Below are 55,433 nucleotides of genomic sequence, written 5' to 3' on the forward strand. Positions count from 1 at the left end.
CGGTGCGCGGAGGGACTGGCGCGAGCTGGCCGAGATCACGCTCGCTTCGTGAACGACGCGCGCGCCCACAGGTGGCCGATCAACATGATCCCCGCACCAGGCGATCGCCGTGCTGGCCGAGCCCGTCGACGGCGTGCCGGTCAGCAGCCCGCGCAGGGTTTCGATGATCGAGGTGAACGGCTGGTACTCGGCGAATTGCCGCGCATCCGGCCCCATCTTGTCGGCCGGCACGAATGCGCTGCTCAAGAAGGGAAGGATCATCAGCGGGACACCGGCGAGGCCCGCGCTTTCCGCCGACGGCCGGAATCCCATCAGCAACGCGACCCCGGTGACCAGCGCGACGGCCAACAGGCTCCGTAGCATGGTCCCGATCACGTGCGCGTTCAGCACCGCGGCCCGGGACACGCTCATCACACGAAGCCGGTTGATGAATCCGGTCGTCATGTCGGAACTCACCGCGATCGCGGTGGGGCATCGTGCGCGTCGGGGGTCAGCAGCGTGGTCAGCACGTTCACCGTCGTGGTCTTCCCGGCACCGTTAGCGGCGAGGTCCCGTCAGTAGTCCGGCATGATGCCGATCAAGGTGGGATCGGCGTCATCGCCGGGCAGTTCCAGGCCGGTGACGATCTGGGCGAGCTCGGCGGCCTTGACCAGGTCACTCTCCGTCTCCATGCCCAGTTCGCGCATGCGCGGGAGCAGGCGGTCAGGGTCGCTGCCGGCGCGGCTGTCCGGCCGGTCGGGCTCGAACGTGGTGACGACCACGCCGCCCTCGGCATACACGAACTGCTGATCCAGATTGACGTTGTAGAACACAGTGGCCGCCACGGTGTCTTTGGACAGCCGTGTGATCACCTCGTCCAGGGTCGCGGCGAAGCCGTTCGGCTCGGCCAGAACGACTCCGCCATCGACTTCGAAGGCGGCGATCTCACCCTCCTCCCCTTCGGCCTCGGCTTCGGGGCTGATCGTGGCGCCCATGCGGAGGAGGGCCTGCTCCGCGGACAGATCACGAACGTAGGTGACGGACACGGCTTCGCTCTCGAACCAGTAGTTCATCTGCTGCCTTTCTCGGAGAACAGTGCCGTGATCATCGCATTCAGGTACGACGCATTCGCCGAAAAGCCGTTGCGGGAGAAGGCTGGGACACGGAACGCTTCCGGCGTGGATATGCACGCCAACCAGCTGACGGTGTCACCGGAGACAGTACGCGCCTTGGTGGATGAACAGTTCCCCGAGTGGCGGAGCCTGCCGATCACCGGCATCGCGGCCCACGGGACGGTCAACGCCATCTTTCGCATCGGCGACCGCTTCGCGGCTCGGTTCCCTCTGCAGGACGGGCACGTCGACTCGATTCGCGGCTGGCTGGAGTCCGAAGCGGAAGCCGCCCGGGAGCTGGCAGGTCGCACGCGGTTTCCCACGCCCGAGCCCGTCGCGCTCGGTGAGCCCGGCGCGGGCTACCCCCTCCCGTGGTCGGTGCAGACCTGGCTGCCCGGCGCCGTGGCCACCGATGAGGACCCGGGCGAATCGGTCGCGTTCGCCCACGACCTGGCCGATCTCATCAATGACCTGCGCGCGATCGACACGCGTGGCCGCACGTTCGCCGGCCAAGGCCGGGGAGGCGACCTGCAAGCCCATGACGGGTGGATGGAGACCTGTTTCGAGCAGAGCGAACAACTCCTCGACGTCCCCCGGCTTCGCGGACTGTGGAAGGACTTTCGGAGCCTGCCGCGCAAGGACGCCGACGTGATGAGCCACAGCGATCTCATTCCGGGCAACGTGCTCGTGTCCGCCGGTCGGCTGGCCGGGGTCCTCGACGTCGGCGGCTTCGGACCGGCCGACCCCGCTCTGGATCTTGTGAGTGCCTGGCATCTGCTTGAGGCCGGGCCGCGGCAGGTGCTCCGCCTGGATCTCGGGTGCGACGACCTGGAATGGGAGCGGGGCAAAGCGTGGGCCTTCCAGCAGGCGATGGGCGTCGTCTGGTACTACCTCGAGACCAACCCGCCCATGAGCCGGATGGGCCGACGCACTCTGGACCGCATCCTGAGCTCCGGATCCCGCTGGACCGCGGGATAGTCCGTCGTCATGAAACTTTCACCGGCCCTCGGCGGCCCGAAATCCAGGAACGCTCCTTTCATACCTGACCACACCCCCGTTTCTGCCGGGTGACCGAAAACGCCGGAAAAGCCCACTGATACGAAACCACCCCGCCGACGAATATCGCACTGCGCGTTCCAGAAGAGACATGAACGACGGCGACGTCACGGGGAGAATTCGACATGGGGGACCTCTTCGGCATGCTCAAAAGCAGGGCCGACGACAACGCGAGGAGAGTGGTGGACGCCTGCGCCGGCGAGATCGCCGGTTTCCAGGCGATCGAGTCCGGATCACGGGCGTCGATGATGGAGTTCGCGGTCGTCGTACGGCGTCGGACGGCCGAGCTGGCCGCCTCCGGCGAGCCGCTGCTGGAAAGCGACCTGGCCTTCATCGAGTCGGTCGGCGAGCAGCGCGGCGCACAGGGCGTGGCACCGGGCTGTCAGCGCGGCGCGCTCGCGCTGCATGCCGCCTTCACGCTGCGCGAGATCTCCGAGGCGGCCGGGCCCGGCGATCTGACCGACACGATGCGCATGATCGACTGGTTGGCAGAGCAGGGCACGGCGGCGCAGGCGGTCTACACCCGCGGCTACTTCCGGGGGTACGAGCGGTTCCTGCCGACGGCCTCACGCGTCCACCTGCTGGCCACCATGGTGCTGCACGACGACCCGATGGCCGGCGAGCTGGCCGGGAGCCTCGGAGTGCCGATGACCGAGCACTATCTGGTCACGGTGGTACGGGTGGCCCCGGAGCCGCCGGAGCAGTGCCGGGAGGAGGTCATGGGCACCTTGTTGCAGCGGCATCGGATGCCGTTCGGATGGCAGGAACCGGACGAGTTCGTGGCGCTGGTGCCGTACCACGGGACGCGGCCGGAGCACCGGGCGGCGGCCGAGGGGGCCGGGCTGGCGCTGGCGCGGGCGGTCGCCGAGGTCGTGGGGCGGCCGTGCTCGGTCGGCACCGCCCACGGGCGCCGCCGCGCGCTGGTCCAGGCGGCCGCGCTGGCGCGGAAGGTCAGCCGGGTGGCGCCGATCGAACGGGTGCCGCGCCGGCCGTACGGGGTGGCCGACGTGTTCGCGGAGCTGGGAGCGGTGGAGACGCCGCAGGTGGACCAGTGGCTGCGGGAGACGGCGCGGCGGCTCGGCGACGGGCCCGACCTGGTGCCCACGCTGGACGCCTACTACCGCAACGACATGAACCGGCTGCGTACGGCCGAGTCGCTGCACATCCACCCGCGCACGCTCGACTATCGGCTGCGGCGGGTGCGGGAGCTGGTGGGGATCGAGCCGGGCTCCACGCACGGCGTCCGGGTGCTGAGCACCACCGTCACCCGGCTGCTGGCCGGCGCGTGGAACGAGCACGGCTTTGTCTGACCGCCATTTTGACATTAGTGATGAACACCTGCCCGGCGCCATGGCGGAGATTCTCCCGAAGTGACGATGACCGGCGCTCCTGGCTTGGCGAAAGTATCACTGGTAAGGCTCGGCCGGGCCGAAAGGGAAATCCAGCGAAAGGTTCGATCACATGGCAGTACATGCGAGAAGAATGCTCGTGGGCGTGCTGGCCGCGATCACGGCGCTGCTGTTCTCTGTCGCGCTTCACACGGGTTCGGCCGCCGCGGCGCCCGAACGCGGGTTCACCGACCAGTCGACCACGACGCTCAAGGACGCCCAGGGCAAGGACGGCGGGGCCGCGCTGACCGCCACCTACTCATGTTCCCGGAGCGTCCCGATCCCGGCGTACTACATCGACATCGACTGCTCGGTGTTCACCGGGGCGATCAGGATCCTGGTGACCTGCTCCGACGGTTACCAGTTCGCCAGCCCGATCATCTTCGCCGAGAACCGGTTCACGGGACGCGGCACGTGCGGGCCGCCGTGGACCGTACGCTCCGCCAACGCCGAAACGGTGTTCTGACCGGTCCATCCGCTCCCCGAGCCACCCGGGACCACCGGGTGGCTCTCTCATACGTAAAACGGCAGGCGGCACGGCATGCCGGGCGATCGATGGTCGGAGTCGCTCAGGCCACCAGGTGCTGCTCGGCCAGTTCGGTGAGCGTCACGGTGCACAGGCCGCCGCGCTCCGCCTTGACGTCGGTCACCTTGAGCTGCGTTCCCGGCGCCAGGATGAACTCCTCCTCGCCGGTGAACGCGGAGAAGCTGCGAATGCCGACGGCCCGGGCGGGGTGCACCTCGAAGAGGGTGCGCTTGCCGCGGCGGCCGAGGAACGCCTGGGCCACGCCGAGTTCCGACGTGCACGAGGACACGCCCCACCACGTCACGGTCCGGCCGAGCGGGTACTGCGCCCGCAGGTCCAGCGACACCCCGCGCCACAGCGGTTTCTTGCGGACCGGGAGGCGCGACACGGCCGAGAACAGGAGCCGCAGGTAAGGGAGGTACGGAACGATGCGGGTCCGGTCCGGATTGCGCAGGGTGGCGTTGATCTGCCGGTAGAACGCCGACTCGCAGGTGTAGAGGTAGAGGGCCGCGATCTCGTCGGCGGACAGGCCATCCACAGCACCGGCCGACTGCTTCTCGCCGAACCGGTACGACTGCTCCGTGTGCCAGTCGAGCCCCGACAGCAGCTTGGCCACCGGGGAGACGGCCTCGCGGAAGTCCATGAGCGGGGTGTCGAACACACCGGTGATCGCCGGCAGGTCCAGGCCCTCGTCCTTGACGCTGGCGAGCCGTTCCAGGTAGAGCTTGTGCAGCTCCATCGTGGACGCGATGAACGCCCCCATCCGGTCGGCGGTGTCCGCGTCCGCCCCGCCCCCTTGCGCGGCGAGCTTGTTCCACCCCTTGCTGGGCAGCCAGTCGATCTCGTCGGCGCCGAGCGCCGCGAGTGCCGCGTTCACGTCGGCGAAGTGGTTCCCGTCGCAGAAGATGTCGCCCTGTGCCGCGGGGTTGGGGTGGTCGATGTGCCGGACCTCGACCTCCGGGTACTTCTTCTGGAGCCGGAGTACGACCTCCTTCAGGCTGCGCGCGTGCGCCCCCCACCACGCGAACACCACGCCCCGGTCCGCCTCGTCGGCGTTCTGCTTGGCCCTGAGGATCTCCTCGACGAGCCTCTCGACGACCGGCCGCCAGAACGCGGTGTGCTGGTCGGTCCCCATGGCCCCGTCGCCGCTGGCGGTGAGCGCCGCGTTCAGCAGCAGCACACCCTGCGTGAGCATCGCCTGGAACCACTCGGGCGGCTGCACGGTGTCATGCTGCTTCAGCAGCGCGCGGATGTTGGCGATCGGCGTCTTCTTGGGGATCCCGTGCTTCCACATCGCCGCCGCCTTGATGATGCAGCGGATGGTGATGACCTTGCCGAACTGGCTGTCGGCCCAGTCGTGGAAGGTGTTGTCGAACATCGCGATGCCGGTGGCGCTCTCGGCCCGCGGGTACGGGTTCTGGCCGAAGACGACGACCTTCCACTTGTGCGGCGGGTTGGGCTTGAGCGCCTGGAAGGTCAGTTCGCGTACGGGCACGACCTGGGGGCTGCGGTTCGGGCCGATGAAGGTGGCGGCGGCCGGTTGTGCCTCGATGACCGGCTTCAGGAGCGGCAGCCACGGCTCGCCGCCGCCCTTGAAGAGGTCGGCCAAGGCCAGCGGGTCATCCGGACTGTTCGCGTCATCCGGTCCGGGCGACGTGGGGTTGGCGTCAGGTGACGTGGGGGTGTTGGCGTCGCGCATCGATGGGCTCCCGGGTCGGCGAGGCGTGCCGGTGGCGGCACAGGGGACTGAGGTGGAGGCATTGTGCCGCGTGAAGATCCCGAATGTGATGCGTTCGCATACGCGGAGATCATTCACACATCCCAGGCAAGATCCAGTTTTGTCGTTGTGGAGCTGTATGTTCGTGTCCGCTGGAAACGTCCCTCCCCCTCGCCTGGAGTGAGCCATGACCGTCGATCCCGTGCAGCCGCCGCTCAAGGTGGTCCTGGTGGATGTCAACGCGAAGGTGGTGCAAGAGTGGCTGGCCGCGTTCGCCGACACCCCTGAGGTCGAGATCCACAAGGGCTCGATCGTCTCGGAGCAGGCCGACGCCTGGGTCAGCCCGACCAACTCCCGCGGGCGGATGGACGGCGGGGTCGACGCGGTCATCAAGCGGCACCTCGGGGCCGGGATCCAGCTACGCGTCCAGCGGGCGATCCGCGACCGGTTCGACGGGTCGCTGCCGGTGGGCAGTGCCGTGTGCGTGCCGTCCGGGGCGACCAACCCGAAATTCCTGATCTCGACGCCGACGATGGTGCAGTCGGCGCAGGACGTGAGCGAGACGCTGAACGTGGCCATGGCGTGCGCCGCCGCGTTCCAGGCCATCCACATGCAGAACGAGAAGGAGCCGGGCAGCATCACGTCGGTCGCGCTGGTCGGCATGGGCGCGGCGACGGGCCAGGTGCCGCCGAAGGTGTGCGCCAACCTGATGTGGACCGGCTACACGCTGTTCAACGACTACCGCTTCGAGGACTACGACGACCTGCGCAGGACGATCCGCGAGCAGCTCGACGACATCGACAGCCACCCTGAGGAGCGGGTCCGGATCAAGCCGCCCACCGACAGCCCCCGCGGCTGACGCCGCGGCGAGGTCACTCCCAGACCGCGGACTCCGGGTCGACGCCGTGCGCCTTCGCGTTCGCGAAGATCACGTCGCGCAGCCAGGCGGCCAGACCCGGTGCGACCGCCTCGAAGTGCTCCGCGAACCCGGGATCGGCGGCGTACATCCGCCCTATGCACGCCTGCATCGAGTGCGTGCAGTCGAAGTACGTCGAGATCAGCGCGCGGTGGCGCTCGGCCAGGGCGTCGGCGTCGCCGGAGCCGGGCACGACGTCGGCGCGCATCGCGGCGGCGAGGTCGGCGTTCAGAGCTTCGGTCGTGGCCGCGATGCCCTTCCAGTCCTCCGGTGTCATCGCGGCGGCCCGCTCGGCGTACTGTGCCCACTGCACGGTGTCACCCCAGCGGTCCTCGGCCTCCTCGACCCAGGCGGGCTGCCAGTCGTCGCCGAAGATCTCCACCTGCTGCTCCGGGGTCAACCGGATCCCCTTCTTCGACGCCTCCAGCATGCGGTCGACCGCGCTGACCATCTTCTGCAGCCGGGTGATGCGCTCCACGAGCTCTGACCGCTGCCGGCGCAGGTGGTCGCGCGCGTCGACGTCCGGGTCGTCGAGGACCCGGCCGATCTCGGCGAGCGGGAATCCCAGCTCCCGGTAGACGAGGACTCGGTGGATCCGGGCGACGTCGTCGTCGGAGTAAACCCGGTATCCGGCCCAGGTGCGCCCGCTCGGGCGTACGAGGCCGATCGTGTCCCAGTGGTGCAGCGTCTTCACGCTGACCCCGACGAGCGCGGCCGCCCGGCCAACGGTGAGGATGGCCATCAGCTCAGTATCGCTCACCCCGCCTGGGCCTCGATGCGCGCCGGCACCGGATCAGGGCCGGCGCCGTGCCGCGGGCAGGAGCGCCGGGCTGACCCATCCGTTGTCGGCGGGGTTGATGGTCACCCCGGGCGCCACGATCTCGTCGATGCGGTCCAGCACGTCGTCGGGCAGCTCGATGTCGGCGGCCGGCAACTGGGACTCGAGGTGCTCCATCGTCCGGGGGCCGATGATCGCCGAGGTGATGGCGGGGTGGCGCAGGACGAACGCGATCGCCAGCTCCACCAGCGTCATCCCCGCCTTGTCGGCCAGCTCGGCGAGCTGTTCGGCGGCCTGCAGCTTGCGCTGGTTCTCCGGCAGCGACAGGTCGAACCGGTTGGCCAGGCGCCGGCGAGCCGCGGAGAACGGCGCCTCCGCGTCCGCGCCCGCGCGGTAGCGGCCGGTCAGCCAGCCGCCGGCCAGCGGGCTGTACGAAAGCACGCCCATGCCGTAGCGCGCGAGCGTCGGCAGCGTGTCGGCCTCGATCCCGCGGGTGAGGATCGAGTACGGCGGCTGCTCGCACACGAACCGCTCACGACCGCGCTCGCGTGCGGTCCACTGGGCCTCCACGATCGCCGAGACCGGCCAGGTCGAGTGGCCGACGTAGCGAACCTTGCCGGCCCGGACCAGGTCGGTGAGCGCGCCGAGGGTCTCGTCGATGTCCGTCTCGGTGTCGTACCGGTGGATCTGGTACAGGTCGATCCAGTCGGTGCCCAGCCGCCGCAGCGAGTTCTCGACCTCGCGGACGATCCAGCGGCGGGAGTTGCCGCGCTGGTTGGGGTCCTCCCCCATGGGCATGTGGGCCTTGCTCGCGAGCACGACGTCGTCGCGCCGGCCGCCGGCGAGGGCCTTGCCCACGATGATCTCGGACTCGCCGTCGGAGTAGATGTCGGCGGTGTCGATGAAGTTGATCCCGGCATCCAGGGCACGGTGGATGATCCGGATGCTCTCGTCGTGATCCTTGGTGCCCCAGTCGCCGAACATCATGGCCCCGAGGCACAGCTTGCTGACCGAGACGCCGGTGCGTCCCAGACGTCGGTACTCCATGAATGGCTCCTTTCCGGTCGTCGACACTCACTGTGCCGTCGCCGGACGCCGCATGGGAGGGCGAGCTGTTCCGGGGTGTGGCAGGGCCCCCATTACGTCACATGCTGCAGGTAGGTGAGGACCGCCATCACCCGGCGATTGTGGTCGTCGGACGGTGGGAGGCCCAGCTTGGCGAAGATGTTGTTCGTGTGCTTGCCGACCGCCTTGTCCGTGACCTGGAAACGGGCGGCGATCGCGAGGTTGGACAGGCCCTCCGCCATCAGCGCCAGCACCTCCCGCTCCCGCGGCGTGAGCCCGCCCAGCGGCTCGTCCCGGCTGCGGCGGGTCAGCAGCTGCGAGACGACCTCGGGGTCCATGACGGTGCCGCCCGCGGCGACCTGGCGTACCGCGTCCACGAACCGGTCGACGTCGCCGACCCGGTCCTTGAGCAGGTAGCCCACGCCGCCGGACCGGTCGGAGAGCAGCTCGCGGGCGTACAGCTGCTCCACGTACTGGGAGAGGATCAGCACCGGCAGCCCCGGCACCAGGCGGCGGGCCTCCAGCGCGGTGCGCAGCCCCTCGTCGGAGTAGCCGGGCGGCAGCCGTACGTCCACCACGGCCACGTCCGGGCGGCCACGGGTGAGCGCGTCCAGCAGCATCGGGCCGTTGTCGACCGCCGCGGCCACCTCGAAACCGTTCGCCGTCAGCAGGCGGATCAGGCCGTCGCGGAGGAGGGCGAGGTCTTCGGCTATGACAACGCGCACGGGAGCTCCATGGTGAGTTCGGTCGGGCCGCCGGACGGGCTGCGCAGGACGAGCCGGCCGTCGAAGGCGGACAGGCGTCTGTCGATGCCGCGCAGGCCGCTGCCGGCGGCCCGGTCGGCCCCGCCGCGCCCGTCGTCGCGTACCGCCACCCGGAGCAGGCCGCCCGTGTGGGACACCCGCAGCCACGCACGGGACGCGCCGCTGTGCTTGGCCACGTTGGTCAGCGCCTCGGCGGTGGCGAAGTAGACCGCGGACTCGACCGGCGCGTCCAGGCGGCCCGGCAGGTCGATCTCGACCTCGACCGGCACCGGGCACAGCAGCGCGGCGGCCTCGACCGCGCCGGCCAGGCCGCGGTCGGCCAGCACCGGGGGATGGACGCCGCGCACCAGGTCCCGCAGGTCGGTCAGGGCCTGGCCGGCGACCTCCCGGGCCTCGTCGATCATCATCCGGACCTGGGCCGGATCGCGGAGGTCGCGGGCCAGCCCCAGGTTCATCCGGATCGCGATCAGCTTGGCCTGCGCGCCGTCGTGCAGGTCGCGTTCGATCCGGCGCAGCTCGGCCGCCTGCGCGTCGACCACCACGGCCCGCGACTCGGTCAGCTGCCTGATCCGCGCGGCCGGAGTCGCCTCCGGGAGGAGCAGCAGCGCCGACAGCCGCGCCTGTCCGGTTATGAGCAGGGGCAGGGCCATCAGGATGACGGCCGCGATGGCCGCGATGGAGACGCTGAGGGAGAACGTGTTCAGCGTGCTCGTCTCGATCGGGCGTACCCGGAAGAACATGTAGTCGAAGGCGGCCAGCAGCCCCCAGACGACGAGCGCGGGGACCGGCCACGTGACGGCGTGCACGCCCAGCCAGACCAGCTCCCGCCGGGTGCCGGCCTCGTGCGGAGCGGGCCGCGGACCCGGGTCGAGCACGCGTCCCGCCCAGGCCCGCTGCACCCCGGCCAGGGACCGGACGAGCGCGAGCGCGCGGCGCGCCGAGCCCGGCCACCGGGACCAGCACGACGCTCACCAGCAGCATGCCGATCAGCGCCGGCGCGGCCACGCCCGTGGCGGCGTTCAGCAACAGCCCGCCACCGGCGGCGAACGCTCGGCGGATCCCGGTCACGCCTGCAGTCTGCCCGACGCGCGGCGCGCGGGCGGTAGGCCTGGACCTACCTCCGTGGTGGGCGCACCCCCATCGAGATCCGCCCGCCGGACCGGCAGGCTGGCGGCCGTCAGCCGGACGACCGGGGGGAGACCATGATCGAAGTGAGCGGACTGACCATGAGATACGGGGACAAGGTCGCCGTCGACGACCTGACGTTCACCGTGAAACCGGGGCTGGTGACCGGCTTCCTCGGCCCGAACGGCGCGGGCAAGTCCACCACCATGCGCGCCGTCCTCGGCCTGGAGGTCCCCACCGCCGGCAAGGCGCTGGTGAACGGCCACCCGTACGTGTCGCTGCGCCGGCCCATGCGCTCGATGGGGGCGCTGCTCGACGCCGGGGCGGTGCACGGGGGCCGCAGCGCCTACGCGCACCTCGCCTGCCTGGCCCGCAGCAACGGCATCGGCCGCCGCCGGGTGACCGCCGTCCTCGACCAGGTCGGCCTGAACGCCGTCGCCGGCAAGCGGATCAGCGGCTTCTCGCTCGGCATGCGGCAGCGCCTGGGGATAGGCGCGGCGCTTCTCGGGGACCCGGGAGTGCTGATGCTCGACGAGCCACTGAACGGGCTGGACCCGGAGGGCATCCGCTGGCTCCGCGACCTGCTGCGCTCCCTGGCGGCCGAGGGCCGCACCGTGCTGCTGTCCAGCCACCTGATGAACGAGATGGCGCTCACCGCCGACCACGTCGTCGTCATCGGGCGGGGACGGCTGATCGCCGACACCGACATGGAGGCCCTGGCCGGGCACTTCCAGCGCGACGTGCTGGTGCGTACGCCGCACCCGGAGCGGCTCGCCGGCGTCCTGCGCGCGCACGGGGCGGCGGTGACCTTCGAGGACGACGGCGCCCTGTCGGTGCACGACCTGGACGCGGCCCGGATCGGCGTGCTCGCGCTCTCCGAGGGGATCGCGCTCGCGGAGCTGTCGCCGCGCGGCGCGTCCCTGGAGGAGGCGTTCGTACGGCTCACCGAGGACAGCGCCGAGTACAAGGCAGGCGGCCGATGATCGACGTGATCGCTTCGGAGTGGCAGAAACTCCGGTCGCTCCGCTCGAACCTCTACCTGCTGGCCTGTTCGGTGGCGGCCGTCCTGGCCTGCGCCGGGGTGTCGTTCATGATCGGACGCGGGTTCGACAACCTGTCGCTCCATGAGCAGATGGCCTTCACCGGCAATGGGGACGGCCTCGGCAACGGGATCGCGGTCGCCTACTTCGTGTTCGCGGCGCTGGGCGCGCTCGCGATCACCTCGGAGTACAGCACCGGGATGATCCAGACGAGCCTGGTGGCCGTGCCGCGCCGGCAGGCGCTGCTGCTGGCCAAGGTCCCGGGGCTGGCCGCGGTCGCGCTGGTGGCGGGGCAGGTCCTGGCGTTCGGCATGCACGCGGGGGCCATGATGGTGCTCGGCGACCGGGCCGGGCAGCTGCTCCGCGACGGGCAGACCCTGGGCACGCCGCTGTCGGAGCCGGGCGTGCTCGCCTCGGTGGTGCTCGCCGGGCTGTCGATGGCGGCGGTCGCCCTGATCGGGCTCGGCGTCGGGGCGGCCGTCCGCTCCACCCCCGGCACCCTGGTCGCGCTGATCGTGATCATCGTGGTGCTGCCGGTGGTGGCGAGGACACTGCCCATGCCGCTGCGCGCCCAGGCCGCCTCGTTCATGATCGAGAACCTGCCGCTCCAGATCGCGGGGGTCGGCGGCGGGATCCTGCCGCCTGCCGTGGCGGCGGGGCTGCTGGTCGCGTACGTGGTCGCCGCGCTGACGGCGGGCGCGGTGACGATCGCGTTGAAGGGGCGCAGGATCAAGGTGCTGGCGGTGGGAACGGCCGCCGCCGTCCTGGTGTCGGCGGTTCCCGCCGCCGCGGCCGGTTCGCCGGGCTCCGGCCCGTCGTCGCCGGCCTGGGCGGCCTGTAAGGACGTCTCCAAGGACATGCGGTGTGCCTCGATCGAGGTGCCGCTGGACTGGGCCAGGCCGTCCGGGCGGAAGATCCGGCTGACCGTCGGCATGCTGCCCGCGACCGGCGCCGAACGCCGGATCGGCACGGTGTTCGCGGTCCCCGGCGGGCCGGGCGGCTCGGGCGTCAAGGACCTGAGCAAGGCCGCGGGCAGCTTCGCCGAGCTGCGGGATCGTTTCGACGTGGTCAGCGTCGAGCCCCGCAACGCCATCGACAAGGGCGTGCTGCCGTACGACTGCCTCGTCTCCGGCCCGTGGATCGCCCTGCCCGACACCCCTGCCGAGTACGCCGAGCTGGGCAGGCGCAACCGGGCGGCGGCAGAGCGATGCCGCGCCGCCGATCCCGAGTTCTTCGACCACATGGATTCGGCCTCCTTGGCGCGGGACATGGAGGCGATCCGCGTCGCGCTGGGTGAGGAGAAGCTGAGCTTCATCGCCAACTCCTACGGCGGCGTCCCCGCGATCGCCTACTCCCGGCTGTTCCCCGGCCGGGTGCGCGCGATGGTGTTCGACGGCCCGGCGAACCCCTATGAGGACCGCGCGCAGGGCAGGCTCCCGCATGAGGAGTCCTTCGCCCGCTTCGCGGCCTGGTGCGCGGCGACCACCGCCTGCGCGCTGCATGGCCAGGACGTCGGCGAGGTCTGGCGGGCGCTGGTGGCGCGGGCCGACCGCTCCCCTGTGCCGGTCAGGGGAGAGCGGTCCGCCTACAGCGGGTTCGACATCAAGGAGGCCGCCGCCCCCAGCGTCATCTCACCGGGTCCGAAGCCCGAGTACTCCCGGTGGAAGGAGCTCGCCGAAGCGATCAAGCGGGCCGCCGCCGGTGACGCCTCAGGGTTCGCCGACTATGTCCGACAGAGCACGAAAAGCCTGAAGGTCCCCTCGTACACCGGGGTGAACATGACCCACTGCCTCGACGGCATGGGATTCCGCGACTACGAGGAGTACCGGAAGAAGCGCCGCTTGGGTGAGCGCCTGCTGCCGAACCTCGCCGGGACCGAGCTCTGGCACCCGCTCGCCTGCGTCGGCTGGCCGGCCCCCGTCACCAACCCGCCCGCGCCGCTGCCTGCCGAGGGGTTGCCGCCCTACCTGGGCGTCGGCTCCTGGACGGACTTCGACGGGGCCGCGGACATCGTACGGCGGGTGCCCGGCTCGGCCGCGGTCCGCTACGAGGGGAACGGCCACGGCCTGTACAACAGCGGCGATTCCTGCATCATCGCCCACGTCAACCGCTATCTGACCAGCCTGCGCCTGCCCGCGCAGGGCACCGTCTGCCGGCCCCCGGCGTAAGCCTCAGAGCAGGCCCAGCTCGCCGAGGGGTTTGCGCCAGTAGTCCTCGTCGAGGGACCTGCTCTGGAGGAGGGCCTCGGTGTCGTCGTGGGTGCGGCCGAGGTCGGCGGTGACGTGCAGGATCCGGTTGAAGGTCCTGAACGCCTCGTCGTCACCCGGCTTCATCTGGCAGTGGTGAATGCGCTCGTACCAGTACTTCTGCTCCTCCTCGATCCGCGGCAGGAGCTCGGCGCGGGTGAGGGTGCGTGCTTCCTCGACGGTGAGCCTCTCGAAGCCTGGCATGGCCTCATTGTGCCTGCGCTTCGGCTCAGGGCTGACAATCCCGCGAAACATTAACCCTCTGCACTAGTCTTGCCACCGTGAGTAACAGAGTCCTCCGGCGGATCGGGCGGCGCGGCGCGTCCCTGGCGTTCGTCGGCCTGTTATCTCTGGCCATCGCCGCCTCGCTGGCCTTCGCGCCGGCGAGCCAGCGTGCCACCCCCTCCTATGCCGTGCTGGCCTCCATCGCGCCGCTTGACGTCTGGGCGGTGCTCTGGCTCGCCACCGGCGTGCTGTGCCTGGTGCAGATGTTCCTGCGCTCCGACCGGATGGCCTTCGCCGCCGCCACCGCGCTGGTCCTCCTGTACGGCCTGGTGTTCCTGGCCTCGACGTTCACCGGAGACAATCCGCGAGGCTGGGTCGGGGGTGCGGTGTGGCTGGCGTTCGGCGGCTGGATCACGCTGATCGCGACCTGGCCGGAGGCCGTCACGCTCGACCGGCTCCCGGGCTCCGGCTCGGCGGTGATCGTCGCCAACGCCGCCGGGATCATCCAGTCCTGGAATCCGCAGGCCGCCACCATGTTCGGCTGGAGCACCGACGAGGCGGTCGGGCGGCCGTTGACGATGCTCATGCCAGCGCGTTTCCGCGACAGGCACGACATGGGGCTGACCAAGGTCCGCGTCAACGGCCACTCCGAGCTGGCCGGTCGGATCATTCCGCTGGTCGGCCTGCGTCGCGACGGCACGGAGTTCGCCATCGCGCTGACCGTCAACGCCTGGCACAGCGACGACGGGATCACGTACACCGGCGTGATACGCCCAGTGGAAGGAGGCCACGCTGACTGACATCCTCATCCAGGTCGCGGTCGGGATCGTCCCGCTCGGCGTGGCGTACCTGGCCTTCCGCTCCGCCACCGACGCCAACAAGAAGACCCAGCAGACCGCCATCCTCCAGGCCGAGCGCCAAGCCGAGTTAGAACGCTCCAAGGTGGACGCCGAGGCCTTCCTCAGAGCGAAGACGATCTACGAGGACGCGCTCAGCCAGATGGAGAAACAGCTGAACAGGGTGCAGAATCAAGCCTCCCAGCTCAGCACCGACCTGATCGGCGAGCAGAGCACGACCACGGCGATGCGCGACCAGATCGGCCAGCTCCAGGCCCAGATCCGCGCGCTCGAACGCACCGTCGTCGCCCTGCGCGCCCAGCTCATCGCCGCGGGGATGGCTCCCGTGCCCACGTCCGAGGCCACCGGCCCCTACTTGCGCAGACGCCTGCTCGGCGAAGGATAGAAGACCGGCCCTCGGCGCTGACCGCCGACCATCTCAGGGCCGAACGATCGGGCTCCCCCCGCCCGCTTCCACCGCCACGCCCGCCCGCTTCCTCCGCCGCCCCTGTTGATCAGAGCCCGTGTGCCTCGGCCAGCAGTTCCGCCGAGCGCAGCCAGACCTTCCTGTCGGCGGCCGAGAAGGCGACGATCAGCTCATCGGCGTCGGCGAGCTTGGCGAACCGGTCGACATACTCCTTGACCTCCGCCGCGTCCCCGACCGCCGAATACTTGGCCATCTGCACGATCTGCTGCCCGGCCGGCGACCCGAGGATCATGTCCGCCTCCTCGGTCGTGAACGTGCGCCCCCGCCCCAGGAACCTGCTCACCCTCAGCCGCTTCGAGGCCAGGAACTCCTCCTGCGCCTCCTCCGACGTGTCCGCCGCGATCACGTTGAGCGCGGCGATGACATGGGGCCGGTCGAGCTGCGCCGACGGCTGGAAGTCACGCCGGTAGAGCGCCACGGCCTCCTCCAGGGCGGCCGGGGCGAAATGCGAGGCGAACGCGTACGGGAGCCCCAGCGCGGCGGCGAGCTGGGCCCCGAACAGCGACGAGCCGAGGACGTAGAGCGGGACGTTCGTGCCCTTGCCCGGCGTGGCGTCCACGCCCGGGATCCGGGACTCACCCGACAGGTAACCCTGCAGCTCCAGAACGTCCTGCGGGAACGTGTCGGCGGCCGACGGAGTGCGGCGCAGGGCGCGCATGGTCTGCTGGTCGCTGCCCGGCGCCCGGCCGAGGCCCAGGTCGATGCGTCCCGGATGCAGGGTTTCGAGGGTGCCGAACTGTTCGGCGATGGTGAGCGGGGCGTGGTTCGGGAGCATGACGCCGCCCGCCCCGAGGCGGATCGTCCGGGTGTGGGCGGCGACGTGGGCGATGAGCACGCTGGTCGCCGAGGAGGCGATGCTGGCCATGTTGTGGTGCTCGGCGTACCAGATCCGCCGGTAGCCCAGGTCCTCGGCCCGCTGGGCCAGGGCCACGCTGGCGGCGAAGCTGTCCGCCGCCGTCTCGCCCTCGCCGATGATCGCCAGATCAAGGATGGACAGCGGCAGAGTCATGAGTACGCGCCTTTCGCAGAGCGGTTCGACCTGGCTGTGGACAACAGCCGCGAAGGCGCCGTTATTTCACCGATGGGCCCCTGGCAGGCGCAGGGGCCCATCGAGTCTCATGAGGCCGTACAGGTCACCGGTGACGGGACGCCGTTCTGCCCGTTCCAGTTGGCGACGAAGCCGAACGTGGTGCTCGCTCCGGCCCCGAGGGTCCCGTTCCAGTTGAGGTTCGTCACGGTGACGGTGCCGCTGCCCGAGAGGTTGCCGTTCCAGAGCTGCGTGATCGACTGCCCGTTCGGGAACGTCCAGCCGACCTTCCAGCCGGCGATGGCGGCCGAGCCCGTGTTCTTCACGGTGACCTCACCCTGGAAGCTGCCCTGCCACTGGCTCGTCACCTTGTACGTCGCCGCGCAGCCCGCGGGGCCGGTGGTCGGCGTCACGGTCGGAGTGACCGTGGGTGTGACGGTCGGGCCGACGGTGGGCGGCGGGGCGGCGACGGCCAGGTCGTAGGCCCGCTGCGGCACGAACTGTCCCGCGCTCGCGATGCACCCGTCCGCCTCGCCGGGCGGCTTGACCCAGAGGTAGGCGTCGACGGCCGAGTCACCCGTGTTCGTGGTGCTCCAGATGCCCGTGGCGCGGCCCGCCGGGTCGCACCACTCGCTGCCCTGCGGCCCGTTGCCGTTGCGGCTGGTGTCGACGACCGCCTTCAGCCTGGACACGCCGGTCGCCGCGATGATGCTCTTCGCGTACGACACCAGGCCCGAGGTGGCGCGGTAGTTGGAGGTGTTGACGGCGATGCCGTCGGCGCTGTTGGCCACGTCCGCGCCGGTCAGCCTGGACGCGGCCTCCGAGGCGGACAGCCAGGCATCGTGTCCGATGTCGAAATAGACCTTGACCTGCGACGACGTCCCCTTGAACTTCTTCCCGGCGTACGCCATGGACGCCTTGACCTCGGCCTGCTGCGAGGCGTTCATGCAGTTCGTCATGATCGCCAGCGCGTCCGGCTCCAGCACGATCGTGGCGGGCCGGCCGCCGAGACCGGCCGCGATCTGGTCGATCCAGGCCCGGTACGACGCGTGGTCCGGCGCGCCGCCCGCGCTCGCGCCGCCGCAGTCGCGGTTCGGCATGTCGTACACGACCATGATCGGGATCTTGCCCGCCGAGGCGGCGGCGCCGACGTACGCGTCGACCTGGCTGCGCACGGTGGCGGGGTTGTACGTGGCGAACCACCGGCCCTGGGGCACGGCGGCGATCCGGTCCCTGATCACCTGGGTGCGGCTGTCGTTGGGATTCGCGGCGACCCATTTGGCCGCGTTCGTCTGCGGATCCACGTAGAAAGCGGAGTCGGCGGCCTCGGCGGTGGACGAGGACAGGACGATCGCCCCCGCCGCGGCCATGGCGGCCGCCGAGAGGAGCACCGCCAGGACGGGCCTTCTGCGAGACATGAAATTCACTCCGTCCGTCATGTGGGAGCGCTCCCACCAGCTCCTCGGATCGTAGGTAACCGTCAGTGCCCGCTCAAAGACATCCGATCGCTGCCATCCACGTCTTCCCAGGCCAGAACCTTGACAGGGGGTGAAACTTTCAGCGCAGACAGGCCTCGAAGACCGCGGTCAGGCGGTCGACGTCGGCCGGGCTGGGCGCCTCGGGGCCGAGGCGGCGGCGCATGGCGCCGATGCCGAGGAAGACCGCCGTGGCCATGCGGGCCCTGGCGTGGGCGTCCGGGCCGCCCAGTTGCTCCTCGAGCGGGTCGAGCAGCGCCGTGATCAGGCGCTCGCGGGCCACGGCCTGGATATCCGGATCGCCGGCGGAGCGTTCGAGGGTGCGCAGGATCGGGCTCTCCGGCGGGTGCTCCATGCGCTCGGCCGCATATTCCGCCAGGCGGCGCGGCAGGCTCCCGCGGTCGCCGCCGAACAGGTCCCTTATGGTCGGCTCCCCGTCCAGGACCGCGCCGAAGAGGCCGGCCTTGGAGCCGAAGTAGCGGCCGACCAGGGCGATGTTGGCGTCCGCGGCAGCGGCGATCATGCGAACGGTCACGCGTTCGTACCCCTGCTCGCCGAAGAGCGTGCGGGCCGCACGAAGGATCCGCTCGCGAGTGGCCTCGCGGTCGCGGGGCCTCGCCTCAGACACCTGAGCATCCACACACCGAACTCTACTGAACGCACCCCCACTTGCCGCGCGGCTAGTAAACGGGCGTATACTCAAGTTCGCAAAACTGTAGTAAGGGGATGATGAAGCCTTGGTGGCGCATGCTCAGGCCGCAGCCCCCGCGAGGCGGCAGTACACCCACCGCGAAATCCTCGAGGTCATGTCCGGGCTGATGCTCGCCATGCTCACGTCGATGATCTCGACCTCGGTGGTGGGCACGGCGCTGCCGACGATCGTGGGTGAGCTGGGCGGTCAGGACCAGTACTCATGGGTCGCCTCCGCGACCATGCTGACCATGACGGTGTCCACGCCGTTGTGGGGCAAGCTGTCCGACGTGTTCGGGCGGAAACTGCTCTTCCAGACCGCGCTCGGGCTGTTCGTCGCGGCCTCGCTGGTGGCCGGTCTGTCGCAGAACATGGGGCAGCTCATCGCGGCGCGGGCCGTACAGGGCCTTGGTGTGGGTGGTCTGTCGGCACTCGCGCAGGTGATCCTGGGCGACATCGTGTCCCCCCGCGAGCGTGGCCGCTACTCCGGCTACATGGGGGCGGTCTTCGGGATCTCCACGGTCGCGGGCCCGCTGCTCGGCGGGTTCCTGGTGGACACCGACTGGCTCGGCTGGCGCTGGTGCTTCTACGTCGTGGTGCCGTTCGCCCTGGTGTCCTTCATCGTGATCCAGAAGGTCCTGAAACTGCCGAAGATCAAGCGGAGCACCTCGATCGACATCTGGGGCGCGACGACGATCACGGCCAGCGCGAGCGCGCTCATGCTGCTGCTGACGCTGGGCGGCGTCGAGTTCGAGTGGAACTCGATCTGGACGTACTTCCTGGCGGCGCTCAGCCTGCTGATGCTGGCCCTGGCGGTGCTGTCGGAGCGGACCGCGCGCAACCCGATCCTGCCGCCGCGGCTGTTCCGCAACCGTACGTTCGTGCTCACCGGCCTCGCCTCGCTGTTCGTCGGCATGGCGATGTTCGGCGCGATGATCTACCTGCCGCAGTACCTGCAGATCGTCAAGGGCCTCAGCCCGACCGAGTCCGGCCTGATGACGCTGCCCATGGTGCTGGCGCTGTTCCTGGCCGGCGTGATCTCCGGGAAGATCGTCACCCAGACCGGCCGGTGGAAGATCTTCCCGGTCGTGGGCCTGCTGGTCGTGGCGGTCGGGCTGTTCCTGCTGTCCCGGCTGCACGTGGACTCCAGCGAATGGCTCATCGGCTTCGACGTGGCGGTGCTGGGCACCGGGCTCGGCCTGTCCATGCAGATGCTCATCCTGGCCGCCCAGAACGGCTCCGAACTGCGTGACATGGCCTCCACCACGTCCGGCGTGTCGTTCTTCCGCTCGCTCGGCGGCGCCGTCGGCGTGGCGGCCTTCGGCGCGATCCTGACGAACCGCCTCAAGGACGAGATAGCCGACATGCTCAGGGCCGCGCACATCGCGCTGCCCGGCGGCTCGAACGTCAAGCTCGGCAGCCCGAGCGCCATCCAGCAGTTGCCCACGCCGATCAAGAACATCGTGCTGGAGGCGTTCACCAGGGGCCTGGAGACGGTGTTCATGGTGGGCGTGCCCATCGCGCTGCTCGGGTTCGTGGCGACGATCTTCCTCAAGGAGCTGCCGCTGCGCGGCTCCTCGACGCCGGCTGCCCCGGCGCCGACGCCGCTGAACAAGGACGACCTGGTCCTGGCCGGGCTGCTGCTCGAGCTGATCGCCCAGCGCGTCGAGCGGGCCAACGGCCAACCGTCCGCCCTGCTCACCGCGGTCGCCAAGATGGCGCCACCGGACGACCGCCCGGAACGCGAGCGGGCCCGGTCCGTCGCCAAGAACGTGCTGCGGCCGACCTCGCGAGCCCTCATCGCGCAGGCCGCACCCCCGCAGAAAGACCTCGTATCAGGAGGAATCTCACAGTGATTCGCAAGTTCGTGGGTGCCGTCGCGGCCGCCCTGGCCGTCCTGGCCGGGCTGTGGCTGATGATCGCCCCCTTCGCCCTGGGCTCCCAGCCGGAGGACGCCGACTGGACGAACACCACCCAGTCGGAGTTCTTCACCGGCCTCGGCGTGGCCGTCGTGGGGCTCATCGGCGCGATCTGCTTCGTGCTGGCCATCCACGAGGAGCTCGTGGTGCGGGGCCTCGTGGCCGTCCGGCAGCGGCAGCCCGAGCCGGAGCCCGTGCCGGTCGCGCCCCAGGCGTCGTCCGCCGAGCTGGCGAGCCTGCTGGCCCCCCTCGTCGAGGCGCTGCGCGAGGACATGAACAACTCGGGTGAGCACCGCCGTAACGGCAAGGCTTCCCTGGTCGGAGTGGAGGACAACCGATGAAGGCCAAGCTGGGCGTCTCCGCCCTCGTCCTGCTGTTCCTCGGTGGCCTGTGGCTGGTCGCCGCGCCGTTCGCGGTCGGCTACCAGGGCAGGGGCGCGGCCTACGTCGACGCGACGGTCAACGATCTGTGGCTCGGGGGTTCGATCGCCGCGGTCTCGTTCGTGGCCCTGGTGATCTACGCGGCCGACGCCCTGCGCGAGCTGGCCCTCCGCGACGTGCTGATTGCCGAGCACCGCTCGGGAAGCCGTGATGGACGTCCTCGCTCCGCTGCGGCTCCATCACGGCACGCCGACAGCTAAGACGAGACGTGCCGTGTTCGGCGGTGACACAGACCCCGGACGGGAGCCACTGACCGGCAGGCTCCCGGCCGGGCAGTTCGAGATCGGCAAGGACGGTGCCGGCCTGCTCGTGGTGGGCTTCGACGGATCGGGCCCGAGCCGCAACGCGCTCGCGTACGCGGCCGGGCTCGCCCGGCGGGACAACGCGGCGCTGCTCATCGCCTTCGTGGAGTCCCTCAACAGCGCCGCGCTGTGGTTCTTCGCCGGGTCGCCGATCATTCCCGACGCGGCGGCCGACCTGACCGAGGATCTGCGGGACGAGCTGAGAGGCGCGGGCGTTCCGTGGCAGTTCGTCAGCATGCGCGGTGACGCGGCGCGCGAGCTGGAGACGCTGGCCAGCTCATACATGGCCGACGCCATCGTGGTGGGGCGCTCGCGTTCGTCCTGGCACGGCTCGGTGGCGGTCGGGCTGGCGAAACGGGCTCGCCGTACTGTGCTGATAGTGCCCTGAGCTGGTGGGACGTCGCATATGGTGGCGAGATGAAACGTGCTGCCGCCATGGCGTTCGTGGTGCTCGCGTCCGTTTCGTGCGGGACGAGCAAGCCTGCCGCCACCGGTTCCGTCCCTCAGGAGACCGCTCCCGCTTTCGAGAGCCTCGACTCGCCCACGCCCTCGCCCACCACGGGCGCGCCCGGCTCGACCGCCCCGCCGGCCTTCAGCGCCAAGATCTCGCGGCTCTCCCGCGAGCAGCTCCCGTACTCGTGGCGGCCCGGCTGCCCGGTCCACTACCGCGACCTGCGGCTGGTCACGATGACGTACTGGGGCTTCGACGACAAGCCGCACACCGGGCAGCTGGTGGTGAACAAGGCGGTCACCGACGACATCGTGACGGTCTTCAAGAAGCTGTACGGCTGGCGCTGGCCGATCGAGCGGATGAAGCTGGTGGACGCGTACAAGGGTGACGACTTCGACTCGATCGAGGCCAACAACACCTCGGCCTTCAATTGCCGCCAAGCGACCGGGTCCACTCATTGGTCCAAGCACGCGTACGGGCAAGCGATAGACGTCAATCCCATCCAGAACCCATATGTCACCGCAAGTGGTAGCACAGCGCACCAAGCATCCAAAAAGTTCACAAAACGCCCCATGAAGGGAAAGGGCGTAATAAATCCTGGCGACAAGGTAGTTAAGGCCTTTGACCAGGTCGGTTGGGAGTGGGGCGGCTACTGGTCAGGAGCCAAGGACCTGCAGCATTTCAGCAAGGGCGGAGGCTGAGAGAATCTCCCATGGCGGCTAAGGACGGCGACGGCTGGATCGAATGCTCCCAAGGCCACAGGCACTGGGGGCTGCACGGCGCCTCGGGGCTGCTCGTCGTCCACCATGACGAGCTCGGCACGCCGTACGTGCTCATGCAGAAACGCTCCTGGTGGAGCCACCACGGCGGCACCTGGGGGCTGCCGGGCGGGGCCCGCGACAGCCACGAGGACGCCGTCGCCTCCGCGCTGCGGGAGGCCCGCGAGGAGGCGGCGCTGGCCGGCGACGGGCTACGGGTGCAGGGCGTCTACCGCGATGATCACGGCGGGTGGGCGTTCGAGACGGTGATCGCCGCGTCGCCCGAGCTGCTGGCCGCCGCACCCGCCAACGCGGAGAGCAGCGAGATGCGCTGGCTCCCGCTGCCGAAGGTGACCGACCGGAAGCTGCATCCCGGCTTCGCCGCCACCTGGGACGACATCCAGGGGGAGATCAGGCCGGAGACCCTCGTGCTCGACGTGGCCAACATCGTGGGCGCGCGGGCCGAGCACGGCTGGTGGCGCGACCGGCTCGGCGCGGCGACCCGGCTGCTGGAGGCCGTGTCGCGGCTCAGACTGACGCATCCGGTGCTGGCGCAGTGGTATCCGCGCGTCGTGGCGGTCGTGGAGGGCGCCGCCAGGAGCGCGCCGGAGCCGCCGGGGGTTCAGGTGGTGGCGGCCACCGGGAGCGGCGACGACGCGATTGTCGACGTGGTGCGCCAGGCCAAGCCGTGGGAACGGGTGCTCGTCGTCACCGCGGACCGGGGGCTGAAGGAACGCGTGCACGAGCTGGGCGCCGAGACCGTGGGCCCGAAGTGGCTGCTCTCGCAGCTGGCCGACTGACCTCCCTCAGGTCCTCAGCGACTGACCTGCTCTCAGCGTTCCGCGGCGAGTACGGCGTCAGCGTTCCACGGCGAGCACGGCGTCGAAGGCGGCCTTCAGGCCCGTCACGTCGAGCACGCGCTGAAGCACGCCGTGGACTCCGACCAGGCGTAACCTACCGGCTTGGGCGGTAACCCGGCGCTGGTGCTCCACGAGCACCCAAAGGCCGCTGGAGTCACAGAACTCCAGCGCCTTCGCGTCGATGTCGACCCGCACGAGCCCTTCGGCGAGGAGCCTGCCCAGACACTCCTTGAGCTGCGGCGCGGTGAGCTTGTCCAGATCTCCGTCGAGGCGGACGAGCGCTGCCGATCGGCCGCGCTCCACCTCGACGTTGAGATCCGCCACCTCCTGAACGTACACCCCTGTCACCGCAGCCGCTATCGTGGTTTCCGCACAGGAGGGTTCGCATAGTGGACGAGTGCAGCCGCCTTGAAAGCGGCCAGGTCAGCGATGGCCTCGTGGGTTCGAATCCCACACCCTCCGCTCACTCCCCTCATTCGCGGATGCCCGCGAACCCGTCGCCCACGCAGGCGGCGAGCTGCAGGTAGGCGTCCCTGGTCGGCTCCTGCAGCCGGTCGAGGTCGATCTCCGCGCCCTCCTCCAGATGCGGGTCGTACGGCACCCGGACCACCGCGCGGCACCTGGCGGCGAAGTGGGCCTCCAGCTTCTTGATGTCCACCGCCGACTTCGAGCGCGGCCGCACGCTGCACAGCACCACGGTCGCGTTCTTCACCAGGTCGCCGTAGTGGTGGGCCTCCAGCCAGTCGAGCGTCGCGGAGGCCGCCCTGGCGCCGTCCACGGACGGGGAGCTGACCAGCACGATCTGGTCGGCCAGCCCGAGCACGCCGCCCATCGCGGAATGGAGCAGGCCGGTGCCGCAGTCGGTGATGCAGATCGAGTAGAAGTTCTCCAGCACCTGGGAGACGGCCTGGTAGTCGGCGCCGCTGAACGCCTCGGACACCGACGGGTCGCGGTCGGAGGCGAGCACCTCCAGCCGTGAGGGCGCCTGCGACGTGAACGCCCTGATGTCCACGTAGCGCTTGACCTGGTCACGCTCGTTGAGCAGGTCACGCACGGTGGCCGAGGTCTCCAGGACGAGCTTGTCGGACAGGGTGCCGCGGTCGGGGTTGGCGTCCACGGCGATGACCCGGTCGCCGCGGACCTGGGCCAGGGTGGCGCCGAGACCGACCGTGGTCGTGGTCTTGCCCACGCCGCCCTTCAGGCTCAGCACGGCCACGCGGTGGTGGCCGGCGGTGACCGGGGTGCGGGCCCTGCTCACCAGCTGGCGGCGACGACGGACCTCCGGGGGTTCGCCCGGCTTGATCCAGCCTCCCGACGCCTTGTAGATCAGGCGGCGCCAGCCCTTGGAGGGGGCGTTACGCCGTCCGCGTAGCAGGGACTCCGGGTCGAGGCTGTCGGCGGTCGGCCGGCCGGTGATCGGCGGCCTGGGCGATGCGGTGAACACGGGGATCGGGGCAGGGCGGCGCCGCCGCTCCGCGGGCGGAGGGATCTCGCGCTCCGCGGGACGCCACTCGTGCTGCTCGGTCCACTGCGGGGGCTCCTCCTGCTGAGCCGGATCCGACCAGGAGGGCCGCTCCTGCGGGGCCGGCTCGGACCGTTCCTGCTGGGCCGGCTCCGACCACGAGGACCGCTCCTGCTGGGCGGGCTCGGACCACGAGGACCGTTCCTGCGGAGTCGGCTCCGACCACGAAGGCCGCTCCTCACGCCGCTCCTCACGCCGCTCCTCAGGCTCCGCGGGCTCGGCCTTCGGCCACGACGGCTCCGCGTCCTTCGGCCATGACAGCTCGGCGTCCGTCGACCACGACGGCTCCGCGTTCTTCACCCACGGCGGCTCCGTGTGCTCGCCCTTGGGCCACGACGGCTCCGCGGGTTCGTCCTTCGGCCACGCGGGCTCGGCGCGCTCGTCCGCCGGCCGCTCCTGGGGCTCGGCTTCCTGCGTGGCGGCCGGCTCCGCCCACTTGGGCGGCTGGATCGTCGGGAGGGTGTCGAACGGCTCCGACCACTGCGGGCGCTCGGTCTTCGGAGAGGTTTCCTCGGAGGCGGACTCGTCGTCCTTCTCCGTGGCAGGCTCGGCTTCCGCTCGGGCGCTCTCCTTCTCCGGCTCCTCGCGGGGCGGCTCAGGCGCCCGGGCCCACTCGGGCACGGACGACCAGGACGTGTCCTGTGTCTCCTGATCCGATGGCTCCGGCGGCCCCGACGGCTCGGGCGGGGTGAACGACAGCGCGTACGTGTCGGTGTCGTCGGGCCGCGGCAGCGGCTTCAACGGAGCGTGGAACGGGTCCTCTTCGCGCGGGGCGCTCGGTGGGGCGGCCGGGGGCTCCTTCGTGGCCGCGCTGGCCGTGCCGAGCCACTCCGCGGCCTCCATCTCACCGTCGGGCAGGTCCTCGGCCGCCGCGGCGCCGTACACGGAGTCGACGGCCGCGCGGAACAGCGGCGGCGTCGGCGTGTCGGGCTGCGTGGGGACCATCCGCCACGGGTCCTGGGGGTACGGCGAGGCGACCGACTCGTCGGCAGCCGCGGTCGAGGCGCTCACAGAGACGGGGGCCTCCTCCGTCTCCTTGATCGCGTCGAGCCACGCCAGCTGCTCCTCGAGCGATTCCTCTCGATCGTGTCTTGCCACCGTGTTCCCCCTCGGGTGGGTCTAAAGGGGCAGCAAATACCTTGCAGATTAACGCCATGGGCAACCACACAGCTCGGCAACCCACAACTTCTTTGCCCGGCTACCGTAGTTCGCATGCGAGCCATTGAGATCGCCGAGCCGGGCGGACCAGAGGTACTTCAGTGGCGTGAGGTGCCGGATCCCCGGGTCGAGCGGGGAGAGGTCCTCATCGACGTGACCGCTTCGGCGGTCAATCGGGCCGATGTCCTGCAGCGGCAGGGGTTCTACGCACCTCCGCCCGGCGCGTCGCCGTACCCGGGGCTGGAGGTCTCCGGCGTGGTGGCCGAGGTCGGCGCGGACGTCGAGCAGTTCAAGCCTGGTGACCAGGTGTGCGCGCTGCTCGCGGGCGGCGGTTACGCTGAGCGCGTAGCCGTTCCGTGGGAGCAGGTCATGCCGGTGCCGGACGGCGTGCCGCTGGAGGAGGCCGCCGGGCTGCCGGAGGTGGCGTGCACGGTGTGGTCAAACGTCTTCATGGTCGGGCGGCTGCGCAGGGGCGAGACGCTGCTGGTGCACGGCGGGGCCAGCGGGATCGGCACGTTCGCCGTGCAGCTCGCCAAGGCACTCGGCTCGCAGGTCGTCGCGACGGTCGGCTCGGCGGCCAAGGGCGAGCGGGTCAGGGAGCTGGGCGCGGATGAGGTCATCAACTACCGCGAGGAAGACTTCGCCGACAAAGTACGCGCGGACGTCATCCTCGACATCATGGGCGCCAAATACCTTGCCGGAAACGTCCGGGCGCTCCGCACCGGCGGCCGACTGGTGATCATCGGGCTGCAGGGCGGCGTCAAAGGCGAGATCGACCTGGGGGCCCTGCTCGCCAAGCGCGCCTCCGTGCACGCGACCGCGCTCCGCTCACGTCCGGTGGACGAGAAGGGGGCAATCGTCCGTAGTGTTGTGGACAACGTCTGGCCCCTGGTCAGCGCCGGGGCCGTGCGTCCTGTGGTGCACGCGAAACTACCGATGTCCGAGGCCGCCGAAGCCCACCGATTGTTGGATTCGGGGGAGCACGTCGGCAAGATCCTGCTAGTACGGTGAGTGTTATGAATGCTGAGGACAACAACACCCCTCACATCGTGGTGGTGGGCCCTGACTTCCAAGGTCAGGGCGATAGTGGCGAAGAGGATCGATCGGTCACCAACCTGGTCGAGCAGCCCGCCAAGGTGATGCGCATCGGCAGCATGATCCGGCAGCTCCTCGACGAGGTCCGGGCCGCGCCCCTCGACGAGGCCAGCCGCAAGCGGCTGAAGGACATCCACGCGTCCTCGATCAAGGAGCTCGAGGACGGCCTGGCTCCTGAGCTGGTCGACGAGTTGGAGCGGCTGTCCCTTCCGTTCACGGAGGAGAACGGCGCGCCGCCGAGCGAGGCGGAGCTGCGCATCGCGCACGCCCAGTTGGTCGGCTGGCTCGAAGGGTTGTTCCACGGCATCCAGACCACGCTGTTCGCGCAGCAGATGGCCGCGCGTGCCCAGCTGGAGCAGATGCGCAGGGCGCTGCCCGGCGTGCCCCAGGGGGACGACCAGCACCGCCCGCCCGGCGGCTCCGGCCCCTACCTGTAACGGGCGCGAGCGCCTGCTCCGGGCAGCCGCCGGCTATCCGTAGAGCCGCTCGATCACCTGAGCGACGCCGTCGTCGTCGTTGGCCGCGGTCACGTGGTCGACGGCCGCGAGCACGTCCGGATGTGCGTTCGCGACCGCGTACGACGTGCCTGCCCAGCCCAGCATGGGCAGGTCGTTCGGCATGTCACCGAACGCGATCACCTCCGAGGGCTTGATCTCGTGCTGCCCGGCCAGCGCCGCCAGCGCCGTGGCCTTCGTCACACCCTGGGCGCTCATCTCGATCAGGCCCCTCGGGCTGGAGTGGGTCGCGGTCACCAGATGCCCCACCAACCCCTCGACGGTGGCCTGCAGCTCGTCCGCGTCCATTCCGGGGTGCAGGGCCAGCAGCTTGGCGCACGGACGCGCCGTTACCGAGTCGACGCGTGCCGTTAGGGCCCCCCTGTCCAGGCCACCCAGGAGGAATTCTGACTCATGCGCAAAACCCGCTTCATACTCGACCGAAAATACGAGATCGGACACGTTCGCTCTTAGCTGATCCACGACTTCCTCGAGTACATCGACCGTGATCAGGTGAGATTCCACTATCTGTTCGGTATGGAGATCGTAGATCAGTGCCCCGTTCGCACAGATTGCGAGCCCACGGTGACGTACGGCACCCGCGACCCCGCCCATCCACCGGGGCGGACGCCCCGTCACGAACACGAGCACAGCACCGGATTCCTCGACTTTGCCGAAGGCTGCCACTGTGCGGGGAGACACGGTTCCGTCAGTACGCAACGCGGTGCCATCGAGGTCGGTGGCCACAAGACGGGGCGCGGGAAGGCTCTGCATAACAGGTTCCAGTTTGCCGGGTGATGCCGCCTGACAGAAATCTTCGTTGGTACGGGAACACCAACGCGCCAGAATGGTGTTAGATGTGATGGCGTTGTATTAGCTGATCCCGTAGTGAAAACCAGCATGACTTTGTCTGAGCCACCCCGGGTGCTTGCTGTACGACACACCGGGACCCACGAGGTGTGGGTCCCATAGATTCACATCCTGAGGGAGAGCTTTTATGGCTCAGGGAACCGTCAAGTGGTTCAACGCCGAGAAGGGCTTCGGCTTCATCGCCCCGGACGGCGGTGCGCCGGACGTGTTCGTGCACTTCTCCGAGATTCAAGGCAGTGGCTACCGCAGCCTTGAAGACGGTCAGCGGGTCGAGTTCGAGATCACGCAGGGCCAGAAGGGGCCGCAGGCCTCCCAGGTCCGCGCCATCTGACCTTGTAGCAGCGAGACAGGCCGGGGTTCGCTTCCAGCGGGCCTCGGTCTTTTGCTTGTTCCGGGTTGGTCACGGCCGCGAACCTTCTGGGCTTCGCGGCCATCCACCCCTACATGAGGTACGCCTGGTTATGTCACCCCGTGACCGTTGCCGGGGTGTTCGTGCTCTTCATCAACGACCACCTGCTCAAGCAGGCCTGGCCCGGGCCGCTCACGGGCAAGCTCAGCGACGTGGCGGGGCTGGTCGTCGCCCCCGCGCTGGTGGCCCTGCTCTTCTGGCGGCGGGCCGATCTGGCGGCCACCGTGCTGACCGGGGCGCTCTTCACGCTCGTGAAAACCACGGAGACGGGCGCTGAGCTGGCTTCCCATGCCTGGACCCTTGTGGCGGGCCCATCGCGCGTCCTGGCCGATCCCACGGACCTCCTCGCCCTGCCCGCGCTCGCCCTGGCCTGGTGGGTACGCCGCCGCAGCCTGGAGTCGTACTCCGCGCGCTGGCGCGTGATCGTCACGATGCCGCTGGCCGTACTGGCGGTGACGGCCACATCGGCCGCGCCCGTGCCCCGCGCCAGCTCTGTCAATGTGGACGGGGACTCGATCGTCGTCCACGTGCAGGACGGCCTCACCCAGATCTCCGACGACGGCGGGGTCATCTGGGAGGAGGACGGCGGTGCGTGGGAGAGCAGGCCGCTGCAGAGCGCCGCCTGCGTGCCCCGGCAGCCGACGCGGTGCTACCGGGTGGTACCCGACCGGGTGGCCGTCGAGCAGTCCGACGACGGCGGCAAGACCTGGGGCCCCTCATGGGCGCTCACCGCGGACGACCGCGAACGACTCGCCCGGCGGCACCCGTCCAGGGCCGAACGGCACTCGATGGCACTGGCCGTACAGGCCCGTCCGGGCGGGCACGTCGTGGTCGTCGCGAACGGCGTGGACGGGATCCTGGTCCGCGACGTGTCCGGCGAGTGGCGACACGTCGGCTTGCCCGGCTCGCCGGAACCCACCGCGGCCGACCTGTCGCCGGAGCGCAACGTGGCGATCTTCCTGGCGGTGTGCATGCTGTTCGGCGGCGCCGCAGCGGGGTTGCAGCGCTACCAGCGCGCGTACATCGGATTCGCCGCGGCCGCCAGCCTCGGTCTCTTCACCGCGCTCAGCAGCCCCGATCCGTTCTTCGCCGGCGAGTACGCGGCGGGCCTGATCCTGTTCGGTGTGCTCGCGACCGTGGTGGGCGCGGTGGTGTGCCTCGTGCTGGCGGGCGCCGGCCGGGCACGGCCCACGCCCGCGGCCGTAGGGGTGCTGGCGGCCCCGCTCGTCTACCTGACCGTCTACACGCCCTTCTACGGCTGGTCGGAGGGCACCCCGGGCCCGTACTGGGTCGCCGTCGCCCTGGCCGTGCTGCTGACCGGCCTGGTCGTGCTCGGGGGCGCCGTCCTCATCAGGAACGACGCCCGCCGCGCTTACTTGGACGGCTCCAGCACGTCGAGGCCCACGTAGGGCCGCAGCGCCTCGGGAACCACCACGGAGCCGTCGGCCTGCTGGTGGTTCTCCAGGATGGCCACGATCCACCGGGTCGTGGCCAGCGTGCCGTTGAGCGTGGCCAGGTGCCGCGGCTTGCCGTCCTTGTCGCGGTAGCGGACGGCGAGCCGGCGGGCCTGGAACTCCGTGCAGTTGGAGGTCGAGGTCAGCTCGCGGTAGCGGCCCTGGGTCGGGATCCACGCCTCGCAGTCGAACTTGCGGGCCGCCGACATGCCGAGGTCCCCCGCCGCCGTGTCGATGATCCGGTACGGAACCTCGATCTTGGCCATCATCTCCTTCTCCCAGGCGAGCAGGCGAAGGTGCTCCTCGTGGGCGTCCTCAGGGCGCACGTACGAGAACATCTCGACCTTGTCGAACTGGTGGACGCGGATGATGCCCCTGGTGTCCTTGCCGTACGAGCCGGCCTCGCGGCGGAAGCACGACGACCAGCCCGCGTAGCGCAGCGGCAGGTCGCCGCCGTCGAGGATCTCCTGGGCGTGGTAGCCGGCCAGCGCGACCTCCGAGGTGCCGACCAGGTAGAGGTCGTCCTCGGGGAGGCGGTAGATCTCCTTGTCGTGGGCCACGTGGAAGCCGGTGCCCTGCATGGTCTCCGGCTTGACGAGCACCGGCGTGATCATCGGGGTGAACCCGGCCTCGATGGCCTGCTGCATGGCCATGTTGAGCAGGCCGAGCTGCAGGCGGGCGCCGACGCCCTTGAGGAAGAAGAACCGCGAGCCGGACACCTTGGCGCCCCGCTCCATGTCGATGGCGCCGAGCGCCTCGCCGAGCTCCAGATGGTCCTTGGGCTCGAAGTCGAACTGGCGCGGCTCGCCATGGGTCTCGAGGACCACGTAGTCGTCCTCGCCGCCCTCGGGCGCGCCCTCCTCGACGATGTTGGGCACCGCCTGGACGAGCTCGTCGAGCTCGCCCGTCAGCTTCTCCGCCTCGGCCTCGGCGGCCTTGACCTGGCTCGCGAGGTCCTTGGCCCGCTGGAGCAGCGCGGCCTTCTCCTCGCCCTGCGCCTTGGAGACCGACTTGCCCATGCTCTTCTGCTCGGCGCGCAGAGACTCGAACGAGGTCAGCGCGGATCGGCGGCGCTCGTCCAGGTCGAGCAGCGTGTCGACGACGGAGTCGTCCTCACCGCGGGCACGCTGCGACGCCCGTAGCCGGTCGGGATCCTCACGAAGGGTACGCAGGTCAATCACAAGCCAAAGGCTACCGGCGCTGGGCAGCAGCCCGCCCCAGTATTACCGCGTACACGCGGACCCGATCGGTCGTCGCCTCGGACCTGACCCGCGCGTACACGCCGACTCGGTCCGCCGTGGCCTCAGACCTGACCCGCGCGGACCCGGGCGAGCCAGCCGCCCGCCTCGGCGAACTCGGGATCCGACGTGCCCCGCTTGATCTGCGGCGCGATGCCGTCGGCGCGCGGGTAGCTGCCGAGGAAACGCACCTCGCCGCAGATGCGGTGGAGCCCGGCGAGGGCCTCCCCGACCCGGGCGTCGGCCACGTGTCCCTCGAAGTCGAAGTGGAAGAAGTAGCGTCCGATGCCGTCACCGGTCGGCCGCGACTCGATGCGCGTCAGGTTGACCCCGCGTACGGAGAACTCCGTCAGCATCTCCAGCAGCGCGCCCGGGTGGTCGTCGGCGAGGAAGACGACCAGCGTGGTGCGGTCGGAGCCGGTCGGCTCGGGCAGCTGACCGGGCCGGGCCACCCGCACGAACCTGGTCACGGTGTCGGACCTGTCGCCGATGTCCGTGGCCAGCTCCACCAGCCCGTAGTGCTCGCCGGCGATGCGGGCGGCGATGGCGGCGTCGTACGGCGAGCCGGGCAGCGAGACCTCCTGGGCCGCCGCCGCGGTCGACGGCGCGGCCACCACGACGGCGTCGGGCAGCTCGCGCGCGATGAAGGCGCGGCACTGGGTGATGGCCGCGGGATGCGTGTAGACCCGCTTGATGTGGGGGATCTCGGTGCCGGGCCGGGCCAGCAGCGAGAACTGCACCGGCAGCAGCAGCTCGGCCGTGATCAGCAACGGCTCGCCCCACGCGAACTCGTCGAGCGTCGTGGTGATCGCGCCCTCGATGGAGTTCTCCAGCGGCACGACGGCGCCGTCGGCCTCGCCGCTGCGGGCGGCGTTGAGCGCGGCGGGCACGTTGGCGCAGGGCAGGCGCTCGGCCGTGGGGTCGAGGAGCCGCAGGGCCTCTTCGGTGAAGGTGCCTTCCGGTCCGAGATAGGCGAGTCTGGGCATGCATCCAGAGTATCCGCAGGTGGGCGCGCCGCGCGCCTCTTTCACCCAGGGAACTGCCCGCCTACGGCGGCCCGACTGCTCAACGAGCACGATGCCCCGGCCCGCGACACACCGGCCTACAGCGGGCCCGACGCCCGGGACAGGATCATCGGCCCGAGCCCCAGCCTGGCCGCCCGCACCGCCTCCTCCTCTTCGGGCGACAGCGGCTCCCGCCCTTTCCCGCCGACCACGGGCCGCACGTACGTACGGGTCTCGCTGCGCCCGTTGATCGAGGTCAGCACGATGCCGTCGCCCAGCCCGTTGATCATCGCCACCGAGAACGACAGCCGCCCGGTCATCTCGGAGAGCGCGTCGTACCGGCAGACGGCCACGTCCCTGATGGCCTTGAGATCGCCCATGCCCTCGCTGGTCTGCCGGGCGAGCATCCGCTGGCAGTCCTCCACCGCCGCTCTGGCCTGCCGGAGCGACAGATACCCGACGAACACGCCGCTGACCCCGGCGACGACGCCCACGATGACCCATGTGGTAACGAGCACGGCACAGAGGGTAATGGCTCGGTCATGCGATCTGACGCCGTTTCGGCAACCAGGACACCAACAACCACACGAGGACCAGCGCGCCCAGCCCGAACCCGTTCTGGACGATCTTGCCCAGCACCAGGCTGACCCCCGGGATGTCGGCCGCCTTCAACGAGACGCCCCACCAGGGGATCGGCAGCACGTAATAGAGCCACACGCCCGCCGCCACCCGCAGCCTGACCGGATCGCGCCCGTCGCCCACGATCGCGCCGAGCACCACGACCACCCACGCGAGGTGGTGGATCCAGGCGACGGGAGAGAGCAGCACGGCCATGAGCCCGACAAGCGCGACCGCGGTGAGCTGGTCATTCGCCCGGTACGCCGCCCGCGCGCCGCGGAACCCGTACCACCCGACCACGGCCACGATCACCAGCCAGATCGCGTACGTCGCCGTCTCGGGCAGGTAGAGCCGGATCAGCATGCCGCGGATCGACTGGTTGGTGGTGCCCGCGTTCGAGCCGAGGCGGTCGGGATCGAGCAGTGCCGAGAACCAGAACTGCGACGCGTCCCGCGGGATCACCGCGAACGGCAGCAGCGTGAGCACCGCCGTCGTGAACGCCGCCATGAAGAACGTCCGCCACTGCCGCGTGACCAGCAGGTGGATCAGGAAGACGCCCGGGGTGAGCTTCACGGCCGTGGCCAGCCCGATCAGGAACCCCCGCGGCCACCAGGGCCGCTTGACCACGCAGTCGGCCAGGCACAACGCGACCAGCAGAATGTCCACCTGCCCGAACCGCACCTGGTCCCTGATCGGCATCAGGTACGTGCAGGCCACCATGAGCAGCGCGAACACCCAGGGCACGTACTTCGTGAGCGCCTGCCTGAACGACAGCCACACGGTCACGGCCAGCGCCGCGAATATCCCGGCCGTCCAGACCCACTGGGCCGTCCCCCACGACATCTCGGCCAGCGCCACCGCCAGCATCGCCGCGACGGGCGGATACGTGAACGGCAACAGCTGCGGGGCGGGTGTGACATAGTCGTACACCGGCCGGCCCTCGAGCAGCATCTGGCCCCCGGTACGGTAAACGTCCAGGTCGACCAGCCGCTGGTCATCCGGATTGGTGAGCCACACGGCCACCAGGGGCGCCACGGCCGCCGCGACCACGAGCACCACGACCGCCCACGCCCACCACTGCCGCCGTACCACTCGCACCTCGCCACTTGTCACGATGTGGCACGTTACCGTGGCTGTTGTTGATCGAGGGCAAACAATGGGGGTCCGTACATGCCACACGCCACGCCCAATCGGGACGGCGCCGACCCCACCCCTGCCCTCAGCACCAGCGGGCTGACGCCCACGCGCACAGCCGATGGCACCGCCCCCCGGCCCAGATCAGAACACCCCATCGCGGCACCACATCAAACCCCGGCCACCCACGCCGCTACCAGGCCCACGCCCGCGCGCGCCTCCGCCAGGTCGGTGCTCCAGCCCGCCTCCAAGGCAGGAGCACCCAAGCGCACCCATGCGAGCAGGCGCACTCTCGGCACCCTCGTCCTCACCCTCGGCCTGGCCGCCGCAACCTGCCTCTCGCTGGCCCCATTTCCGGCCTCCGCCGCCGCCGCGACATCCCCCGGCACGTCCGCAAGCCCATCCACCACCGCTGCACGGCAGCACCAGCAGTCCGCCCAAGTGCTCGATCAAGCCCACGTAGCCCTCATCGGCGTGCCCGGCCTCGAATGGAGCGACCTCAACCCGTCCCGGACCCCCCACCTGTGGTCCCTCCTCGGCCAGGGCGCCTCCGCCTCCCTCTCCACGCGAGCCGTACCACCCCCGGACCGCGGCATCACCTGCCCCACGGCGGGCTGGCTGACCATCTCAGCAGGCCAGCGAGCCGGTACGGCAGGCAAGGGCTGCCTCCAACCCCCCACCCCCCAGCTCACCGGGGAAGCGGCCAAGATCCCGGACTGGCCTGCCCTGGCCGCGTACCAGTCCGAAACCGGGTTCGACGCCCAACTCGGCACGCTGGGCCAGCTGGTAACGGACAACGGAGGCAAGGTCGCCGCCATCGGCCCAGGCGCTGCACTGGCCGGAGCCGACAAGTCCGGAAATATCGCCAAATACGCCCCCACCCTTGACGCCGCCGGCGACCTGACCCCGTACAACCTGATCGTCATGGAAGCCGCCGACCTGGCAACCGCCTGGACCGCGCAGCCATTGGACGAGTACGGCGTCCCCACCCCGCTGCCGGCCGCGGCCCGCCAGGCGGCCGCGACCAAGGCGGACCAGCAGATCGGCGCCCTGATCGCCAAACTGTCCCCCAACGCCACCACCCTCGTGGCCGGCATCTCGGACGTGTCCCCCATCGCCCACCTCCACGTGGCGATCGCCAAGGGCCCGTCGCCGAACAGCCGACCGTACGACCACGGCTACCTCACGGCCACCTCCACCCGCCAGGACGCCCTGGTCACCATCACCGACCTCACCGCCACCGCCATCCAACTCCTGGGCCTCCCCGCCCCACGCCAAGTGGTCGGCCGCCTCTGGCAACCCAACGGCCCGACCGCCGCCACACCGGCCGAAACGGTGGCCGAACTGGCGGACGGGGACCTGGCGAGCCAGGTGCTCCGGGAGGTACGCGGCCCGTTCTTCGCCGTCCTCGTGACGGTCCAGCTCCTCTTCTACGCCTTCGCCGCCCTGGCCCTCCGCCGCCGCCGAGACACCACTTCCCCCACCCCTCCCGGCACCAGGCCCCCCTCCACCAACCCCCCACCCACCGAACCCTCGCCCAGCGCCTCCTCGATCACCGACCCCTCAGCCACCGAACCTCCATCCGCGAAATCCCCATCCGCCGCCGAACACCCATCCACGTCACCTTCCACCACCAACCTCCCGCCCACCGACCTCCCGCCCACCGGGCCCTCGTCCGCCGAACACCCATCCAGCGAGCCCTCGCCCACTGCGCAGGGAGGCACCTCAGCCCCCGGCGCCCCGGGCGGCGATTTCGCGAGCAGCTCCAAGCTCCTCAAATCCGTCCAGATCGTCGCGGTGATCAGCGGAGCCATCCCCGTCTCCACATTCCTGGCCCAACTGGTGCCCTGGTGGACCCTGCCCGTACCGATGCTGTCGGTGATCGTGACGATCGTGGCCATCGCCGGACTGATCACCGCCCTGGCCTTCGCCGGTCCGTGGCGGGCGCACGTGCTGGGCCCGCTCACCGTGGTCGCCGCCGTCACCTCCCTCGCGCTCCTCATCGACGTCATGACCGGCTCCAAGCTCCAGGTGAACGCGGTAACCGGCTACGAGCCCGTGACCGGAGGCCGCTTCTACGGCTTCAGCAACATCGCCTTCGCCGTCTACGCCACAGGCACCATCCTCGGACTCGCAGGCGTGGCGCAGTGGTTGCTCAGCAGAGGCGTGTCCAGGGTCGTGGTCGTGACAGCTTGCGCCCTGTACGGGGGACTTGCGGTCTTCGCGGATGGATGGCCTTCGTGGGGAGCTGACTTCGGCGGTGTACCGGCGTTCGTGATCGGCTTGGCGGTCTTCCTCATTCTGCTTTCCGGCAAACGCGTATCGCTGTTGAGACTCCTGCTCGTCGGCCTCGTGGGGGCCGCGTTCGTGGGCGCCCTCTCGGTGTTCGACTGGCTGCGCCCCGACTCCCAGCGCACCCACCTGGGCAACTTCGTCCAGCAGATCATCGACGGCCAGGCGTGGACCGTCGTCGGGCGCAAGTTCAGCGCCATGATCGGCGTAACCGTCGGGAACTGGTCACTGACCCTCCTCTCCCTGGTCGCGCTGGCCTTCTTGTTCCTGATACTCGACCGGCCCTCGCGATGGGGCGCCTCCACCCTCGGCCAGGCCTACCGTCTGGCCCCCACCCTCCGAGCCGGCCTGTTCGGCGCCCTCACGTGCGCCTTCGTCGGCTTCCTCATGAACGACTCCGGCATCGCCATCCCCGCCATGGCCCTGACGGTGGCCGTTCCCCTGACCCTGGCCGCCTGCGTCCGTGCCCTCCAGCTCACCACCGTCCCTATGGAGTGAGCATGAGTAGCACACGCTCAGCCGAACGCTCCGAACGGTGCTGAGCGTTCTGGTCGCCCGCATACCCACCGCGCCCAGGCAGCACAAATCGCATACGTGGCCCGGGCTCCGTGGCCCGGGCTCCGTGGCCCGGGCTCCGTGGCCCGGGCTCCGTGACCCGGGCTCCGTGACCCGGGCTCCGTGACCCGGGCTCCGTGACCCGGGCTCCGTGACCCGGGCTCCGTGACCCGGGCTCCGTGACCCGTGGCCCGTGATCCGGGGTCCGTGGCCCGTGATCCGGGGTCCGTGGCCCGTGATCCGGGGTCCGTGGCCCGTGATCCGGGGTCCGTGGCCCGTGGCCCGTGGCCCGTGGCCCGTGGCCCGTGGCCCGTGGCCCGTGGCCCGTGGCCCGTGGCCCGTGGCCCGTGGCCCGTGGTCCGGGGTCCGGGGAAACGGGGTCGGGTCCCTCACTCTCGCAGGTGTCCGGTCCGGCCTGGACGGCCGGATGCCCCTGCCCGTCGCTCCCGGTGAGCAAGGGGCGGTGGCGTCCGACGCCGGACCGGGTGCCCCTGGGCCCGTCTGCCGATCACCACGGCGGCTACCAGCACCAGCGCCAGCCTTACGATCCGCCCACCCAACACACGCCGGCAACGAGGGTCAGCCAGTAGACAACGGCGTCCAGCAGACGCCAACCACCAGCACCCAAGCCCCACCCGGCCGACGGCAACGATCAGCGCTCACCCTGCGACGCGCCGCGCCTGAGCCGACACCGATGGGAGGCGCTCGCGTCTGGCAGTTCGCCACGCCCAAAGGGCCAATGCCACCGTCAGGGCCAGCAGCACCCAAGCGAGTTGGGGCCGGACCACCTCTCTGAGCCAGTCGAGATCCTCTGGCTGCCCGTTCACTCTGGCCGGGAGGTATGCCAACGACAGGACCAGCAGGTGGGCGACCACGAACCTGTCCACTGCGGAGGCCGCCACCAGTGCCAGCAATCCGAGGGCCAGTCCGTCGTACCAGGGCAGGATGTACGGCGTGGCGAATACGTAGGCGACCATCAGCCCGGCCGCCACGACCGGTGCTTCAAGCCCGCCGTTGCCGTGCAGCGCTGTCCAGCGGTTCGACCAGCGACCTGCGCCGTTACTCGTCCCACCTTTCGCGTCGTTACTTGTCCCACTCCCTGGGTCGGTACTTGTCCTAGTTCCTGGGTCGGTACTCGGTCCACGTCCTGCGTCGTTACTTGTCCCACTTCCTGCGTCGTTACTCGGTCCGCTCCATGGGGCGTCACTCACCCGGCTCGTCGAGTGGTGGCTCACTCCGCTCGAGGTGGCATTGCCTGGTCCACCTGCCGGTAGGTGGGTCACTGCGCTCGATGTGGCGCTGCTTGGCTCGCTGGCTGCCCGGTAGCTCGTGGTGGAGGTCGTGTGGTGGCCAGGTCCGTTCGATGGGAGGGGGGTTGCCTCGTTGCTCGGGGTGGGTGCTGGGGGGAGGCCGGGTTGGCGGGAGCGGGAGGCCAGGCGGAGCAGGAACCAGGCGAGGAGTGCGAGCACCAGGAGTGAGCCGATCTGGATCTCTCCTCGGTAGGCGCTGCCTGTGCCCACGATGGACTGAAGCCAGCCCTGGACGAGCTTCCAGAACGAGGCGTGGGAGATCGACTTGCTGGTGCGCGTCATCGGGGCGATCGCTTCCGGGCCGACGATCGCGTACCCGATGACCACTACCGCGAGTGCGCAGGCCGCCATGAGGGCCAGGCGGGCAGGGCGGCGTCTTAGCTCCCAGGCGGGGCCGAGGGCCACGAGGCCGGCATTGACCTTGATCGCCACTCCCAGCCCGAGCAGGACCCCGGATCCTGTGGGGCGGCTTCTGGCCAGGAGGGCGGCGACCATGCAGGCGATGGCGAGGGTGTCCACGTGCATTCCTGCCACCAGTTGGTAGAGCAGGAGGGGGTTGGCCGTCCACAGGAGTGCGGCGCGCAGGCGTCTGGTCGGGTCGTCTCTGGTGAAACGGTCGATGAGCAGGCCCGTCGCTATGAACGCGGCGGCGTTGAAAAGGGCCAGCACGAATATCGTCAGGCGGAGGGAGTCGCCGCCGATCCAGCTCGCCACCGCTTGTACGGCCGTGGCCACCGGGCCGTACACGCTCGGCTCTTCGCGCCAGGGCTCCTCGACCACGTCCGCGATGGGGTCGCCCGGCAGGTCCACCGCGCCATGGGTGTACGGGCTGAGGCCCAGTGTCACCATGCGGCCGTAGGCGGCGTAGTTGAGGTGGTCGCCGGAGCCGGATGGCGGTAGGAACGCCAGGATTGCGGCGGCTGCGCAGCCGATTAGGACGAGGAGGCGGGCGTTCGGCAGCCTCCAAAGCTTGCCCGACAGTGCCCCACGCGGTGCATTTGTCCCCGTCGTGTCGGTCCCGGGCCCGGCTGTCCCCGGCGCAGGGGGTTGCGGCACGTCGGTCCCCGTCATGTCGGTCAGAGGACCGGCTGCTCCCGGCGCAGGTGGCTGCGGCTCATCGGGTTGCGTCGGAGTTGGTTGTGGGGAGGTGGTGTGGTCCGGGCCGGTGGGCGGTGGGGTGGTTGTGGGTGTGGCTGGGGTGTCTGGGGCGGCTGTAGGTGGGGTGGCTGTGGGTGGGTGGGGGAGCTTTGGGGGGCGGGTCAGGGTTAGGGCGGTCAGGAGGCCGAGGCCGCCCAGGGTGATCGCGGCGGCGGCGAAGGCGATCACCAGGTAAGGGTTGGGGTGGACGTCGAGAGAGTACGGCGGCTGCCAGCTGGGACCGGTCAGCGCGGGCACCATCGGGGATGGGCCGAGGAGGCCTATGGTGATCGTCAGCAGGATCGAGGCGCCGATCGCCGCCGTGGCCAGCCCGGCGAGCCGGCCCCGTGCCTTTTCGTGCCGCTTCTCCGAAGTCACCGGCAAATTCCAGCACACTCGCGAGGGGGCTTCGGCCGGACGGGACCTTCCTGTGGATAAGCGGGATCAGACTGCGGGTCCCTGTGGAGGGAAAGGCCGCCGCCCTGGCCCGAGGAGGGAAAACGGCTTTGTGGTCGTCCCCAGGTGTGGAGATGGTCAGCGATTGGGGCGGACTTTGTTGAGGTTTTGGGCGATTAGCGGCTCTCGCGTGGCTAGCGCAAGGGCCACGTCCCGGAGTTGGATCGCTCGATGGAGCTGGGCTCGCCAGTCCGTCCCCGTGGCACGGTGGGCCATGTCGACCTCGACCTCCACGATCCGGTACCCCTTGTGGAGCAGGTCGATCGTCAGCGCCGTCTCCACCCCGAACCCGTGCGCCAGCGGACGGGCCGCCTCGAAAGCGGCTCTGGTGAGGCAGCGCTGGCCGTTGAGCGGCTGGGCGGGTTCGAAGCCGGTGGCGCGGCGGATGCCTTCCTTCGACAGGCGTACGACCAGGCCGTGGCCGCCCAGCTTCACCCTGGTCGTGAAGACCGCGATGGTCATGTCGGCCTTGCCCGCGCGTACGGGCTCGATGAGGGGTGCGGCGGCATGAGCCGTCTCGCCCAGGTCGGCGTCGAGGAAGAGCAGGTGGCGGGGGGTGGCATCCTCGTCGAGGAGACGGACGGCCTCTGCGCCGGTCTCCATCGCGGCGGCCTTGCCCCTGTTGCGGCTGTGGCGCACCACCCTGGCGCCGGCCGCGCGGGCCACCCTGCCGGTCTGGTCCCGCGAGCCGTCGTCCACGACCACGACCAGATCCACGCCTGGCAGGGCCGCGGCAGCCGTGACGGTGGCCGCGATGCGGTCGGCTTCGTTGGCGGCCGGGATGATGACCGCTGTGTCGCCGCTGCTGCTCACCGAGCGCCACCTCCGCACACGACGCTTCCGTTTCTCCTCAGCCGAGCGCCGGGGCCGGGAACGACGTCCGGGCCGTAGCCGGCGACTCGACCCGGGCCGTGACTCGCGACCCGACTCGGGCCGTTATTGCCACCGTAGCCGACGTTCCAGCCACGGTCGGTACGGCAGCGGCAGCACGGCACGTTGTGAGGCGGTTGCAACGTGCCGCGCATGGTGGCATTCACCGCCACCGTCGCCGTCACCATCTCGTGCAGGACAGGCGTTTGCGAGGCCGCGTGCAGGGCCTCGTGCCGGAGCGCATGCACGACCTCAGGCAGGGCCTCATGCAGAGGCGGGAGTGCTGCCACGAGTGACGTCCCATGCGCAGGCTGAGGCACAGCCGTCCTGCATGTCCCATGTGCCGGCCGGGGTGCTGCTGTAACGCAGGACGTCTCGGCAGGTCGCGGTGCTAATGTCCCGCGCGACGGCGACGCGCCCGCAGGACGCGCTGCTGAGGTCCTGCGCGGCATGTCCCCAGGTCGCGTTGCCCGAGTCCTGCGCGACACGTTCTCAGAGCGCGCCGCAGGTGCCCGGTGTGCCGCATGCGCGAGCAGCGGCGCCGCTGTCCAGCGCGCCGCCCCTGCGGCCAGGGTCGAGGCGACCCCGCTCTGCACGTTCTCGGATCCGAGCACGGATCCCGTCATGAGCCCTCGGTTATGAGGAACTCCTGCGGCACCTCGTCGTACACGGTGAACACCGAGTCGAGCCCGGTGACCTGCAGGATCTTGCGGACCGCAGGACGTGGGGCGGCCACGTCGAGCGCCCCTCCCTGCTCCTTCATCCGCTTGAGCGCAGACAGCAGGACGTTCATCCCCGTGGAGTCGCAGAAATCCACGGCGGACATGTCGATGACCACTCGGCTGGGCCCTTCCTGCAGCAGCCGAGTGAACTCGGACTGCAGGTGAGGCGCCGTATAGAGGTCGATTTCCCCGGTGATGGCAACCAGTGCGCACCCGGCATGTGATCGAGTCGAGACCTTGAGCTCCACATGGGCAGGCTAGCGGCGCGGAGGCTTCCGGTCACGTTGTCACGCCGATAGGGCAACCACAGGTTTTTGTCCTCCGTTTGGGCTCCATGGAAACGGAGAGTACGCGAAGCTTGACAGCGTGACACCGGACACGGCACGACTTCACGGCGAAGGAGGGGCTGGGGCACGACAGACGGGTCCCGCGACGATGAAAGCAGAAAAACCTGAAGACCCTCAGCGTCAAGGGCTCCGAGAGCGCCTGGAGAACATCCTCATCCGCACGGAGAAGGCCACCTCATGGCATGACGAAGCAGAGCGCCTCCGCAGCCTGGTGAACCGCGAAGGCTACGTCCCCATCCGCACCCGGCTCGCGATCGAGGACCTTGACTTCCTGGGCGGCGCCCGGGCTGATCTGCTCAGGTTCTTGGAGCTCGGGCTGAGGTTGCTCGAGCTCCACCAGCCGAGGGACGCGGGAGGCATCACCAGCGACGCCGCCCATCCGATCCTGCGGTGCCGGAGCTGCATGTGGCGCTGGCCCTGCCCGACATTTCGAGCGATGTCGGAGTCGTTCGGCGCCTCGAGGGATCCGGCCGAGCCGGAGCTCCCGGAGAGCGTCTGAGGGCCGCGCCAGGAGGCCGATAGCAGGAGCACCCCAGCGCCAAGCGTCAGGAGGCTGGTGGCAGCGGCCCGGTGGCAGCGGCCCGGTGGCGGGGTCCGGGTGGCGGGGTCCGGGTGGCAGGGTCCGGGTGGCAGGGTCCGGGTGGCAGGGGCGCACGAGCCGCCGTACATCAGCAGGAGGCAGCCGAGGAGCCCGGTCAGGAACGAGCGGGCCGGTCAGCCGGCGACCAGGGGGAGCCGGATCTCGAACCGGCACCCCGGCCCGTCGTTGACCACCCCGATCATCCCATCGTGCGCCTCCACGATCCCTTGCGCGATGGCGAGCCCCAGCCCCGCCCCGCCGTCGGCCGTAGGGGTACGAGCGGCCTCCCCCCGGAAAGCGACCTCGAACACCCGGGGCAGGTCCTCCTCAGGAATCCCCCCGCAGCAGTCCGCCACCGACAGACAAGCCATCCCCTCCTCATCCACCCCGGCCCGCAGCACCACGGTCCGGTCCGACGGCGTGTGCCGGATGGCGTTGATCACGAGGTTCCGCAGGGCCCGCCCCAGCGCCCCCGCGTCGGCCTCCACCGGCAGGGACGCCGACGCCTCGGCCGTCAGGACCACCCCCCTGGCCCTGGCCAGCGGCTCGGCCCCGGCGACGGTGTCGGCCACGAGGTCGGCCAGGCCGATGCGCGAACGCGACAGCCGCAGCGCCCCCGCGTGGATCCGCGACAGCTCGAACAGGTCGTCCACCATCCCCGAGAGCCGTTCCACCTCCAGCTTGATCTGGGCGTGGTAGCGCGCGACCGTGAGCGGGTCGGACACCACCCCGTCCTCCAGGGCCTCGACCATGGCCCGCATCCCGGCCAGCGGCGTACGGAGATCGTGGCTCACCCACGCGACGAGCTCCCGCCGCGCCCCTTCGAGGGCCCGTTCCCGCGCGTACGCCTCCTCCAGGGTGTTCGCGATGGTCTGGAGCTCGGCCGGCAGCCCCCGGGGCGCGGTGAACGGCACGTCGCGTACGGCGGCCACCAGCCGCCGGCTCTCCGCGACCACCCGCCTGGCCAGCACGAACGCCACCCCGAGCCCCACCAGCCCGCCCACGGCCACCACGCTCAGCACGAAGTCCTTGACGGGACCCTCGATGATCATCTTCATGATGATCGCCACGACCCCGACCAGCGTGGCCGCCACGGCGACCACCACGACCACGGCCATCATCACCCCGATGGACCTGGTGCGCAGCCGCCACATCACCCCGATGCCGAGCAGCGCGACCACGAGCCCGAGCCCGGCCGCCACCGCCACGACCATGGGCAGGTCACCGGGCTGCGGCATCAGGAACCGCCCTCCATCGGCTCATACCGGTATCCGACCCCCCACACCGTGACGATCCTCCGCGGCTCGGTCGGATCCGGCTCGATCTTCTCCCGCAGTCGCCTGACGTGCACGGTCACGGTGGAGGAGTCGCCGAACGACCACCCCCACACCTGGTTCAGCAGCGCGGAGCGGCTGAAGGCCTGCCGCGGATTGCGCATGAGGTGTGCCAGCAGATCGAACTCCCGCGCCGTCAACATCACCTCGTCCCCCCGCAGCCGAACCTCGTGCGCCCCCACGTCCACCACCAGATCCCCGTCGCGCAGCACCCCGGTGCCGCCGGTGACGGACGCCCCCCGCGCCCGCCGCAGCACCGACTGCACGCGCAGCGCGAGCTCACGCGGGCTGAACGGCTTGGTCACGTAGTCGTCGGCCCCCGTCTCCAGCCCGACCACCCGGTCGATCTCCTCGCCGAGCGCGGTCAGCATGATCACCGGTACGGGCCAGCGCTCCCTGAGCTTCCTGCACACCTGCAGCCCGTCGAGCTTGGGCAGCATCAGGTCGAGCACCATGAGGTCGGGCGGATGGGCCAGCGCCCTGCGCAGCGCCTCCGCCCCGTCGCCGACGCATTCGACCTCGTGACCGTCGCGCTCCAGGTAGCGCGCGACGACCTCGGAAACGGTCGGATCATCATCGACCACCAGGATGCGCGTGTTCACGACTTCACGGTACGGCCGGGGAACACGTAAGTGTCAGGGACGTCATTGCTTCGTAAGCCTCGCGGATCATGTCCGGAGGACGTACGGTTGCTGCATGGGTAGAGTCGTAATGCTTGTGCTGGGGACCCTGCTGGGTCTCTTCGTGCTGTTCAATTTCCTGCTGCCGATGCTGGTAGGCCTGGTCAAGATCGCTTTGATCATCGGGGTGATCGCTCTGCTCGTCTTCGTCGCGGTCACCGTGGTGGGCAAGTCCTCCCGATCGCATTGACGTTCTTCCTGTTCGACCCGTGGCTGGTCGGGATCACCATGCTGGCGATCCTGCTGCTGGCCACGTGGGCAGCCACGTTCCTGCCCATCCTCAGTGGGGGGCCGCCGAGCTTTCCGCTGAGTTACGCGCGCCGTACCGCCTTCCAGCGGCAGCGCGACCCTGACGCGGCCGGTCGCTCGCGTCCACGAGCCCCTTAGGCAAGCCCCGCTTCATCGTCAAGCGGGGCTCCTCGTACGAGTGAGCCCTTTTCCCTCATCTCACTCCAAGTAGGGCTCATGATCGATTCTCTTGTCACGTTCGTCATCAGCATGTCCGGGGGCAGCGCCGCGCTGGGCATCGTGCTGTTCACTCTGGCCGTACGGCTCCTGCTGCTGCCCCTGAACGTCCGCCAGTCCCGGACCATGAAGCTCCGCCAGCGGCTCGCCCCCAAGCTGCGCGAGCTCCAGAAGCGCCACGCGCGCAACCCCGAGCGGCTGGCCAAGGAGACCTCGGCGCTGTTCGCCAAGGAAGGCACTTCGCCGTTCGCCGGGTTCTTGCCGATGCTGGCGCAGTTTCCGTTCATGTGGCTGATGTACCGGGTGGCCACGCATCCGACCGCGTTGGCCGGACATACCCTTTTCGGCGCTCCGCTGGGTCAGCAGGTCGCCGGGACAGTGGCTAATTTCGGTCTGGTCAGTGCGCCGGTTTTGGTCTTTGTATTGGTCATCGCGCTGGTCGCGGTGGTGGCATGGTTCTCCGCCAGGAACATCAAGGTGACCGAGGACCAGCCGGACTGGCTGAAGCGACTCCTGCCATGGATGCCGTACGGCTCCGTGCTCGCCACGCTGGTGATGCCGCTCGCGGCCGGGCTCTACCTGCTCGTGTCCATGGCATGGGCCACGACCGAGCGGGCGGTACTGGCTAGCCGGCCTCTCTGAGGGCTGTGACCTGCCCGTTCATCGACCCGCAAGGAGCGGGCAGGATGGCCCACACCGTGGTCGTGTCACCGTCGTGCCGAACCCCCCAGCTCTCCGCCACGTATTCCACGATGCCGAGCCCCCGGCCCCCGAGCGACGACAGGGTCGGGCGGCCCGCGCGCGGCTCGGTCGCCGCACCCCCGTCGCTCACCGCCACTTCGATGTGATCGTCACTCCGAAGCCACGCCACTCTCACCATCCCCGACGGAAGGGGATGCGCGTGCCTCAGCGCGTTGCTCAGCAGCTCGCTCACCACGAGCACCGCGTCATCGATCGCCGTCGAAAAAACCCCGCTGTCCTGCAGCTCAGTGCTCAGGCGCTGGCGGGCGACGGCGACGCTGGACGGCGCGTACGGCAGCAGCACCACGCTTGACACACCCACCTCCCCGTTCCCTGTGCCCCCCGCGGGAACACTCCCCGGTACGACCGAAATGCCCCGTTACTCGATCCCAGAAACCGCATCTCGATCACAGCTTGTACACATTGGACGATAGATCAGCTCAACTGTGACCACCTCGTTACCGCCTCGGTGTGTCGGATCCGATAGTGAAACTAGGCCCCCGACGCTCGCAGTTCGAGACGCATCCGTGTGCCGCCTCCGGGTCTCGGGTGCGCGCTCACGTCTCCGCCTTGGGCCCTGGCGAGGCTGCGGACTATGTAGAGACCGAGCCCCACTCCACCAAACCGTCTCCGGTCGCCGCTGTCCACCTGGACGAACCTCTCAAAGATCCTCTCTCGGTCAGTAGGGGCGATACCGACCCCTTCATCGTCCACGACCACGACGACGTTGTCGGCCTCGGCCCAGGCCTCCACGCTGATCAGCCCGCCCTTGGGCGAGTACTTGAACGCGTTCTCCAGCAGCTGCCCCAGCACGATGTCCGTGGCCAGGGCGTCCCCCAGCACGTTCGGCAGCCCGTCCTGGATGGCCACCTCGACCCGGTGCTTGTCCGACAGCGCGGGCAGCCCGAGCGTGGCCGCGTCGATCCGCTCGGCCAGGTCGAACTCCTCGATCCGCACCTTGAGCTCGTCGGCCCCCGCCCTGGCCCCGAGCAGCAGGTGGTCCATGAGCTCGCCCAGTGACCTGGCCCGCTCGGAGATCGTGTGCACGGCCGAGCGGCGTTCGGGGTCGCTCATCTTGTCCCAGCGCCGGTCGAGCGTGCTGGCGAACCCCCGCACGATCGTGATCGGCGTACGCAGCTCGTGGCTGGTCGTGGCCAGGAACAGGTCCTTGGCCTCCTCGAGCTCCTTGGCCGTGGTCACGTCGCGGAAGTCGATGACCACCTCGCCGGTCTCCTCGATCTGCGCGCTCACCACGTCCAGCCACCGCCCGGTCTCCATCTGGAACGTGACCTTCTCGCCCGGCTTGGGCAGCGGGAACGGCGGCGGCCCGCCGATGACGGCGTCGGCCGGGAACGCGGTGAGCTCGGCGGCGGCCGGGTTCCACCGGACGACCCGCCCCGATCCGTCGAGCACGGCGATGCCGTCGGCGCTGGCGTCGAAGACGGCCTGCTCGTGCGCCCGCTGCCGCACCGCCTCCTGGTAGGCCACCGCGTTGCCGACGGCGATGCCCGCGTGGCCGGCCAGGAGCTCCAGCAGCTCCAGTTCGAGGTGTCCGGGTGTGCTCTGGGCGAACAGCGCGTACAGGGCCCCGTACGGGCGCCCTCCGACCGCGGCAAGGCCCAGTGCGATCGTGTGCAGCCCCTTCAGCCGGGCCCAGACCAGGTCCTCGAGCCCGTTCGACTCCAGCATGACGGTCTTGCCGGTGCGTAAGAGCTTGTCGACGAGGCTCGTGCGCAGGTCCGTGGTGGTGCCCCTGATGGCCTCCGGGAGCTGGTACGTGCTGACCAGCCGCAACCGTTCATCCTCGATCAGCACGAACCCGCCCGCGTCCGCCCCGGTGAGCTCCGTGAGGCTGGCCGAGATCCGGTCGAGCACGGCCGACAGCTCCAGCTCGGAGTTGATGTCGCCGACCACGTCGGTGAGCCGGCGCACCAGCCTGGCCCGGCGCGCCATGCGATCCTTGGCCACCTGGTCGGCCCGCGCGAGGTGGTGCACGCAGACGTACCCGGCCACTGAGCTGCCCAGGCGCAGCGCGCTGATGTCGACGCGCACGTCGAGCACGGTCCCGTCGTCGCGTAGGCGCTTGGTGCGGACCGAGACCTGGCCGCCGGTGCGCACGCGTTCGAGCACGGCGTTGTGCTCGGCGGTCAGCTCGCCCGGCACGATCGGCGCCCGGCGCCCGAGCATCTCCTCCGCCGTCCACCCGAACAGCCGTTCGGCCGCCTCGTTCCAGACCAGTACGCTCTGATCACGGTCGACGACCACGACGGCGTTGGGCGAACCGGCGAGGGCAGCGCGAGCTATTTCGTCGTCACTACCGGCCCATTCGTCCCCCACTCCTCCATAGTGCACGTGGCGTGGTGAGTGCGTCGGGCGATCCGTCCGATACGCTGCGGTCACGGTGATTCTCGGCGGCGGGGAGGCTGGCGGCATGTCGAGCAACGATCTCGATGCCCTGTTGCGCGTGACCTCCAGCACCTATCGAGGTGAGGCGCCTCCTGACATCGCGTTCGGCCCCTATGACGGGGCCGTCGGCAGGCTGATGCTCGCGGTCACCGGCAAGGGCATCGCGGCGTGCAGCTTCGAGCCGGAAAACGCCGTGTACGAGCTGCTCACGAGGCACGTGGGCAGGTTCATCGGACCGGATCCGCGCCGGCTCGACCCGGTGCGCAGGGAGCTGGACGCCTACTTCTCCGGCCGTCTGCGCGCGTTCACCACGCCCGTCGACCTGGCGCTGGCGACGTCCTTCGCACGCACGGTGCTGCAGAAGACGATGGCGGTCCGGTACGGCACCACCACGACGCTGGAGGAGATCGGCGCGAGCATCGGCAGGCCGCGCGCGCTGCGGGCGATCGGCAACGCGCTGGCCTCCAACCCCGTGTGCGTGATCGTGCCGTGCCACCGGGTGGTGCGTGAGGACGGCGCGCTCGGCGACTACGCGGGCGGCGCGGCCGCCAAGCAGCACCTGCTCAACGTCGAAAGGCGCGCATCGACCAGCTGATCAGCAGGGTGACCAGCACGGCGACGACGGCCGCGCCGAGCGCCCCGTTCATCCACGGCTGCCGGGTGAAGCCGATGGCGTCGCGGGCCCCCTGCCAGAAGCGGTCCCATGGCTTGAGCGTGGGCGCGGAGGTCGTCAGCCAGTACGCCACGAAGCCGAGGGCCCACGGCACCAGCCTCGACCAGCGCGAGGGCGCGTTCTCAGCGGTGTTCCAGCTCCGCGAGCCGCCGAGCACGAAGTAGTCCACGGCCAGCACCGCGAACATCGGCACGAACACCGCCCCGATCACCCCGAGGAACGCCCCGTACGAGTTGACGTCCACGACCAGGGCGATCGCCACGCTCAGCACGCCGATGGCGACGGAGAAGACGCGCCGGTCCACCCGCGGCATCAGGTTCTGCAGCGAGACCGTGGTGGAGTAGACGTTGGCGAACGACTGGTCGGTCTCGCGCAGCACCAGGATCGCGAAGAACAGCGCGCCCAGCGGCACCGCCACGAACGCGCCGAACACCGACGTCCCGTCGGCCGCCACCTTGTCGGCCCCCGCCATGGCCACCGCGAACACGCCCAGGCCCAGGCAGGCGACCTGTGCCAGCGTGTAGCCGCCGACCACGCCGGTGAACGCGGCCCTGCTCGACCTGGAGTGCCGGGCGAAGTCGGCCGCCATCGGCACCCACGACACCGACAGCGCGATCACGTAGTCCACGGCGGGCGCGAAGGCCGTCCAGGACCCGCCGGTGTGCGCGGGCGCCCTGGTGAGGAAGAACCAGGCGAACCACACCATCGACACGATCACGCCGATGGTGACGTACCGCCGCAGCAGCCTGACGGACCCGAGCGGCCAGATCGTGAGCGCGGTGGTCAGCACCCCCGCCGCGATCACCCACACCTGGTACGGCACGGCGCCGAAGATCGCGCTGGCCGCCTTGGCGATCACCCACAGCTCGAACGCGGCCCAGCCGAGCATCTGGACGATGTTCAGCATCGTGGGGACGTACGAGATCCGCGCCCCGAACAGGCCCCGCAGCAGCACCATCGCGGGCTGCCCCGTCTGGGTGCCGGGGACGGCGGACAGGCCCACCATGGCGGTGCCGATCAGGCTGCCGACCACGGTCGCCAGGAGCGCGGCGGTCAGGCTGAGGGGAGCGTTGGACAGGGGGTTGAGCAGGAGCAACGCGCCGGAGAAGCCCAGGAGGCTGACTCCGAGATTCGCCCAGAGCGCGCCCTGATCGAGCACGCCCAGGGTCTTCGGCGGCCTGCCTTCAAGAGTCAGCGGAACTTCGTCGACGACATGCGTCATCGCACACTCCCTACGCCGGCATTACCCGGACAGGTTCAGGCGGTCGGCAGCGGATCTATGGCTGCCCTCTCAGCCCGGCGCACCCCGAGCTCCCGCGACAATCTGCAGTTGGCGCCCTCATCATGCCTCAGCGACGGCGAAACCGCCACAGTGGGGCCTTTTTACGCCACGAACGGCTGCTGCCCGGTCTCGCTGACCATCGGGCGGCTCGCGAACTCCCACGACTGCATGCCGCCGCCGACGTTGACGGCGTCGCGCCCGAGCTGGTTGAGCCAGGCCGCGACCTGCAGGGACCGGCCGCCCACCCGGCAGACGACGTAGACCGTGCGGTCGCCGGGCACCTCGTCGACCCGCCCCTGTATCTGGGTCATGGGGATGTGCACGGCCTCCGGGGCGTGCCCCGCGACCCATTCGTCCTGCTCACGGACGTCGAGCAGGTAAGCGTCTGCTGGAACGGCACTGGCCTCGATCTCAGGAACGGTCATGACTCCATCATCTCGCGCCTGGCGTCGTAGGCCGCACGCGCCGCGGCGATCTCCTCCTGGTGCGTCTCCGTCCAGGTGACCAGCGACTTGATGGTCTCGTGCAGCGTACGGCCGAGCGGCGTGAGCGCGTAGTCCACCCTGGGCGGCACGACGGGATGGACCGTGCGGCTGACCAGGCCGTCGCGCTCCAGCTGGCGCAGGGTCACGCTGAGCATGCGCTGGCTGACGCCGTCGATCTCGCGGCGGAGCTGGGAGAAGCGCAGGCTCTGGCAGTCGAGCAGGGCGATCACGAGCAGCGACCACTTGTCGGCGATGCGGTCGAGGATCTGGCGCACCTCGCAGTCCTCGCGCGTGTCCCACTGGCGCACGTCGTAGTCGTCGAGCGGTTCCACAGTGCCTTCTTCCGTCGAGCTCACTTGAGAAGGCGGGACAGCCGGCGGTCGGCGAGGGGCTTGCCGCCGGTCTGGCAGGTGGGGCAGTACTGCAGCGAGGAGTCCGCGAAGGACACCTCGCGGATCGTGTCGCCGCAGACGTCGCACGGCTGCCCGGCCCGGTTGTGGACCCGCAGTCCCGACTTCTTCTCCGCCTTGAGGTCCTTGGCCGCCAGCCCGTGCGCCCGCTCCACCGCCTCCCCCAGGGTGGCGATGATGGCCTCGTGCAGGTCGGCGATCTGCGCGTCCGTCAGCGTGGCCGCGATCTTGAACGGGGACATCTTGGCGGCGTGCAGCACCTCGTCCGAGTACGCGTTCCCGATGCCGGCGATGATCTTCTGGTCGCGCAGCAGCCCCTTGATCTGGGTGCGGTTGCCGCCCACGATGCGCTTGAGCGCGTCGACGGTGAAGGACTCGTCGAGGGGGTCGGGGCCGAGTGCGGCGATGCCGGGGACGTCGTCCGGGTTCTTGGTGACGTAGACGGCCAGGCGCTTCTGCGTCCCGGCCTCCGTCAGCTCGAACCCGGGCGCCAGGCCCTCCTCGTCGGGCGCCAGCCGGACCCGTACCGCGAGCGGGCCCTTGCCGGGACGTACGGGCTTCGCGCCCGACAGGTCGTCGCGCCAGCGCAGCCACCCCGCCCGGGCCAGGTGGATGACCAGGTGGAGGCCGTCGCAGTCGAGGTCGAGGAACTTGCCGTGCCTCGACACCCCGGTGATGGTCAGCCCGCCGAGCGCGGTCACCGGCGGGTCGAACGTCTTGAGCGCCTGGATGGCCACCACGTCGATCCCCAGGACCGTGCGGCCCACGGCCCGTTCGCGCAGGAAATGGGTGAGCGACTCCACTTCGGGAAGTTCCGGCATGTCCCCAGGGTACGTGCGCGTCCGGCCGTCCACAGCCTGTGGACGGCTACGGCACGCTCCAGAAGGCCAGCTCGTGCGCCATCCCCTCGGCGAACAGCTCCTCGGCCCGCGCCGGGTCCGGTGCGGCCTCGTCGATCATCTGCGCGATCCGCGCGGTGAGCGCCGCGAAGGCCGGATCCGCGTACGTGTCCACCCACGCCCGATATCTCGACTCAACAGGGGAAATTTCCGCCAATATCCGTCCGAGACTCGAATATCCCCACATACACGGATAAAGCGCCGCCAGCCCCTCCCCGTACGACGCCGCCGACTCCAGCAGGAACGCCGTGTACGCCGCGCACGCCGGCCCCTTCACCGCCCCCTCCAGATCGGCGCCGAACTCGGCCGACAACGACCTGTGCAGGCTCAACTCGTCGTGGTACGTGGTGTGCGCCAGGTCCACCAGATCACCCAGATGCCCGTCGGGCGCCTGCCAGGCCAGCCGCGCGAACACCCGTACGTAGTCGAGCAGGAACAGGTAGTCCTGCTCCAGCCACGACCTGAACACCGCCTTGGGCAGGTCGCCACGCGCGATGCCGGCCACGGTCGGATGGTCGAGCTGAGCCCGGAGCAGCGGGCGGCCGACGGCGTGCAACTTCTCCGAGACAGTCATGGCTGGGAGGTTAGTGTCGAAGCATGACTGTGACGATCGCCGAAGAGCTGCTCCTGCTCGCCCACGACGACGAGAAGGGCACGCCGCTCGTCGCCGGGACCCAGCTCGACCCGGCCCTCGCCGGCGCGCTCCTCGCCGAGCTGGCCGTCAACGGCCGGCTGGAGCTGTCGGACAAGAAGGTGACGGTCATGGACCCGTCCCCGCTCGGCGACTCCGAGCTGGACGCCACCCTGGCCCGCATCACCGAGGAGGGCAAGGAGCGCAAGCCCGCCTGGTGGGTCCAGCGGCTGCAGTCGGCCAAGCTGCGCAGGCGCCTGCTCACCAGGCTGGCGGAGTCGGGCGTGCTGACCGAGCAGCGCGGCAAGGTGCTGGGCATCTTCCCCACGACGCGCTGGCCCGAGGCCGACTCCGACGTGGAGGCCGCGGTCAGGGACCGGGTGACCAGTGCGCTGGCGGGCGCCGACCCCGACGCCCGCACGGCCGTCCTGATCGCCATCGCGCACGCGGCCAAGCTCGACCGCAAGGCCTTTCCCGAGGCGAGCAGGCAGCGCGTCAAGGAGATCGCGGAGGGCGCCTGGACGGCCGACGCGGTCGCCCAGACCATCGCCGCCATCAACGCGGCCATGATCGCGGCGGTCACCGCGGCGACCATCGCCGCGACGACCTCCACCTCCGGGTGAGCCGCTCTAGTTGCCGGTGTCGATGACGTCCTTGGGCACCGGCTTGTCCTCCTTCAGGGCGTTGAAGAGGGCCAGCGCCTTGGGCCGGTCCGACTTGATCGCTTCGCCGCCGTCCGCGAGCCGCTCGGTGCCGCCGAACGGAACCACCGTCGTCACCGGGCTGTCGCCCATCGCCAGCCCCAGCGACAGCAGGTCGAAGGCGCCCGTGCCGCCGTCGACCGAGACCGCGTCCGTGGCGCTCATCGCCAGCGGGATCGACGTGAACGGGTTGATCAGCACTCCGGGGCTGGCCGCCTTCTTCACGACCGCGCCCAGGAACTGCCGCTGCCGCTTGGTCCGCTCGAAGTCGGGCAGCGCGCCGCCCTTGCGGGTCCGTACGTACCCCAGGGCCTGGGCGCCGTTGAGCACCTGCGTGCCCTTCTTCAGCTTGAGCCCGGCCTTCGGGTCGTCCACGGCGGCCCGTACGTTGATCTCGACGCCTCCGATGGCGTCCACGATGCCGACGAACCCGGCGAACCCGATCTCCATGTAGTGGTCGATGTACACGCCCGTGACCGACTCCACGGTGCGGACCAGCAGCTGCGGCCCGCCGTTGTAGGCGGCGTTGAGCTTGTCGCGCCTCTTGCCCGGGACGTCGACGGCCAGGTCGCGCGGAAGGCTGACCAGCGTCGGCTTGTCGCTGCCCTCGGGGATGTGCAGCAGCATCATCGAGTCCGTACGGTTCCCGCCGGTCGCCCGGCCCGTGGCGAGCTTCTTGCGCTCGGCCGCCGACAGGCCCTTGCGGCTGTCGGAGCCGACGAGCAGCCAGTTGGTGCCGGGAGTGTCGGCGGGACGGCCCGGATAGTCGTCGAGCACACCGTCGATGCCGGCGATCCTGGAGTTGATCCAGAAGAGCATGCCCACGCCCGCCACCAGCAGCACGACCAGGAGCCCGCCGACGATCTTCAGGATCGTCCTGCCGGACACCCGCCTGCGGGGCTTCGACGGGTCCGAGGGGCCGCTCCTCGACCGCAGCGGCTTGACGGGGCCACCGCCGCCGCCGCCGGAGCGAGCCCGGCCGTACACGCGCGAACGCCCCTGGGCCGGCTCGTCCGGGGCGGAGCCGGGAGAGGCGGCGCCTGACCCCGGCTCGGGGTACTGCGGGGCCACAGGCAGCTTGTGCGTGGGCGCGCCCGGCCCCCCAGGGGGCGCCGACGGGACCTGGTGGGCCGGCGCGCCCCCGGCGCGCAGGCCGTCACCTGGCCTCGGCGGCAGCGGGCGGCCGTCGCCTGGTGAGCGCATGGCCCGCGTACGGTCGTCCTCAGACACTTCGCCTTCTTCCCTTCGGTGTGTCATAAACGCTACGTCGAACCCCTTACCAGTGAAGACACTCGGCCAAGGTTTTCCCATGGAAAAGTACGCAGAACCAGGGAAGAGTCACCACGGAAACATAGATGCCACCAGCATCGTTACGGTTATGGACGACCTCTATCGAAGGGAAGATCGTGTCCGCTCCGGACCCGTGGAGTCTTTGCCCGTGCGCCAGCACGGGTTCCTCTGAGAGCTCACCATGGTGAGCGCCTATCTGGGCCTGCTGGCCCTCATCCTCCTCACGGCGGCGACCGGCTACTTCGTCGCTCAGGAGTTCGCCTTCGTGGCCGCCGACCGCGCCCTGCTCCGCGAGCAGGCGGCGGCGGGTGACCAGGCCGCCGAAAAAGCGCTCCAGGTCACGTCCCGCCTCTCCTTCATGCTCTCCGGCGCACAGCTCGGCATCACCGTTACCGCACTGCTGGTCGGCTTCCTGGCCGAGCCCGCGATCGCCACGATCGTACGACCATGGCTGGCGGACACCGGACTGTCCGACACCGTGATCACCGGACTTTCGGTCGCCATCGGGGTCTTCGTGGCGACCGTGGTCCAGATGGTCCTGGGCGAGCTCGCGCCCAAGAACCTGGGCATCGCCAGACCGGAGCCGGTGGCCAAGTTCCTGGCGAGCTCGACGCTGGTCTACCTGGCCGTGGTGGGCCCGGTGGTCAAGCTGTTCGACTCGGCGGCGACGGGCCTGCTCAGGCGCGTGGGCATCGAACCGGTGGAGGAGGTGGAGCACGGCGCGACGCCGGAGGAGCTCTCCCGCATCATCGAGGAGTCGACCATGGCGGGCGAACTCCCGCCGAGACTCTCCGACCTGCTGGAACGGGCCCTGGAGTTCGGCGACCGCACGGCGGAGGAGATCATGGTCCCCCGCCCGCGCGTCGTCGTGCTGCGCTCCGAACAGCCCATCTCGGACCTGATCGAGATCATGCGCAGCTGCGGCCACTCCCGCTACCCGGTCATCAACGAGGACGGCGACGTCATCGGCGTGACGGGCGTACGCGAGC

The 55,433-nt window shown here is 70.0% G+C and carries 58 protein-coding genes, 1 tRNA gene and 1 riboswitch (2 of these 60 cut by a window edge); of the genes, 29 read left to right on the forward strand and 30 right to left on the reverse strand.

All coding sequences use genetic code 11. From position 1 onward, the window contains the following. Both AB0J87_RS45540 and AB0J87_RS45545 read left to right on the forward strand, forming a co-directional pair. On the forward strand, nt 1-52 hold the end of the coding sequence (locus AB0J87_RS45540; protein WP_363977326.1) for a BTAD domain-containing putative transcriptional regulator. Its footprint begins 3,089 nt before the window's first position; the window shows 52 of its 3,141 coding nt (coding positions 3,090-3,141); its start codon lies off the left edge, out of view; its stop codon occupies nt 50-52. A 57-nt stretch (nt 53-109) separates the two neighbouring features. Further along, nucleotides 110-541: a hypothetical protein gene (locus tag AB0J87_RS45545; protein WP_363977329.1), complete on the forward strand. Its 432-nt coding sequence runs from the start codon at nt 110-112 to the stop codon at nt 539-541. A 13-nt stretch (nt 542-554) separates the two neighbouring features. On the opposite strand, the gene AB0J87_RS45550 is transcribed toward AB0J87_RS45545, so the two are convergent. Next, nucleotides 555-974 carry a DUF6461 domain-containing protein gene (locus AB0J87_RS45550; protein WP_363977332.1) on the reverse strand — a complete coding sequence of 140 codons (420 nt, stop codon included), beginning with the start codon at nt 972-974 and terminating at the stop codon, nt 555-557. A 105-nt stretch (nt 975-1,079) separates the two neighbouring features. On the opposite strand from AB0J87_RS45550, the gene AB0J87_RS45555 reads away from it, so the two are divergent. From AB0J87_RS45555 to AB0J87_RS45565, 3 genes are all read left to right on the forward strand, one after another. Further along, nucleotides 1,080-2,069 (forward strand): aminoglycoside phosphotransferase family protein, encoded by a 990-nt coding sequence (locus AB0J87_RS45555; RefSeq protein WP_363977334.1) that lies wholly within the window; start codon nt 1,080-1,082, stop codon nt 2,067-2,069. A gap of 203 nt (nt 2,070-2,272) precedes the next feature. After that, nucleotides 2,273-3,457, forward strand: coding sequence for a helix-turn-helix domain-containing protein (locus tag AB0J87_RS45560; RefSeq protein WP_363977337.1), 1,185 nt, complete (start codon nt 2,273-2,275; stop codon nt 3,455-3,457). 151 nt (nt 3,458-3,608) lie between these two features. Continuing rightward, a complete protein-coding gene (locus AB0J87_RS45565) occupies nt 3,609-4,001 on the forward strand; it encodes a hypothetical protein (RefSeq protein WP_363977340.1) in 393 nt (130 codons plus the stop codon). A 103-nt stretch (nt 4,002-4,104) separates the two neighbouring features. On the opposite strand, the gene AB0J87_RS45570 is transcribed toward AB0J87_RS45565, so the two are convergent. Beyond that, on the reverse strand, nt 4,105-5,760 hold the full coding sequence (locus AB0J87_RS45570; RefSeq protein ID WP_363977343.1) for an ADP-ribosyltransferase domain-containing protein: 1,656 nt from the start codon (nt 5,758-5,760) through the stop codon (nt 4,105-4,107). A 205-nt stretch (nt 5,761-5,965) separates the two neighbouring features. Between AB0J87_RS45570 and AB0J87_RS45575 the strand changes: the two genes are divergently transcribed. Continuing rightward, nucleotides 5,966-6,637, forward strand: coding sequence for a macro domain-containing protein (locus tag AB0J87_RS45575; protein WP_363977346.1), 672 nt, complete (start codon nt 5,966-5,968; stop codon nt 6,635-6,637). 13 nt (nt 6,638-6,650) lie between these two features. On the opposite strand, the gene AB0J87_RS45580 is transcribed toward AB0J87_RS45575, so the two are convergent. From AB0J87_RS45580 to AB0J87_RS45595, 4 genes are all read right to left on the reverse strand, one after another. Then, complete coding sequence (locus tag AB0J87_RS45580) at nt 6,651-7,436, reverse strand: MerR family transcriptional regulator (protein WP_363977349.1); 786 nt, start codon at nt 7,434-7,436, stop codon at nt 6,651-6,653. Between the two features lie 51 nt (nt 7,437-7,487). After that, a complete protein-coding gene (locus AB0J87_RS45585; protein ID WP_363977352.1) occupies nt 7,488-8,519 on the reverse strand; it encodes an aldo/keto reductase in 1,032 nt (343 codons plus the stop codon). Nucleotides 8,520-8,611: 92 nt separating this feature from the next. Further along, nucleotides 8,612-9,262, reverse strand: a complete 651-nt coding sequence (locus AB0J87_RS45590) for a response regulator transcription factor (RefSeq protein ID WP_363977355.1) — start codon at nt 9,260-9,262, stop codon at nt 8,612-8,614. After that, entirely contained in the window at nt 9,247-10,200 is a 954-nt protein-coding gene (locus tag AB0J87_RS45595; RefSeq protein WP_363977358.1) for a histidine kinase, read from the reverse strand. The genes AB0J87_RS45590 and AB0J87_RS45595 overlap by 16 nt, the downstream gene beginning before the upstream one ends. A gap of 303 nt (nt 10,201-10,503) precedes the next feature. On the opposite strand from AB0J87_RS45595, the gene AB0J87_RS45600 reads away from it, so the two are divergent. Beyond that, nucleotides 10,504-11,409 carry an ATP-binding cassette domain-containing protein gene (locus AB0J87_RS45600; protein WP_363977361.1) on the forward strand — a complete coding sequence of 302 codons (906 nt, stop codon included), beginning with the start codon at nt 10,504-10,506 and terminating at the stop codon, nt 11,407-11,409. Further along, on the forward strand, nt 11,406-13,634 hold the full coding sequence (locus tag AB0J87_RS45605) for an alpha/beta fold hydrolase (RefSeq protein WP_363977364.1): 2,229 nt from the start codon (nt 11,406-11,408) through the stop codon (nt 13,632-13,634). The genes AB0J87_RS45600 and AB0J87_RS45605 overlap by 4 nt, the downstream gene beginning before the upstream one ends. A gap of 3 nt (nt 13,635-13,637) precedes the next feature. Here AB0J87_RS45605 and AB0J87_RS45610 read toward each other — a convergent pair whose 3' ends face one another. Further along, nucleotides 13,638-13,916, reverse strand: a complete 279-nt coding sequence (locus AB0J87_RS45610; RefSeq protein WP_363977367.1) for a hypothetical protein — start codon at nt 13,914-13,916, stop codon at nt 13,638-13,640. A 77-nt stretch (nt 13,917-13,993) separates the two neighbouring features. Here AB0J87_RS45610 and AB0J87_RS45615 point away from each other — a divergent pair, with 77 nt between their 5' ends. Further along, nucleotides 13,994-14,737, forward strand: a complete 744-nt coding sequence (locus AB0J87_RS45615; protein WP_363977370.1) for a PAS domain S-box protein — start codon at nt 13,994-13,996, stop codon at nt 14,735-14,737. A gap of 40 nt (nt 14,738-14,777) precedes the next feature. Then, nucleotides 14,778-15,179 (forward strand): hypothetical protein, encoded by a 402-nt coding sequence (locus tag AB0J87_RS45620; protein ID WP_363977373.1) that lies wholly within the window; start codon nt 14,778-14,780, stop codon nt 15,177-15,179. A 109-nt stretch (nt 15,180-15,288) separates the two neighbouring features. Here AB0J87_RS45620 and AB0J87_RS45625 read toward each other — a convergent pair whose 3' ends face one another. From AB0J87_RS45625 to AB0J87_RS45635, 3 genes are all read right to left on the reverse strand, one after another. Next, a complete protein-coding gene (locus AB0J87_RS45625) occupies nt 15,289-16,269 on the reverse strand; it encodes an LLM class flavin-dependent oxidoreductase (protein WP_363977376.1) in 981 nt (326 codons plus the stop codon). A gap of 107 nt (nt 16,270-16,376) precedes the next feature. Further along, a complete protein-coding gene (locus AB0J87_RS45630; RefSeq protein WP_363977379.1) occupies nt 16,377-17,705 on the reverse strand; it encodes a glycoside hydrolase family 6 protein in 1,329 nt (442 codons plus the stop codon). A gap of 139 nt (nt 17,706-17,844) precedes the next feature. Beyond that, nucleotides 17,845-18,390: a TetR family transcriptional regulator gene (locus tag AB0J87_RS45635; RefSeq protein WP_363977382.1), complete on the reverse strand. Its 546-nt coding sequence runs from the start codon at nt 18,388-18,390 to the stop codon at nt 17,845-17,847. A 109-nt stretch (nt 18,391-18,499) separates the two neighbouring features. Between AB0J87_RS45635 and AB0J87_RS45640 the strand changes: the two genes are divergently transcribed. From AB0J87_RS45640 to AB0J87_RS45665, 6 genes are read left to right on the forward strand one after another with little or no spacing between them, the layout of a single operon-like run. Next, nucleotides 18,500-20,308 carry an MDR family MFS transporter gene (locus tag AB0J87_RS45640; RefSeq protein WP_363977384.1) on the forward strand — a complete coding sequence of 603 codons (1,809 nt, stop codon included), beginning with the start codon at nt 18,500-18,502 and terminating at the stop codon, nt 20,306-20,308. Next, a complete protein-coding gene (locus AB0J87_RS45645) occupies nt 20,305-20,712 on the forward strand; it encodes a hypothetical protein (protein WP_363977387.1) in 408 nt (135 codons plus the stop codon). Before AB0J87_RS45640 ends, AB0J87_RS45645 begins: the two co-directional genes overlap by 4 nt. Continuing rightward, nucleotides 20,709-21,011 carry a hypothetical protein gene (locus AB0J87_RS45650; protein WP_363977390.1) on the forward strand — a complete coding sequence of 101 codons (303 nt, stop codon included), beginning with the start codon at nt 20,709-20,711 and terminating at the stop codon, nt 21,009-21,011. The genes AB0J87_RS45645 and AB0J87_RS45650 overlap by 4 nt, the downstream gene beginning before the upstream one ends. A gap of 13 nt (nt 21,012-21,024) precedes the next feature. Then, nucleotides 21,025-21,501 (forward strand): universal stress protein, encoded by a 477-nt coding sequence (locus AB0J87_RS45655; RefSeq protein ID WP_355203098.1) that lies wholly within the window; start codon nt 21,025-21,027, stop codon nt 21,499-21,501. 29 nt (nt 21,502-21,530) lie between these two features. Then, nucleotides 21,531-22,265 (forward strand): M15 family metallopeptidase, encoded by a 735-nt coding sequence (locus AB0J87_RS45660; protein WP_363977393.1) that lies wholly within the window; start codon nt 21,531-21,533, stop codon nt 22,263-22,265. An 11-nt stretch (nt 22,266-22,276) separates the two neighbouring features. Further along, on the forward strand, nt 22,277-23,122 hold the full coding sequence (locus AB0J87_RS45665; RefSeq protein ID WP_363977396.1) for an NUDIX domain-containing protein: 846 nt from the start codon (nt 22,277-22,279) through the stop codon (nt 23,120-23,122). A 57-nt stretch (nt 23,123-23,179) separates the two neighbouring features. Here AB0J87_RS45665 and AB0J87_RS45670 read toward each other — a convergent pair whose 3' ends face one another. Next, entirely contained in the window at nt 23,180-23,506 is a 327-nt protein-coding gene (locus tag AB0J87_RS45670) for an STAS domain-containing protein (RefSeq protein WP_363977399.1), read from the reverse strand. Between the two features lie 51 nt (nt 23,507-23,557). On the opposite strand from AB0J87_RS45670, the gene AB0J87_RS45675 reads away from it, so the two are divergent. Beyond that, nucleotides 23,558-23,644 (forward strand) — tRNA-Ser (locus AB0J87_RS45675). Between the two features lie 10 nt (nt 23,645-23,654). Here AB0J87_RS45675 and AB0J87_RS45680 read toward each other — a convergent pair. Continuing rightward, nucleotides 23,655-25,154, reverse strand: a complete 1,500-nt coding sequence (locus AB0J87_RS45680) for an AAA family ATPase (RefSeq protein ID WP_363977578.1) — start codon at nt 25,152-25,154, stop codon at nt 23,655-23,657. 762 nt (nt 25,155-25,916) lie between these two features. Here AB0J87_RS45680 and AB0J87_RS45685 point away from each other — a divergent pair. Together AB0J87_RS45685 and AB0J87_RS45690 are read left to right on the forward strand one after the other, a co-directional pair. Further along, entirely contained in the window at nt 25,917-26,873 is a 957-nt protein-coding gene (locus tag AB0J87_RS45685; protein ID WP_363977402.1) for an NAD(P)H-quinone oxidoreductase, read from the forward strand. Nucleotides 26,874-26,878: 5 nt separating this feature from the next. Further along, nucleotides 26,879-27,394: a bacterial proteasome activator family protein gene (locus AB0J87_RS45690; protein ID WP_192789222.1), complete on the forward strand. Its 516-nt coding sequence runs from the start codon at nt 26,879-26,881 to the stop codon at nt 27,392-27,394. Nucleotides 27,395-27,427: 33 nt separating this feature from the next. Here AB0J87_RS45690 and AB0J87_RS45695 read toward each other — a convergent pair whose 3' ends face one another. Further along, the gene (locus AB0J87_RS45695) at nt 27,428-28,225 is read right to left on the reverse strand and encodes an HAD family hydrolase (RefSeq protein WP_363977406.1); all 798 of its coding nucleotides are present in this window, start codon (nt 28,223-28,225) and stop codon (nt 27,428-27,430) included. A 223-nt stretch (nt 28,226-28,448) separates the two neighbouring features. On the opposite strand from AB0J87_RS45695, the gene AB0J87_RS45700 reads away from it, so the two are divergent. After that, entirely contained in the window at nt 28,449-28,652 is a 204-nt protein-coding gene (locus AB0J87_RS45700; RefSeq protein WP_093173019.1) for a cold-shock protein, read from the forward strand. Between the two features lie 140 nt (nt 28,653-28,792). Then, entirely contained in the window at nt 28,793-30,139 is a 1,347-nt protein-coding gene (locus AB0J87_RS45705) for a hypothetical protein (RefSeq protein ID WP_363977409.1), read from the forward strand. On the opposite strand, the gene serS is transcribed toward AB0J87_RS45705, so the two are convergent. From serS to AB0J87_RS45725, 4 genes are all read right to left on the reverse strand, one after another. After that, the gene (gene serS / locus AB0J87_RS45710) at nt 30,103-31,365 is read right to left on the reverse strand and encodes a serine--tRNA ligase (protein WP_363977412.1); all 1,263 of its coding nucleotides are present in this window, start codon (nt 31,363-31,365) and stop codon (nt 30,103-30,105) included. The genes AB0J87_RS45705 and serS overlap by 37 nt on opposite strands. A 122-nt stretch (nt 31,366-31,487) precedes the next feature. Next, a complete protein-coding gene (gene pheA, locus AB0J87_RS45715) occupies nt 31,488-32,408 on the reverse strand; it encodes a prephenate dehydratase (protein WP_350732429.1) in 921 nt (306 codons plus the stop codon). Nucleotides 32,409-32,524: 116 nt separating this feature from the next. Further along, entirely contained in the window at nt 32,525-32,944 is a 420-nt protein-coding gene (locus tag AB0J87_RS45720) for a DUF4446 family protein (RefSeq protein ID WP_350732427.1), read from the reverse strand. A gap of 22 nt (nt 32,945-32,966) precedes the next feature. Continuing rightward, nucleotides 32,967-34,157, reverse strand: coding sequence for a glycosyltransferase 87 family protein (locus AB0J87_RS45725; protein ID WP_363977416.1), 1,191 nt, complete (start codon nt 34,155-34,157; stop codon nt 32,967-32,969). A gap of 462 nt (nt 34,158-34,619) precedes the next feature. Here AB0J87_RS45725 and AB0J87_RS45730 point away from each other — a divergent pair, with 462 nt between their 5' ends. Further along, complete coding sequence (locus tag AB0J87_RS45730) at nt 34,620-36,968, forward strand: hypothetical protein (RefSeq protein ID WP_363977419.1); 2,349 nt, start codon at nt 34,620-34,622, stop codon at nt 36,966-36,968. A 716-nt stretch (nt 36,969-37,684) separates the two neighbouring features. On the opposite strand, the gene mptB is transcribed toward AB0J87_RS45730, so the two are convergent. From mptB to AB0J87_RS45745, 3 genes are all read right to left on the reverse strand, one after another. Continuing rightward, nucleotides 37,685-39,733 carry a polyprenol phosphomannose-dependent alpha 1,6 mannosyltransferase MptB gene (gene mptB, locus AB0J87_RS45735; RefSeq protein WP_363977581.1) on the reverse strand — a complete coding sequence of 683 codons (2,049 nt, stop codon included), beginning with the start codon at nt 39,731-39,733 and terminating at the stop codon, nt 37,685-37,687. A gap of 273 nt (nt 39,734-40,006) precedes the next feature. After that, complete coding sequence (locus tag AB0J87_RS45740; protein ID WP_363977422.1) at nt 40,007-40,741, reverse strand: glycosyltransferase; 735 nt, start codon at nt 40,739-40,741, stop codon at nt 40,007-40,009. Between the two features lie 679 nt (nt 40,742-41,420). Further along, complete coding sequence (locus AB0J87_RS45745) at nt 41,421-41,768, reverse strand: STAS domain-containing protein (protein ID WP_185069723.1); 348 nt, start codon at nt 41,766-41,768, stop codon at nt 41,421-41,423. A gap of 310 nt (nt 41,769-42,078) precedes the next feature. On the opposite strand from AB0J87_RS45745, the gene AB0J87_RS45750 reads away from it, so the two are divergent. Beyond that, the gene (locus tag AB0J87_RS45750) at nt 42,079-42,366 is read left to right on the forward strand and encodes a hypothetical protein (RefSeq protein ID WP_350732418.1); all 288 of its coding nucleotides are present in this window, start codon (nt 42,079-42,081) and stop codon (nt 42,364-42,366) included. Between the two features lie 215 nt (nt 42,367-42,581). Here the strand turns inward: AB0J87_RS45750 and AB0J87_RS45755 are convergent, their stop codons facing one another. Together AB0J87_RS45755 and AB0J87_RS45760 are read right to left on the reverse strand one after the other, a co-directional pair. Next, entirely contained in the window at nt 42,582-43,685 is a 1,104-nt protein-coding gene (locus AB0J87_RS45755) for a HAMP domain-containing sensor histidine kinase (protein WP_363977425.1), read from the reverse strand. Next, entirely contained in the window at nt 43,685-44,383 is a 699-nt protein-coding gene (locus tag AB0J87_RS45760; protein WP_350732414.1) for a response regulator transcription factor, read from the reverse strand. Before AB0J87_RS45760 ends, AB0J87_RS45755 begins: the two co-directional genes overlap by 1 nt. 94 nt (nt 44,384-44,477) lie before the next feature. Here AB0J87_RS45760 and AB0J87_RS45765 point away from each other — a divergent pair, with 94 nt between their 5' ends. The 3 genes from AB0J87_RS45765 to yidC all read left to right on the forward strand — a co-directional run bounded on the left by AB0J87_RS45765 (nt 44,478) and on the right by yidC (nt 45,568). Further along, nucleotides 44,478-44,651, forward strand: a complete 174-nt coding sequence (locus AB0J87_RS45765) for a hypothetical protein (RefSeq protein WP_185079462.1) — start codon at nt 44,478-44,480, stop codon at nt 44,649-44,651. Beyond that, on the forward strand, nt 44,648-44,848 hold the full coding sequence (locus AB0J87_RS45770; RefSeq protein ID WP_350732412.1) for a DUF6412 domain-containing protein: 201 nt from the start codon (nt 44,648-44,650) through the stop codon (nt 44,846-44,848). The genes AB0J87_RS45765 and AB0J87_RS45770 overlap by 4 nt, the downstream gene beginning before the upstream one ends. 78 nt (nt 44,849-44,926) lie before the next feature. After that, nucleotides 44,927-45,568: a membrane protein insertase YidC gene (gene yidC / locus AB0J87_RS45775; protein ID WP_363977430.1), complete on the forward strand. Its 642-nt coding sequence runs from the start codon at nt 44,927-44,929 to the stop codon at nt 45,566-45,568. On the opposite strand, the gene AB0J87_RS45780 is transcribed toward yidC, so the two are convergent. Continuing rightward, nucleotides 45,552-45,983: an ATP-binding protein gene (locus tag AB0J87_RS45780; RefSeq protein ID WP_355203142.1), complete on the reverse strand. Its 432-nt coding sequence runs from the start codon at nt 45,981-45,983 to the stop codon at nt 45,552-45,554. The two genes, yidC and AB0J87_RS45780, sit on opposite strands and share 17 nt — an antisense overlap. A gap of 176 nt (nt 45,984-46,159) precedes the next feature. After that, nucleotides 46,160-48,004 (reverse strand): ATP-binding protein, encoded by a 1,845-nt coding sequence (locus AB0J87_RS45785; protein WP_363977433.1) that lies wholly within the window; start codon nt 48,002-48,004, stop codon nt 46,160-46,162. A 94-nt stretch (nt 48,005-48,098) separates the two neighbouring features. Between AB0J87_RS45785 and AB0J87_RS45790 the strand changes: the two genes are divergently transcribed. Then, nucleotides 48,099-48,668, forward strand: coding sequence for a methylated-DNA--[protein]-cysteine S-methyltransferase (locus AB0J87_RS45790; RefSeq protein WP_363977436.1), 570 nt, complete (start codon nt 48,099-48,101; stop codon nt 48,666-48,668). Here the strand turns inward: AB0J87_RS45790 and AB0J87_RS45795 are convergent. From AB0J87_RS45795 to AB0J87_RS45815, 5 genes are all read right to left on the reverse strand, one after another. After that, entirely contained in the window at nt 48,637-49,968 is a 1,332-nt protein-coding gene (locus tag AB0J87_RS45795; RefSeq protein WP_363977438.1) for a cytosine permease, read from the reverse strand. The two genes, AB0J87_RS45790 and AB0J87_RS45795, sit on opposite strands and share 32 nt — an antisense overlap. After that, nucleotides 49,959-50,074: riboswitch (TPP riboswitch) on the reverse strand. Its footprint overlaps the gene before it by 10 nt. A 55-nt stretch (nt 50,075-50,129) precedes the next feature. Continuing rightward, nucleotides 50,130-50,453, reverse strand: coding sequence for a rhodanese-like domain-containing protein (locus tag AB0J87_RS45800; protein ID WP_350732401.1), 324 nt, complete (start codon nt 50,451-50,453; stop codon nt 50,130-50,132). Continuing rightward, nucleotides 50,450-50,845: a helix-turn-helix domain-containing protein gene (locus tag AB0J87_RS45805; RefSeq protein ID WP_363977442.1), complete on the reverse strand. Its 396-nt coding sequence runs from the start codon at nt 50,843-50,845 to the stop codon at nt 50,450-50,452. The genes AB0J87_RS45800 and AB0J87_RS45805 overlap by 4 nt, the downstream gene beginning before the upstream one ends. Before the next feature lie 20 nt (nt 50,846-50,865). Beyond that, nucleotides 50,866-51,744, reverse strand: coding sequence for a DNA-formamidopyrimidine glycosylase family protein (locus AB0J87_RS45810; protein ID WP_363977445.1), 879 nt, complete (start codon nt 51,742-51,744; stop codon nt 50,866-50,868). Nucleotides 51,745-51,790: 46 nt separating this feature from the next. Next, the gene (locus AB0J87_RS45815) at nt 51,791-52,396 is read right to left on the reverse strand and encodes a TenA family protein (protein WP_363977448.1); all 606 of its coding nucleotides are present in this window, start codon (nt 52,394-52,396) and stop codon (nt 51,791-51,793) included. A gap of 23 nt (nt 52,397-52,419) precedes the next feature. Here AB0J87_RS45815 and AB0J87_RS45820 point away from each other — a divergent pair, with 23 nt between their 5' ends. After that, on the forward strand, nt 52,420-53,076 hold the full coding sequence (locus tag AB0J87_RS45820) for a GPP34 family phosphoprotein (protein WP_363977451.1): 657 nt from the start codon (nt 52,420-52,422) through the stop codon (nt 53,074-53,076). Between the two features lie 6 nt (nt 53,077-53,082). On the opposite strand, the gene AB0J87_RS45825 is transcribed toward AB0J87_RS45820, so the two are convergent. Next, the gene (locus tag AB0J87_RS45825; RefSeq protein WP_363977453.1) at nt 53,083-54,384 is read right to left on the reverse strand and encodes an LCP family protein; all 1,302 of its coding nucleotides are present in this window, start codon (nt 54,382-54,384) and stop codon (nt 53,083-53,085) included. A gap of 241 nt (nt 54,385-54,625) precedes the next feature. Here AB0J87_RS45825 and AB0J87_RS45830 point away from each other — a divergent pair, with 241 nt between their 5' ends. After that, nucleotides 54,626-55,433, forward strand: the 5' portion of a protein-coding gene (locus AB0J87_RS45830; protein WP_363977456.1) for a hemolysin family protein. Its footprint extends 542 nt past the window's final position; the window shows 808 of its 1,350 coding nt (coding positions 1-808); it begins with the start codon at nt 54,626-54,628; the stop codon falls past the right edge of the window.

Source organism: Nonomuraea sp. NPDC049625 (assembly GCF_040675285.1).
In the GTDB taxonomy this organism is placed as follows: Bacteria; Actinomycetota; Actinomycetes; order Streptosporangiales; family Streptosporangiaceae; genus Nonomuraea; species Nonomuraea angiospora_A.

Excerpts from the sequence above, each read along its gene's own strand:
- AB0J87_RS45550 (WP_363977332.1), bottom strand. The coding sequence starts at position 974 with ATGGGCGCCACGATCAGCCCCGAAGCCGAGGCCGAAGGGGAGGAGGGT.
- mptB (WP_363977581.1), bottom strand. The coding sequence starts at position 39,733 with ATGGTGCCCGCGCTGACCGGTCCCAGCTGGCAGCCGCCGTACTCTCTC.
- AB0J87_RS45800 (WP_350732401.1), bottom strand. The coding sequence starts at position 50,453 with ATGACCGTTCCTGAGATCGAGGCCAGTGCCGTTCCAGCAGACGCTTAC.
- AB0J87_RS45660 (WP_363977393.1), top strand. The coding sequence starts at position 21,531 with ATGAAACGTGCTGCCGCCATGGCGTTCGTGGTGCTCGCGTCCGTTTCG.
- AB0J87_RS45565 (WP_363977340.1), top strand. The coding sequence starts at position 3,609 with ATGGCAGTACATGCGAGAAGAATGCTCGTGGGCGTGCTGGCCGCGATC.
- AB0J87_RS45795 (WP_363977438.1), bottom strand. The coding sequence starts at position 49,968 with ATGACGCATGTCGTCGACGAAGTTCCGCTGACTCTTGAAGGCAGGCCG.
- AB0J87_RS45685 (WP_363977402.1), top strand. The coding sequence starts at position 25,917 with ATGCGAGCCATTGAGATCGCCGAGCCGGGCGGACCAGAGGTACTTCAG.
- AB0J87_RS45810 (WP_363977445.1), bottom strand. The coding sequence starts at position 51,744 with ATGCCGGAACTTCCCGAAGTGGAGTCGCTCACCCATTTCCTGCGCGAA.
- AB0J87_RS45765 (WP_185079462.1), top strand. The coding sequence starts at position 44,478 with ATGGGTAGAGTCGTAATGCTTGTGCTGGGGACCCTGCTGGGTCTCTTC.
- AB0J87_RS45625 (WP_363977376.1), bottom strand. The coding sequence starts at position 16,269 with ATGACTCTGCCGCTGTCCATCCTTGATCTGGCGATCATCGGCGAGGGC.
- AB0J87_RS45570 (WP_363977343.1), bottom strand. The coding sequence starts at position 5,760 with ATGCGCGACGCCAACACCCCCACGTCACCTGACGCCAACCCCACGTCG.
- AB0J87_RS45755 (WP_363977425.1), bottom strand. The coding sequence starts at position 43,685 with ATGCCGCAGCCCGGTGACCTGCCCATGGTCGTGGCGGTGGCGGCCGGG.
- AB0J87_RS45790 (WP_363977436.1), top strand. The coding sequence starts at position 48,099 with ATGTCGAGCAACGATCTCGATGCCCTGTTGCGCGTGACCTCCAGCACC.
- AB0J87_RS45630 (WP_363977379.1), bottom strand. The coding sequence starts at position 17,705 with ATGTCTCGCAGAAGGCCCGTCCTGGCGGTGCTCCTCTCGGCGGCCGCC.
- AB0J87_RS45580 (WP_363977349.1), bottom strand. The coding sequence starts at position 7,436 with ATGGCCATCCTCACCGTTGGCCGGGCGGCCGCGCTCGTCGGGGTCAGC.
- AB0J87_RS45665 (WP_363977396.1), top strand. The coding sequence starts at position 22,277 with ATGGCGGCTAAGGACGGCGACGGCTGGATCGAATGCTCCCAAGGCCAC.
- AB0J87_RS45700 (WP_093173019.1), top strand. The coding sequence starts at position 28,449 with ATGGCTCAGGGAACCGTCAAGTGGTTCAACGCCGAGAAGGGCTTCGGC.
- AB0J87_RS45610 (WP_363977367.1), bottom strand. The coding sequence starts at position 13,916 with ATGCCAGGCTTCGAGAGGCTCACCGTCGAGGAAGCACGCACCCTCACC.
- AB0J87_RS45600 (WP_363977361.1), top strand. The coding sequence starts at position 10,504 with ATGATCGAAGTGAGCGGACTGACCATGAGATACGGGGACAAGGTCGCC.
- yidC (WP_363977430.1), top strand. The coding sequence starts at position 44,927 with ATGATCGATTCTCTTGTCACGTTCGTCATCAGCATGTCCGGGGGCAGC.
- AB0J87_RS45560 (WP_363977337.1), top strand. The coding sequence starts at position 2,273 with ATGGGGGACCTCTTCGGCATGCTCAAAAGCAGGGCCGACGACAACGCG.
- AB0J87_RS45690 (WP_192789222.1), top strand. The coding sequence starts at position 26,879 with ATGAATGCTGAGGACAACAACACCCCTCACATCGTGGTGGTGGGCCCT.
- AB0J87_RS45605 (WP_363977364.1), top strand. The coding sequence starts at position 11,406 with ATGATCGACGTGATCGCTTCGGAGTGGCAGAAACTCCGGTCGCTCCGC.
- AB0J87_RS45575 (WP_363977346.1), top strand. The coding sequence starts at position 5,966 with ATGACCGTCGATCCCGTGCAGCCGCCGCTCAAGGTGGTCCTGGTGGAT.
- AB0J87_RS45820 (WP_363977451.1), top strand. The coding sequence starts at position 52,420 with ATGACTGTGACGATCGCCGAAGAGCTGCTCCTGCTCGCCCACGACGAC.
- pheA (WP_350732429.1), bottom strand. The coding sequence starts at position 32,408 with ATGCCCAGACTCGCCTATCTCGGACCGGAAGGCACCTTCACCGAAGAG.
- AB0J87_RS45585 (WP_363977352.1), bottom strand. The coding sequence starts at position 8,519 with ATGGAGTACCGACGTCTGGGACGCACCGGCGTCTCGGTCAGCAAGCTG.
- AB0J87_RS45815 (WP_363977448.1), bottom strand. The coding sequence starts at position 52,396 with ATGACTGTCTCGGAGAAGTTGCACGCCGTCGGCCGCCCGCTGCTCCGG.
- AB0J87_RS45695 (WP_363977406.1), bottom strand. The coding sequence starts at position 28,225 with ATGCAGAGCCTTCCCGCGCCCCGTCTTGTGGCCACCGACCTCGATGGC.
- AB0J87_RS45650 (WP_363977390.1), top strand. The coding sequence starts at position 20,709 with ATGAAGGCCAAGCTGGGCGTCTCCGCCCTCGTCCTGCTGTTCCTCGGT.